This window comes from Plantactinospora solaniradicis (assembly GCF_042658085.1).
In the GTDB taxonomy this organism is placed as follows: Bacteria; Actinomycetota; Actinomycetes; order Mycobacteriales; family Micromonosporaceae; genus Plantactinospora; species Plantactinospora solaniradicis.
The window spans coordinates 352707-409310 of record NZ_JBHSPR010000017.1 but is presented as its reverse complement, the minus strand read 5'-3'; the positions used below and the strand labels follow the sequence as shown (position 1 = coordinate 409310).

Annotated in this window: 50 protein-coding genes and 1 pseudogene (2 of these 51 running past the window's edge); 33 read left to right on the top strand and 18 right to left on the bottom strand. The window is 71.2% G+C overall.

Annotated features, from left to right (window positions below; genetic code table 11):
• Nucleotides 1–2026, bottom strand: partial view of a SpoIIE family protein phosphatase gene (locus tag ACFP2T_RS21575; protein WP_377424460.1) — the 5' portion only. Its footprint begins 53 nt before the window's first position; the window shows 2026 of its 2079 coding nt (coding positions 1–2026); the start codon lies at nucleotides 2024–2026; its stop codon lies beyond the left edge, outside the window.
• Between the two features lie 338 nt (nucleotides 2027–2364).
• On the opposite strand from ACFP2T_RS21575, the gene ACFP2T_RS21570 reads away from it, so the two are divergent.
• On the top strand, nucleotides 2365–6738 hold the full coding sequence (locus tag ACFP2T_RS21570; RefSeq protein WP_377424458.1) for a hybrid sensor histidine kinase/response regulator: 4374 nt from the start codon (nucleotides 2365–2367) through the stop codon (nucleotides 6736–6738).
• 25 nt (nucleotides 6739–6763) lie between these two features.
• The gene (locus ACFP2T_RS21565) at nucleotides 6764–7318 is read left to right on the top strand and encodes a response regulator (protein WP_377424457.1); all 555 of its coding nucleotides are present in this window, start codon (nucleotides 6764–6766) and stop codon (nucleotides 7316–7318) included.
• Between the two features lie 124 nt (nucleotides 7319–7442).
• Here the strand turns inward: ACFP2T_RS21565 and ACFP2T_RS21560 are convergent, their stop codons facing one another.
• Nucleotides 7443–7778, bottom strand: coding sequence for an STAS domain-containing protein (locus ACFP2T_RS21560; protein ID WP_377424456.1), 336 nt, complete (start codon nucleotides 7776–7778; stop codon nucleotides 7443–7445).
• Between the two features lie 266 nt (nucleotides 7779–8044).
• Between ACFP2T_RS21560 and hemL the strand changes: the two genes are divergently transcribed.
• The 7 genes from hemL to ACFP2T_RS21525 all read left to right on the top strand — a co-directional run bounded on the left by hemL (nucleotide 8045) and on the right by ACFP2T_RS21525 (nucleotide 14679).
• On the top strand, nucleotides 8045–9373 hold the full coding sequence (gene hemL / locus ACFP2T_RS21555; RefSeq protein ID WP_377424539.1) for a glutamate-1-semialdehyde 2,1-aminomutase: 1329 nt from the start codon (nucleotides 8045–8047) through the stop codon (nucleotides 9371–9373).
• Between the two features lie 5 nt (nucleotides 9374–9378).
• Nucleotides 9379–10026, top strand: coding sequence for a histidine phosphatase family protein (locus tag ACFP2T_RS21550; RefSeq protein ID WP_196200137.1), 648 nt, complete (start codon nucleotides 9379–9381; stop codon nucleotides 10024–10026).
• 1 nt (nucleotide 10027) lies between these two features.
• On the top strand, nucleotides 10028–10615 hold the full coding sequence (locus ACFP2T_RS21545; RefSeq protein ID WP_377424453.1) for a TlpA family protein disulfide reductase: 588 nt from the start codon (nucleotides 10028–10030) through the stop codon (nucleotides 10613–10615).
• Nucleotides 10615–11457, top strand: a complete 843-nt coding sequence (locus ACFP2T_RS21540) for a cytochrome c biogenesis CcdA family protein (RefSeq protein WP_377424452.1) — start codon at nucleotides 10615–10617, stop codon at nucleotides 11455–11457. The genes ACFP2T_RS21545 and ACFP2T_RS21540 overlap by 1 nt, the downstream gene beginning before the upstream one ends.
• Nucleotides 11457–13106 (top strand): cytochrome c biogenesis protein ResB, encoded by a 1650-nt coding sequence (resB, locus tag ACFP2T_RS21535; protein WP_377424450.1) that lies wholly within the window; start codon nucleotides 11457–11459, stop codon nucleotides 13104–13106. Before ACFP2T_RS21540 ends, resB begins: the two co-directional genes overlap by 1 nt.
• Nucleotides 13106–14149, top strand: a complete 1044-nt coding sequence (gene ccsB / locus ACFP2T_RS21530; protein ID WP_377424449.1) for a c-type cytochrome biogenesis protein CcsB — start codon at nucleotides 13106–13108, stop codon at nucleotides 14147–14149. Before resB ends, ccsB begins: the two co-directional genes overlap by 1 nt.
• 119 nt (nucleotides 14150–14268) lie before the next feature.
• Complete coding sequence (locus tag ACFP2T_RS21525; RefSeq protein WP_377424448.1) at nucleotides 14269–14679, top strand: VOC family protein; 411 nt, start codon at nucleotides 14269–14271, stop codon at nucleotides 14677–14679.
• A gap of 155 nt (nucleotides 14680–14834) precedes the next feature.
• On the opposite strand, the pseudogene ACFP2T_RS21520 reads toward ACFP2T_RS21525, so the two are convergent.
• Nucleotides 14835–14973, bottom strand: a pseudogene (locus ACFP2T_RS21520) (flavin reductase); the annotation flags it as partial.
• Between the two features lie 292 nt (nucleotides 14974–15265).
• Here ACFP2T_RS21520 and ACFP2T_RS21515 point away from each other — a divergent pair.
• From ACFP2T_RS21515 to ACFP2T_RS21500, 4 genes are all read left to right on the top strand, one after another.
• Nucleotides 15266–16138 carry a helix-turn-helix domain-containing protein gene (locus ACFP2T_RS21515; RefSeq protein WP_377424446.1) on the top strand — a complete coding sequence of 291 codons (873 nt, stop codon included), beginning with the start codon at nucleotides 15266–15268 and terminating at the stop codon, nucleotides 16136–16138.
• Complete coding sequence (locus tag ACFP2T_RS21510; protein ID WP_377424445.1) at nucleotides 16135–16320, top strand: DUF397 domain-containing protein; 186 nt, start codon at nucleotides 16135–16137, stop codon at nucleotides 16318–16320. Before ACFP2T_RS21515 ends, ACFP2T_RS21510 begins: the two co-directional genes overlap by 4 nt.
• Nucleotides 16321–16463: 143 nt before the next feature.
• Nucleotides 16464–17624, top strand: a complete 1161-nt coding sequence (locus ACFP2T_RS21505) for a serine hydrolase domain-containing protein (RefSeq protein WP_377424443.1) — start codon at nucleotides 16464–16466, stop codon at nucleotides 17622–17624.
• A gap of 94 nt (nucleotides 17625–17718) precedes the next feature.
• Nucleotides 17719–18180, top strand: a complete 462-nt coding sequence (locus ACFP2T_RS21500; RefSeq protein ID WP_377424442.1) for a DivIVA domain-containing protein — start codon at nucleotides 17719–17721, stop codon at nucleotides 18178–18180.
• A gap of 13 nt (nucleotides 18181–18193) precedes the next feature.
• Here ACFP2T_RS21500 and ACFP2T_RS21495 read toward each other — a convergent pair whose 3' ends face one another.
• Nucleotides 18194–19357, bottom strand: coding sequence for a serine hydrolase domain-containing protein (locus ACFP2T_RS21495; RefSeq protein ID WP_377424441.1), 1164 nt, complete (start codon nucleotides 19355–19357; stop codon nucleotides 18194–18196).
• A gap of 195 nt (nucleotides 19358–19552) precedes the next feature.
• On the opposite strand from ACFP2T_RS21495, the gene ACFP2T_RS21490 reads away from it, so the two are divergent.
• From ACFP2T_RS21490 to ACFP2T_RS21475, 4 genes are all read left to right on the top strand, one after another.
• Entirely contained in the window at nucleotides 19553–21037 is a 1485-nt protein-coding gene (locus ACFP2T_RS21490) for an ATP-binding protein (RefSeq protein ID WP_377424439.1), read from the top strand.
• A gap of 171 nt (nucleotides 21038–21208) precedes the next feature.
• On the top strand, nucleotides 21209–21799 hold the full coding sequence (locus ACFP2T_RS21485; RefSeq protein ID WP_377424438.1) for a hypothetical protein: 591 nt from the start codon (nucleotides 21209–21211) through the stop codon (nucleotides 21797–21799).
• Between the two features lie 84 nt (nucleotides 21800–21883).
• Nucleotides 21884–23005 (top strand): sensor histidine kinase, encoded by a 1122-nt coding sequence (locus ACFP2T_RS21480; protein ID WP_377424436.1) that lies wholly within the window; start codon nucleotides 21884–21886, stop codon nucleotides 23003–23005.
• Nucleotides 23006–23058: 53 nt separating this feature from the next.
• Nucleotides 23059–23676, top strand: a complete 618-nt coding sequence (locus ACFP2T_RS21475; protein ID WP_377424538.1) for a response regulator — start codon at nucleotides 23059–23061, stop codon at nucleotides 23674–23676.
• Between the two features lie 51 nt (nucleotides 23677–23727).
• Here ACFP2T_RS21475 and ACFP2T_RS21470 read toward each other — a convergent pair whose 3' ends face one another.
• From ACFP2T_RS21470 to ACFP2T_RS21455, 4 genes are all read right to left on the bottom strand, one after another.
• On the bottom strand, nucleotides 23728–25008 hold the full coding sequence (locus ACFP2T_RS21470) for an RNA polymerase sigma factor (protein ID WP_377424536.1): 1281 nt from the start codon (nucleotides 25006–25008) through the stop codon (nucleotides 23728–23730).
• Nucleotides 25009–25131: 123 nt separating this feature from the next.
• Entirely contained in the window at nucleotides 25132–25503 is a 372-nt protein-coding gene (locus ACFP2T_RS21465) for a YciI family protein (protein WP_377424435.1), read from the bottom strand.
• Between the two features lie 59 nt (nucleotides 25504–25562).
• Entirely contained in the window at nucleotides 25563–26288 is a 726-nt protein-coding gene (locus ACFP2T_RS21460) for a DUF998 domain-containing protein (RefSeq protein WP_377424434.1), read from the bottom strand.
• Between the two features lie 223 nt (nucleotides 26289–26511).
• Nucleotides 26512–27255 (bottom strand): AraC family transcriptional regulator, encoded by a 744-nt coding sequence (locus ACFP2T_RS21455; RefSeq protein WP_377424433.1) that lies wholly within the window; start codon nucleotides 27253–27255, stop codon nucleotides 26512–26514.
• A gap of 54 nt (nucleotides 27256–27309) precedes the next feature.
• Between ACFP2T_RS21455 and ACFP2T_RS21450 the strand changes: the two genes are divergently transcribed.
• From ACFP2T_RS21450 to mqnP, 4 genes are all read left to right on the top strand, one after another.
• Complete coding sequence (locus ACFP2T_RS21450; RefSeq protein WP_377424432.1) at nucleotides 27310–28473, top strand: MFS transporter; 1164 nt, start codon at nucleotides 27310–27312, stop codon at nucleotides 28471–28473.
• A gap of 62 nt (nucleotides 28474–28535) precedes the next feature.
• Nucleotides 28536–28940: a hypothetical protein gene (locus tag ACFP2T_RS21445; RefSeq protein WP_377424431.1), complete on the top strand. Its 405-nt coding sequence runs from the start codon at nucleotides 28536–28538 to the stop codon at nucleotides 28938–28940.
• Between the two features lie 80 nt (nucleotides 28941–29020).
• Nucleotides 29021–30484 carry a menaquinone biosynthesis decarboxylase gene (locus ACFP2T_RS21440; RefSeq protein WP_377424429.1) on the top strand — a complete coding sequence of 488 codons (1464 nt, stop codon included), beginning with the start codon at nucleotides 29021–29023 and terminating at the stop codon, nucleotides 30482–30484.
• Nucleotides 30460–31383, top strand: coding sequence for a menaquinone biosynthesis prenyltransferase MqnP (mqnP, locus tag ACFP2T_RS21435; protein WP_377424427.1), 924 nt, complete (start codon nucleotides 30460–30462; stop codon nucleotides 31381–31383). Before ACFP2T_RS21440 ends, mqnP begins: the two co-directional genes overlap by 25 nt.
• Here the strand turns inward: mqnP and ACFP2T_RS21430 are convergent.
• Nucleotides 31380–32516 carry a terpene synthase family protein gene (locus ACFP2T_RS21430; RefSeq protein WP_377424426.1) on the bottom strand — a complete coding sequence of 379 codons (1137 nt, stop codon included), beginning with the start codon at nucleotides 32514–32516 and terminating at the stop codon, nucleotides 31380–31382. The two genes, mqnP and ACFP2T_RS21430, sit on opposite strands and share 4 nt — an antisense overlap.
• 310 nt (nucleotides 32517–32826) lie before the next feature.
• On the opposite strand from ACFP2T_RS21430, the gene ACFP2T_RS21425 reads away from it, so the two are divergent.
• Entirely contained in the window at nucleotides 32827–33456 is a 630-nt protein-coding gene (locus tag ACFP2T_RS21425) for a UbiX family flavin prenyltransferase (protein WP_377424425.1), read from the top strand.
• A gap of 103 nt (nucleotides 33457–33559) precedes the next feature.
• Here ACFP2T_RS21425 and ACFP2T_RS21420 read toward each other — a convergent pair whose 3' ends face one another.
• Nucleotides 33560–33841 carry a BldC family transcriptional regulator gene (locus ACFP2T_RS21420; protein ID WP_192765870.1) on the bottom strand — a complete coding sequence of 94 codons (282 nt, stop codon included), beginning with the start codon at nucleotides 33839–33841 and terminating at the stop codon, nucleotides 33560–33562.
• A 246-nt stretch (nucleotides 33842–34087) separates the two neighbouring features.
• Between ACFP2T_RS21420 and ACFP2T_RS21415 the strand changes: the two genes are divergently transcribed.
• On the top strand, nucleotides 34088–34558 hold the full coding sequence (locus ACFP2T_RS21415; RefSeq protein ID WP_377424424.1) for an Lrp/AsnC family transcriptional regulator: 471 nt from the start codon (nucleotides 34088–34090) through the stop codon (nucleotides 34556–34558).
• A gap of 39 nt (nucleotides 34559–34597) precedes the next feature.
• The gene (cds1, locus tag ACFP2T_RS21410) at nucleotides 34598–35689 is read left to right on the top strand and encodes an L-cysteine desulfhydrase Cds1 (protein WP_377424423.1); all 1092 of its coding nucleotides are present in this window, start codon (nucleotides 34598–34600) and stop codon (nucleotides 35687–35689) included.
• A gap of 22 nt (nucleotides 35690–35711) precedes the next feature.
• On the opposite strand, the gene ACFP2T_RS21405 is transcribed toward cds1, so the two are convergent.
• The 4 genes from ACFP2T_RS21405 to ACFP2T_RS21390 all read right to left on the bottom strand — a co-directional run bounded on the left by ACFP2T_RS21405 (nucleotide 35712) and on the right by ACFP2T_RS21390 (nucleotide 42828).
• Nucleotides 35712–36335 (bottom strand): putative glycolipid-binding domain-containing protein, encoded by a 624-nt coding sequence (locus ACFP2T_RS21405; RefSeq protein ID WP_377424422.1) that lies wholly within the window; start codon nucleotides 36333–36335, stop codon nucleotides 35712–35714.
• Between the two features lie 174 nt (nucleotides 36336–36509).
• Entirely contained in the window at nucleotides 36510–38084 is a 1575-nt protein-coding gene (locus ACFP2T_RS21400; RefSeq protein ID WP_377424535.1) for a DEAD/DEAH box helicase, read from the bottom strand.
• Between the two features lie 495 nt (nucleotides 38085–38579).
• Nucleotides 38580–41207, bottom strand: coding sequence for a hypothetical protein (locus tag ACFP2T_RS21395; RefSeq protein WP_377424421.1), 2628 nt, complete (start codon nucleotides 41205–41207; stop codon nucleotides 38580–38582).
• A gap of 109 nt (nucleotides 41208–41316) precedes the next feature.
• Complete coding sequence (locus ACFP2T_RS21390; RefSeq protein ID WP_377424419.1) at nucleotides 41317–42828, bottom strand: C40 family peptidase; 1512 nt, start codon at nucleotides 42826–42828, stop codon at nucleotides 41317–41319.
• Nucleotides 42829–43098: 270 nt separating this feature from the next.
• Here ACFP2T_RS21390 and mqnE point away from each other — a divergent pair, with 270 nt between their 5' ends.
• The gene (mqnE, locus tag ACFP2T_RS21385; protein WP_377424418.1) at nucleotides 43099–44268 is read left to right on the top strand and encodes an aminofutalosine synthase MqnE; all 1170 of its coding nucleotides are present in this window, start codon (nucleotides 43099–43101) and stop codon (nucleotides 44266–44268) included.
• Between the two features lie 40 nt (nucleotides 44269–44308).
• Here mqnE and ACFP2T_RS21380 read toward each other — a convergent pair whose 3' ends face one another.
• Both ACFP2T_RS21380 and ACFP2T_RS21375 read right to left on the bottom strand, forming a co-directional pair.
• Nucleotides 44309–45493 (bottom strand): ATP-binding protein, encoded by a 1185-nt coding sequence (locus tag ACFP2T_RS21380; RefSeq protein ID WP_377424416.1) that lies wholly within the window; start codon nucleotides 45491–45493, stop codon nucleotides 44309–44311.
• Nucleotides 45490–46149, bottom strand: coding sequence for a response regulator transcription factor (locus ACFP2T_RS21375; RefSeq protein ID WP_377424414.1), 660 nt, complete (start codon nucleotides 46147–46149; stop codon nucleotides 45490–45492). The genes ACFP2T_RS21380 and ACFP2T_RS21375 overlap by 4 nt, the downstream gene beginning before the upstream one ends.
• Nucleotides 46150–46371: 222 nt before the next feature.
• Here ACFP2T_RS21375 and ACFP2T_RS21370 point away from each other — a divergent pair, with 222 nt between their 5' ends.
• From ACFP2T_RS21370 to ACFP2T_RS21335, 8 genes are all read left to right on the top strand, one after another.
• Entirely contained in the window at nucleotides 46372–46905 is a 534-nt protein-coding gene (locus ACFP2T_RS21370) for a hypothetical protein (protein WP_377424413.1), read from the top strand.
• 86 nt (nucleotides 46906–46991) lie between these two features.
• A complete protein-coding gene (locus ACFP2T_RS21365) occupies nucleotides 46992–48092 on the top strand; it encodes an efflux RND transporter periplasmic adaptor subunit (protein WP_377424412.1) in 1101 nt (366 codons plus the stop codon).
• Nucleotides 48089–48907 carry an ABC transporter ATP-binding protein gene (locus ACFP2T_RS21360; RefSeq protein WP_377424411.1) on the top strand — a complete coding sequence of 273 codons (819 nt, stop codon included), beginning with the start codon at nucleotides 48089–48091 and terminating at the stop codon, nucleotides 48905–48907. Before ACFP2T_RS21365 ends, ACFP2T_RS21360 begins: the two co-directional genes overlap by 4 nt.
• A complete protein-coding gene (locus ACFP2T_RS21355; RefSeq protein WP_377424409.1) occupies nucleotides 48904–50100 on the top strand; it encodes an ABC transporter permease in 1197 nt (398 codons plus the stop codon). Before ACFP2T_RS21360 ends, ACFP2T_RS21355 begins: the two co-directional genes overlap by 4 nt.
• Before the next feature lie 151 nt (nucleotides 50101–50251).
• Complete coding sequence (locus ACFP2T_RS21350; protein ID WP_377424408.1) at nucleotides 50252–50680, top strand: hypothetical protein; 429 nt, start codon at nucleotides 50252–50254, stop codon at nucleotides 50678–50680.
• A gap of 14 nt (nucleotides 50681–50694) precedes the next feature.
• On the top strand, nucleotides 50695–50988 hold the full coding sequence (locus ACFP2T_RS21345) for a DUF4229 domain-containing protein (protein ID WP_377424407.1): 294 nt from the start codon (nucleotides 50695–50697) through the stop codon (nucleotides 50986–50988).
• 15 nt (nucleotides 50989–51003) lie between these two features.
• Nucleotides 51004–51606, top strand: a complete 603-nt coding sequence (locus tag ACFP2T_RS21340; RefSeq protein ID WP_377424406.1) for a hypothetical protein — start codon at nucleotides 51004–51006, stop codon at nucleotides 51604–51606.
• Between the two features lie 9 nt (nucleotides 51607–51615).
• Entirely contained in the window at nucleotides 51616–52347 is a 732-nt protein-coding gene (locus ACFP2T_RS21335; protein ID WP_377424405.1) for a tyrosine-protein phosphatase, read from the top strand.
• A 64-nt stretch (nucleotides 52348–52411) separates the two neighbouring features.
• Here ACFP2T_RS21335 and ACFP2T_RS21330 read toward each other — a convergent pair whose 3' ends face one another.
• Nucleotides 52412–55219, bottom strand: coding sequence for an FtsX-like permease family protein (locus tag ACFP2T_RS21330; protein WP_377424404.1), 2808 nt, complete (start codon nucleotides 55217–55219; stop codon nucleotides 52412–52414).
• Between the two features lie 161 nt (nucleotides 55220–55380).
• On the bottom strand, nucleotides 55381–56604 hold the 3' portion of the coding sequence (locus tag ACFP2T_RS21325; protein ID WP_377424402.1) for a C39 family peptidase. The gene runs 138 nt beyond the window's last position; 1224 of the gene's 1362 nt are visible here — the last part of the coding sequence; the start codon falls outside the window, past its right edge — the gene reads right to left on this strand; the stop codon is at nucleotides 55381–55383.

The window sequence follows — 56604 nt, the reverse complement described above, 5'->3', positions numbered from 1 at the left end:
ACTCGACCGAGAAGTTGATCGCCGTGTTGCGCAGCCGGGCGGCCATCACGTCGGCCGAGTAGCCGGCGAGCGGGGCCGCCGCGTCCCGGAGCCGCTCGACGCCGAAGAGTTCCCGGCCGCGTCGTCGCTCGGTCACCCCGTCGGTGTAGAACACCAGCGCGTCGCCGGCGTCGAGGTGCACCTCGGCGACCGGTGAGGCGATCGAGTCGAGCAGGCCGAGCGCCGTACCGCCGGTCCCGACGAACGACGCGGGGCCGTCGCCGCGGACCAGGACCGGCCGGTCGTGGCCGGCCAGGTACAGCGAGACGGCGAGCCGACCACTGGGCTCCCGGTCCACGGCCGCCAGTGCGAGCGTGCAGTACCGGCCGCCGCCCCGCTCGACAAGTGTCTCGTTGAGTCGGGTCAGCACGTCCGGCAGCGGGCGACCGTCCCCGACCAGCACCCGGATCACGTCCCGGACCAGGCCGGTCACGGCGGCCGCCTGGACGCCCTTGCCGGAGACGTCGCCGACGACCACCATCCAGCGGTCGTCGGGCAGCGGCACCACGTCGTAGAAGTCGCCACCGACGTCGGCGGCGTCCCCGGTCGGCACGTACTCGGCGGCGAACCCGATGCCGTCGACGACCGGCAGGACCGGGGGCAGCAACGACTGTTGGAGGGTCTGGGCGACCTTGCGGCGCTCGTCGTGGATCCGGGCGTTCTCGATGGCCAGCGCCGCCCGCCGGGCCACGTCCTCCAGCACCGCGACCTCGTCGGGATCGTGCCGGTGCCGCTGGTGCCGACCGACCGCCAGGGTGCCGAGGCGCTGGCCCCGGGCGACCAGCGGGATGGCGAAGCCGTCCATCGGCGGCCCGATCGGCACCTGTCCCTGGCTGCGGGACGCCTCGCGCAACCGCGCCTGCACCGACTCGGGACCGTCCTCCTTGAGCATCTTGTGCAACTGCGGCAGCACCGCCTCGTCGGCGTGGGTCGCCGCCGCCAGCCGCAGCCGGCCCCACTCGTCGGCCGTGTGCACGGCGCACCACTGTCCGAGCCGGGGAACCACGAGCTGGGGGATCAGCGCCATGGTCAGCTCGACGTCGAGCGACTGGGCGAGCAGTTCACTCGCCTCGGCGAGGAACGTGAGCCAGGTCTGCCGGCGGATGTCGGTCCGGCGCAGCCGGTCGTTCTCCAGGTGCAGGGAGAGCCGTTCCGCCACCAGGGCGGCGAGCGGCCGGGCGTAGCCGGAGGGCGCGGCGTCGAGTTCCAGTTCTCCGGCGTACGGGCGGTGCACCGTCAACGGCACCCGGAGCAGTTCGTCGCCGGGGCGGGGCTGCCGGCCGTACCGGGCGAGCAGTTGCCAGCCGGCTCCGTCGCCCCGGTCCAGTCGTACCGCACCGCCGGCCGCACCGACCATGTCGCCGACCCGGACCAGCAGGTCGGCGGCGAAGGTGGGCAGCGGATCGTCCGCGTACGGGTCCGGTGCGGTCTGCATCAGCGCACTCATCGCCCCGGCGCTCGGCGCGGACGGGCCGGGCTGGCCACTGCCGGTGCCGCTGGCGATCCGGTGCGGTGTGTCGGGTTGACGGCCGGTCGGGATGGATGAGCCCTTCCGGTCCAGCCGGAACCACACGCCCTTCCCGGTGGCCTGGTGGGTGGTGCCCCAACGAGTGGCGAAGTGGTCGACCAGGAGCAGGCCCCGTCCCCGCTCCGACACCTGCGAGATATCCGTTAAGTCGTTTTTTGGCCGCGCTGTCACGTCGTCGATCGGTCCGGCCGCGAAGTCGGAGACGGTGACGGTGAGCCCCGACTCGTCCGCCACGACCTCTATGTCCAACTCGGTCCGGGCATGCTCCACCGCGTTGGTGGAGAGCTCGGTGGTCAGCAGGAGGGCCTCGTTGAGCAGCTCCTCCAGCCCGGCGTCGGCGAGCACCGACCGGACCAGGGCGCGTGCCGCTGCCGGCGTACGCCGGTCGGCAGGCAGCCGTACCCGGCGCAGTTGGTCGTCCGCGCCGCCGGTCCCCGTACCGCCCGCCTCCGCTGGCACGCTTCGCATCCTCCACGATCCGAGATCCAGGCCACCCTATCCGGGCGACGCAGCTCAGCGCCCCGCTCGGCCGGCGGGTCGGCCGGGTCTGGCCCGCGCTACGCTGGGCCTCGCCCTACTTGACCGTTCTGCCGGCTTTATTCCTTGACTGATCATCCGTTCGTAGATTGACGTCCGGCGCGCGGCACAGGGTGGCATTTCCCAGACGACAGGCACAATGATGGGTGTGGTCGCGCCGGAGCGGCGCCGTCGAGGCGTACCGGGACGCATCCGGCGCCACCTGATGGGCGCGGGCTCGCGAGTAATGACCCACCTCCTTCGAACCTGAGCGAGGAACGATGACCACGGCCAAACAGATCTCTGCCGAGGAACGGTCCGCGGCCGAGGACGCGGTGCTGCTCAGCGAGCTCGCCGAAGCGTTGCGGCGGGTCCGCCGTGGCGACTTCAAGGTACGACTCCCGCGCCGGGCCGGTGCTGCCGGCGAGGTTGCCGACGCCTTCAACGAGGTGGTGTCGGTACAGGAACGGCAGCATCTCGATCTCCGGCGGATCAGCCGGATCGTCGGGCGGGACGGCCGGCTCACCGAGCGGCTGGACGAGGAGGGGCTGGACGGCGCCTGGGTCGAGGGGCAGCGGGCGATCAACTCGCTCATCGACGACCTGGGCCGGCCGACCACCGAGATCGCCCGGGTCATCGTGGCGGTCGCCGACGGCGATCTCTCCCAGCACATGGCGCTGGAGATCGACGGGCGGCCGCTGCGCGGTGAATACCTGCGGATCGGTCGCACCGTGAACACGATGGTGGACCAGCTTTCGTCGTTCTCCAACGAGGTGACCCGGGTCGCTCGGGAGGTGGGCACCGAGGGTGAACTGGGCGGCCAGGCCGACGTCCGGGGCGTGGCCGGCACCTGGAAGGACCTCACCGACTCGGTGAACACGATGGCGTCGAACCTGACCTACCAGGTGCGCTCCATCTCCCAGGTCTCGACGGCGGTGGCCCGGGGCGACCTGAGCCAGAAGATCACCGTCTCCGCCAAGGGCGAGGTCGCCGAACTCGCGCACACGATCAACGGGCTGACCGACACGCTGCGGCTGTTCGCGGAGCAGGTGACCCGGGTGGCCCGGGAGGTCGGTACCGAGGGGAAGCTGGGCGGCCAGGCAGACGTACCCAATGTCGCCGGCACCTGGAAGGACCTGACCGACAGCGTCAACTCGATGGCGTCGAACCTGACCGCGCAGGTCCGGAACATCGCCCAGGTCTCCACGGCGGTGGCCCGGGGTGACCTGAGCCAGAAGATCACGGTGGCCGCCCAGGGCGAGATCCTGGAGCTGAAGGACACCGTGAACACGATGGTGGACCAGCTCTCGTCGTTCGCTGACGAGGTGACCCGGGTGGCCCGGGAGGTCGGCATCGAGGGCAAGCTCGGCGGCCAGGCCCAGGTCCGCGGCGTCTCCGGCACCTGGCGGGCGCTGACCGAGAACGTGAACCAGCTCGCCGGCAACCTCACATCCCAGGTGCGGAACATCTCCCAGGTCTCCACGGCGGTGGCCAAGGGCGACCTGTCGCAGAAGATCACCGTCGATGCGCAGGGCGAGATCCTGGAGTTGAAGTCGACGGTGAACACGATGGTGGATCAGCTTTCGTCGTTCGCTGACGAGGTGACCCGGGTGGCCCGGGAGGTGGGCACCGAGGGCAAGCTCGGCGGCCAGGCCGAGGTGAAGGGGGTCTCCGGCACCTGGCGGGATCTGACCGACAACGTGAACTCGATGGCGTCGAACCTGACCGCCCAGGTCCGGAACATCGCCTCGGTCACCACGGCGGTGGCCAAGGGCGACCTGTCGCAGAAGATCACCGTCGATGCCCGGGGCGAGATCCTGGAGCTGAAGTCGACGGTGAACACGATGGTGGACCAGCTTTCGTCGTTCGCTGACGAGGTGACCCGGGTGGCCCGGGAGGTCGGCACCGAGGGCAAGCTCGGCGGCCAGGCCCAGGTGCGTGGCGTCGCCGGCACCTGGCGGGATCTGACCGACAACGTGAACTCGATGGCGTCGAACCTGACCGCCCAGGTGCGGAACATCGCCCAGGTGTCGACGGCGGTGGCCAAGGGTGACCTGTCGCAGAAGATCACGGTCGACGCCCGGGGTGAAATCCTGGAGTTGAAGTCGACGGTGAACACGATGGTGGACCAGTTGTCGTCGTTCGCCGACGAGGTGACCCGGGTGGCCCGGGAGGTCGGCACCGAGGGCAAGCTCGGCGGCCAGGCCCAGGTGAAGGGGGTCTCCGGCACCTGGCGGGACCTGACCGACAACGTGAACTCGATGGGCTCCAACCTGACCGCCCAGGTCCGGAACATCGCCTCGGTCACCACGGCGGTGGCCCGGGGTGACCTGTCGCAGAAGGTCACCGTCGACGCGCAGGGCGAGATCCTGGAGCTGAAGGGCACCGTCAACACGATGGTCGACCAGCTCTCGTCGTTCGCCGACGAGGTGACCCGGGTCGGCCGGGAGGTCGGCATCGAGGGGAAGCTCGGCGGCCAGGCGCAGGTGAAGGGGGTCTCCGGCACCTGGCGGGCGCTGACCGAGAACGTGAACCAGCTCGCCTCCACGCTGACCACCCAGCTCCGGGCGATCGCGCAGGTCTCCACGGCGGTGACCACCGGCGACCTGACCCAGCGGATCACCGTGCAGGCGCAGGGCGAGGTCGCCGAGCTGAAGGACAACATCAACCAGATGATCGTCACTCTCCGGGAGACCACCAAGAAGAACGCGGAGCAGGGCTGGCTCGACTCCAACCTGGCCCGGATCGGCGGCCTGCTCCAGGGCCAGCGGGATCTCGGCGAGGTCTGCCGGATGATCATGACCGAGGTCACCCCGCTGGTCGACGCGCAGCTCGGCGCGTTCTTCCTGGCCGACAACGACGAGGCCGTGATGCGGCTGCGACTCACCGCGTCGTACGGCTACGTCGCCAGGCACCACGACGTCACGTTCGGCCCCGGAGAGGGGCTGGTCGGGCAGGCCGCGCTCTCCCGGCGCACGATCCGGGTCGGCGCCCCACCGAACGGCAGCCTGACCGTCCGGTCCGGACTCGCCGCCACACCCCCGGCCGACCTGGTGGTGCTGCCGGTCCTCTTCGAGGGCGAACTGCTCGGCGTCATCGAGTTCGCCAGCGTGTCGCCCTTCCTCGACCTCCACCTGTCGTTCCTGGAGCGGCTGGTGCTCACCATCGGCATCGCGGTGAACACCATCCAGGCCAACCGGCGGACCGAGGAACTGCTGTCCCAGTCCCAGCGACTCGCCCACGAACTCCAGGAACAGTCCGCCGAGCTACAGCGGACCAACGCCGAACTGGAGGACAAGGCGCAACTGCTGTCGGAGCAGAAGGGCAACATCGAGACCAAGAACCGGGAGATCGAACTGGCCCGGATCGGCCTGGAGGACAAGGCGCAGCAGTTGGCCCGGGCGTCGGCGTACAAGTCGGAGTTCCTGGCCAACATGAGCCACGAGCTGCGTACGCCGCTCAACTCGCTGCTGCTGCTGGCCCGGTTGCTGGCGGACAATTCCGAGGACAACCTGACCGAGAAGCAGATCGAGTTCGCCCGCACGATCCACAGTGCCGGCTCCGACCTGCTCTCCCTGATCGACGACATCCTCGACCTGTCGAAGATCGAGGCGGGCCGGATGGACGTCGAGCCGACCGAGGTGCGGTTCTCCGAGATCCGCAGCTACGTCGAGCAGGCATTCGCGCCGCAGGCCGAGGAGCAGGGCCTGGACTTCCAGGTACGGATCTCCAAGGAACTGTCGTCGACGCTGGTCACCGACGCCCAGCGGCTACAGCAGATCCTCCGCAACCTGCTCTCCAACGCCGTCAAGTTCACCGACAACGGCGCGGTGACCCTGCGGATCGGCCCCGCACCGGAGGGCGCGTTCTTCGACGTACCGGCGTTGGCCACCGCGCACCAGGTGGTGGCGTTCACCGTCATCGACACCGGGATCGGCATCTCCGACGACAAACTCGGGCTGATCTTCGAGGCGTTCCAGCAGGCCGACGGCACCACCAGCCGGCGGTACGGCGGGACCGGCCTCGGGTTGTCGATCAGCCGGGACCTGGCCCGACTGATCGGCGGCACCATCACCGTGTCGTCGGCACCGGGACAGGGCTCGACGTTCACCCTGTTCGTACCGGACGTACTGGCTCCGGACGCGGTGGTCGCCCCGGTACCGGTGCCACCACTGCCGTCGAATCGTGGTGGGCTGGCCGCCACGATGCTGCGTACCCCGAACGAGCCGGACCACCCGACGACCCCGGCCGCCCGGCAGCTCGACGGGGCCACCGTGCTGATCATCGACGACGACGTCCGGAACGTCTTCGCGTTGACCAGCGCGTTGGAACTGCACGGCATGACCGTGCTCTACTCGGACAACGGCGTGGACGGCGTACGGCTGCTCGCGGAGCATCCGGAGGTGGACATCGTGCTGATGGACGCGATGATGCCCGACCAGGACGGGTACGAGACGACCCGGGCGATCCGCCGCAACCACCGCTTCACGGACCTGCCGGTGGTGTTCCTGACCGCGAAGGCGATGCCGGGGGACCGCGAGTCCGCGCTCGCGGCCGGGGCGAGCGACTACATCACCAAGCCGGTCGACCTGGACGAGCTGATCGAGCTGATGGCGTCCTGGGTGATCGGGGACGGACGAGAGGTCGACGGGTGAACCGCCGGCCGCGAGGGGACTCGGCGTGAGTGAACTGGCCAAAGCCCTGCTGGTCGATGACCGGCGGGAGAACCTGATGGCGCTCGAGGCGATCCTGCAGGGGTTGCCGGTGCAGTCGGTCGCTGTGGAGAGCGGGGAGGCCGCACTCAAGCAGCTCCTGGTGGACGACTTCGCGGTCATCCTGCTGGACGCCCAGATGCCGGAGATGGACGGCTTCGAGACAGCGAGCCACATCAAGCGGCGCGAGCGTACCCGGCACGTCCCGATCATCTTCCTCACCGCGGCCGACCGCGATGCCCAGCTCGCGCTGCGGGGCTACGCGGTCGGCGCGGTCGACTACCTGACCAAGCCGTTCGATCCGTGGGTACTCCGGGCCAAGGTCTCGGTCTTCGTCGAACTGTGGGTGAAGACCCGGCAGCTCGCCGCGCAGTCCGAGCTCGTGCGGGAGCGGGACACGCAGTGGCGGGCGATGACCGAGGCCGTGGACGATGCGGTCGCACTGCTGCGCTCGGACGACCCGGACGGCCGGGATCGCGCGGTGGAACTGCTCGAACAGGCCCGCTGGGGTGCCGTGGCCTGACCAGCCGCTCGCCCGCGTCAGCCGGCTGACCGTGTCCGCCGCTCGCCTGCATCCGCCGGCTGACCGTGTCCGCCGGTCGCCTGCATCCGCCGGCTGACCGTGTCCGCCGGTCGACTTGACTGCGTCAGCCGGTCGACTGCTCGTTGCGGATCATCAGCGCCGAGCGGAGCCCGGTGATGTCCAGGACCCTGAGCAGGAAGTCGCCGACGTTGGTCAGGACCAGCAGGCTCTGCGCGTGGCTGGCCTTGCGGCTGAGCACCACCAGGGTGCCAAGGCCCTGGGAGTCACAAAAGGTGACATCGGTCAGATCGAGCACGATCCGGGACGGTGCGTCGGCGAGCACCTCGTTGACGACGCTGGACAGCCTGGCGGCGGTGAGCATGTCGATCTCGCCCGCGAGGTGAAGGATCACCTCGTCCGACGTCCGCTGCACACCGATTGTCAGCTCGGCCCGGTTCACCCGATCAGCCTATCGCGATCTAACCGAACCGGCCTGTTGATGCCCGTCCGCCCCGCCGGTTGCTGCCCGTCGGCCGCGCTGGTTGCTGCCCGTCGGCCGCGCTGGTTGCTGCCCGTCGGCCGCCGGTTAATAAGGGGCCCTTCTTCTACAGAAAGCGATAAGCGGGGGCCCTTCCTTACATCTGGGAGGGTGATGTGGGCGACCCTGCGAGGGGTGGGTGCCGGGCAGGCAGGTGGCGCTGACAGAATGGCGGCACCGTGAGCGAGATGTATTCAGCCGGGCCCGGTCGCTATCCGGCCGACGCACCGGCCTCCCAGGCCCTGTTCGACCGCGCCCGCGCCATCGTGCCGGGCGGGGTGAATTCTCCCGTGCGTGCCTTCCTGGCCGTCGGCGGCACCCCCCGGTTCATGGCCCGTGGCTCTGGCCCGTGGCTCTTCGACGCGGACGGCCGGCGCTATGTCGATCTGGTCTGCTCGTGGGGGCCGCTGATCCTCGGCCACGCCCATCCCGAGGTGGTCGCGGCGGTGCAGGACGCCGCCGCCCGGGGTACCAGCTTCGGTACCCCGACCGAGGGCGAGGTCGAGCTGGCGACCGAGATCGTCGCCCGGACCTCCGTCGAGCAGGTACGGCTGGTCAACTCGGGCACCGAGGCGACCATGTCGGCCATCCGGCTGGCCCGGGGCTACACCGGCCGGAGCAGGATCGTGAAGTTCGCCGGCTGCTACCACGGGCACGTCGACGCCCTGCTCGCCGCAGCCGGCTCGGGCGTGGCAACGCTCGGTCTGCCCGATTCGCCCGGGGTCACCGGTGCGGCGGCGAGCGAGACCATCGTGCTGCCGTACAACGACGTGGCCGCCGTCGAGGCCGTGTTCGCCGCGCAGGGCTCCGAGATCGCCGCGATCATCACCGAGGCCGCCCCCGGGAACATGGGTGTGGTGGCGCCCCGGGACGGTTTCAACGAGGCGCTCGCCAGGATCGCGCACGCGCACGGCGCGCTGTTGATCGTCGACGAGGTGATGACCGGCTTCCGGGTCTCGGCGGGCGGCTGGGCCGGACTCGAACCCGTCGATGCCGATCTGTTCACCTTCGGCAAGGTGATGGGCGGCGGGCTGCCGGCGGCGGCGTTCGGTGGGCGTACCGAGATCATGGGTCGGCTCGCGCCGGCCGGCCCGGTCTACCAGGCCGGGACGCTCTCCGGAAATCCGCTCGCCTGCGCCGCCGGTCTGGCCACGCTCCGGCTGGCCGACGCGGCGGTGTACCGGAAACTCGACGAGACCGCCGCCACGCTGGGCAAGCTCGCCAGCGACGCGCTGGCCGCCGCCGGGGTGCCGCACCGGTTGTCGTACGCGGGAAACATGTTCTCGGTCTTCTTCACCGACGCGGAGGTGGTCGACTTCGACACCGCGCGGGGCCAGGACGTGGCGGCGTTCCGGGCGTTCTTCCACGCCATGCTGGCCGCCGGGGTATACCTGCCGCCGAGCGCCTTCGAGTCGTGGTTCGTGTCGACGGCGTTGGACGACGCCGCCTTGGAGCAGATCGCGGCGGCATTGCCGGTAGCGGCCGAGGCTGCGGCGGCGGCCGGTCACGGGGGGTAGTTGGTTTGGCTACGACGGTCGTTCATGTGCTGCGGCACGGTGAGGTGTACAACCCGGAGAAGATTCTCTACGGTCGGCTGCCCGGCTACCGGCTCTCGGAGCTGGGCGTGCAGATGGCGAAGGCGGCGGCGCAGGCGCTCGCCGACCGGAACATCGTGCACGTGGTGGCCAGTCCACTGGAGCGGGCCCAGCAGACGGCGGATCCGATCGCCGCGCAGTTCGGGCTGCCGGTCGGGGTCGACGAGCGGCTGATCGAGAGCGCCAACTGGTTCGAGGGCAAGCGGGTGTCGCCCGGCGACGGCTCGTTCCGGGATCCCCGTAACTGGTGGGTGCTGCGCGATCCGGTCACCCCGTCCTGGGGTGAGGCGTACACGGCGATCGCCGAGCGGATGTTCGCGGCGCTGCACGCGGCCCGGATCGCGGCCGAGGGGCGGGAGGCGATCTGCGTCTCGCACCAGCTCCCGATCTGGACCCTCCGGCGGTACGTCGAGCACAAGCGGCTGTGGCACGACCCGCGTAAGCGGCAGTGCGGCCTGGCCAGCCTGACCTCGTTCCACTTCGACGGCGCCAAGATCGTCGGAATCGGCTACACCGAGCCGGCCGCGCATCTGGTCGCGATGTCGCCGACCGCCCGGACGGCCAAGGGGGCATGAGATGAGCCGCGCCCGGCGAGCCTGGATCGGCGCCCTGTTCGCGGTCGCCGCGACGCTGGCCCTGGTCAACTGCTCGGGCGAGGACGACTGGAAGGACAACTGCACGACGAAGGACGGCGTGGTCGAGTGCGCTCCGGAGCATCGCCCGGAGGCGCCGAAGGTCGCCGGTGAGCTGCTGTCCGGTGGGAACTACGACCTGGCCCAGGACCGTGGTCAGGTCGTGGTGGTCAACTTCTGGGGTTCCTGGTGCGGGCCGTGCCGGGCCGAGGCCGACGACCTGGAGGCGACCTACCAGGCAACCCGGGAGCAGGGCGTCCGCTTCCTCGGCATCAACATCCAGGACGGGCGGGACAAGGCCAGGGCGTTCGAGGAGGCGTTCAAGGTCACCTACCCGAGTGTCTTCGACCCGCCGAGCCGGTTGGCGCTCGCCTTCGACATCCCGCCGAACTCCATCCCGGCCACCGTCGTGCTGGACCGGGAGGGCCGGATCGCGGTGGTGGTCCGGGCGGCGGTCCAACGGCAGATGCTGGAGCCGATCCTCACCCGGCTGGCGGCGGAACAGCCCTCGTCGGGCGGCGGGCCGAACTGATGGGCCAGACGTTCGCCGATCTCGCCCAGAGCGGGCCGCTGCTGCTGGCCATCGGCGCGGCGGCGCTCGCCGGCCTGGTGAGCTTCCTGTCTCCGTGCGTGCTTCCGCTGGTTCCCGGTTACCTGTCGTACGTCACCGGGCTGGCCGGCAGCGACCTGGACCAGCGCCGGGTAGACGCGGAGCAGCGCGAGGCTGATCCGGAGACAACCGGGGTTGGCGGCGGGGTGGCGGTGGCCGCCCGGCCGACCCGGACGGCGGGGGCGGTACGCGGGCGGGTGCTCGCCGGCACGCTGCTGTTCATCGCCGGCTTCACCGCCGTCTTCACCCTGACCGCCGTCCTGGCCACCGCCATCGGGCAGGCGTTGTTCACGCAGAAGCGGCCGTTGGAGATCGGCATCGGCATCGTGATCATCGTGTTCGGGCTCTCCTACCTCGGCTGGATCCCCGGGATGCAGCGCGAATTCCGGATCCAGCGGCTGCCGGCCGCCGGGCTGCTCGGTGCGCCGGTCTTCGGCGCGGTCTTCGCGCTGTCCTGGATTCCCTGCACCGGTCCGACCCTCGGTGCGGTGCTCGGAATGAGCACGGTGAGCGGACAGGCCGACCGGGCCGCGGTACTCGCCGTCGCGTACTGCCTCGGGCTGGGGTTGCCGTTCGTCGTCTTCGGGCTCGGGTTCCACCGGCTGCTCGGGCTGTTCCGGGCGATCCGCCGCAACAGCCGTTGGGTGACCCGGGTCGGTGGCGCGCTGCTTCTCGTGATCGGGCTGGCCCTGGTCACCGGCGGTTGGCAGGACGTCGTCATCTGGTTGCAGACCACGTTCGGAGTCGGCGAGGTGGGCATCTGATGCCGACCGTGGACGGACAGACCGAGACCCCCGTGGTCGAGGACCCGCCGGGCGACGCGCCGACCCCGCCCCGGGTACGTCGTACTCCCGCGCCGCTGGCGCTGCTGCGTAACTCGTGGCGGCAGCTCACCAGCATGCGTACCGCGCTGATCCTGCTCTTCCTGCTCGCCGTCGCCGCGATTCCGGGATCGGTGCTGCCACAGCGCAACATCAACATCGAGAAGGTCAACGCCTTCCAGGCGGAGCACCCCGACCTCTTCCCGGTGCTGGACCGGGTCGGCGGCTTCGACGTGTACGCCTCGCCGTGGTTCTCGGCGATCTACGTACTCCTGTTCACCTCGCTGGTCGGCTGCATCGTGCCCCGGCTGCTCGACCACGTACGCGCGCTGCGCACCGCGCCTCCGGCGGCGCCGAAGCGGCTGGACCGGCTGCCCCAGCACGCGGTGCTGACCGACCACGACGGCGACCTGGCGGCGATCGCGGCGGTGCTCCGCAAGCGGCGCTGGCGGGTGGCGGTGCGGGACAACACCGTGTCGGCCGAGAAGGGCTTCCTTAAGGAGACCGGCAACCTGCTGTTCCATCTCTCGCTGATCGGTGTGCTGGTCGGCATCGGGCTCGGCTCGTGGTACGGCTGGCACGGCAACCGGCTGCTGGTCGCCGGTGAGGACAACGCCTTCTGCAACAGCCTCCAGCAGTACAGCGAGTCCCGGCTCGGACATCGGGTGGACGCCAGCGACCTGCCGCCGTTCTGCCTGGAGTTGACCGACTTCAAGGCCCGGTTCCTGCCGACCGGGCAGCCGGCGTCGTTCCGGGCCGAGACGATGGTGGAGGAGGGCGACCGGGCGCCGTACCGGGCGAGCTTCTCGGTCAACGACCCGCTGCGGCTGGACGGTCCCAGCGTCTACCTGCTCGGGCACGGCTACGCGCCGATCATCCGCTACACCGACCGGTCCGGGAAGGCACAGCTCAGCGACGAGGCGTTCCTCACCATCGACGGCAACCTGACCAGCGAGGGCGTGGCGGTCTTTCCGGACGTCAACCTCGATCCGGTGACCGGTGCGCGCAATCCCGACCTTCAGGTCGCCTTCGAGGGCCTCTACTTTCCGACCGCTCCGGACGCGCCACCCTATGCCCGGTCGCTGCACCCGGAGGAGCGGTCGCCGGCGGTGATGCTGTTCGCGTACCGGGGGAACCTCGGGATGGACGCGGGGATCCCGGGCTCGGTCTACCGGCTCGACCAGCGTCAGGTCGACAACGGAAAGCTCACCCGGCTCGGCGAGGGCAAGCTGTTGCGGCCGGGTGAGAAGTGGACCCTCGACGACGGTACGACGGTCGAGTTCCTCGGCACCCGGCAGTACATCACCCTCTCCGTCCGGTACGACCCCGGCGAGCGGATCGTGCTGGTCAGCTCGGCGGTGTTGCTCGCCGGCCTGATGCTGTCCCTGTTCGGCCGGCGGCGGCGAGTCTGGTTCCGGGTTGGTTCGGCACCGGCTGAGACGTCCACGACAGATCGTAGTAGTTTGGTGGAGGTGGGCGGGTTGCCGCGCGCCGAGTACTCGGGATTCTCCGACGAGTTCGACAAACTCGTCGCCGCGACGCGGCCCGGTGGGGCGCGACATGCCGGGGCGACGGAAGAGGGGACCGACTGATGGCCGCGCTGTCCGACCAACTCCTGGTGGTCGCGATCCTGGGATATCTGCTGGCGATGATCGGCCACGCCGCCGAGTACGCCTTCGGCACCCGGAGCGTGGTCGGCCGGGCGGCGATCCGGCCGGAACGCGAGTTGGCGCTGGTCGGAGCCGGTGCGGGCGGCGGTTCCGAGCCGGTCGTCGGCACCAAGCTGGACGCCGCCGACGTGGTGGCACCGGGCGGCACCGGGCCGGGTTTCGGCGCCGCCGGGCCTGCCTTCGGTGCGGACGGGCCGAAGTCGACCCGGGCCCTGCTGGCCGGGCGGATCGCGGCGGCGTTGACCGTGATCGCGGCCGTCGTGCACCTCGGCGTGGTGGTCACCCGCGGCGTGGCTGCCGAGCGCATGCCGTGGGGCAACATGTACGAGTACCTGCTCACGACCACCCTCGTCGGGGTGGTCGGCTGGCTATGGCTGCTGTACCGGCGTCCCGCACTCCGGCACCTGGGACTCTTCGTCGCGCTGGCGATGGTGCTGCTGCTGGCCGTCGCCGGGCTGGTGCTGTACGTGCCGATCGTGCCGCTGGTGCCGGCGCTCGACTCGTACTGGTTCGTGGTGCACGTGGCGACGATCTCGACCTCGTCCGGCATCCTGCTGCTGGGTGCGGTACCGGCGGTGATGTACCTGATCCGGAACGGGTACGACCAGGGCAAGCGGCGTTTCCCGTACACCCTGGGCGCCCGGGTGCCGGCCGCGGCCAGTCTGGAACGGCTGACCTTCCGGCTGCACGCCTTCGCGTTCCCGATCTTCACCTTCGCGGTGATGGCCGGCGCGGTCTGGGCGGAGGCGGCCTGGGGGCGGTACTGGGGCTGGGACCCGAAGGAGATCTGGGCCTTCATCTCCTGGGTGGTGTACGCCGGCTACCTGCACGCCAGGGCGACGCCCAGCGTCAAGCGCCCGGTGGCGACCTGGATCGCCGTACTCGGCTTCCTGACCATGCAGATGAACCTGTACGGCGTGAACATCTTCTTCGAGGGCCTGCACTCGTACGGCGGCCTCGACTGAGGCTTCGGGGCGCGGCCATCTGTCATCCTTGACTTATATAAGTCGCACGTGAAAGATCTCCCTGTGCGCGGCTGTCCACGCGCATCGTGAACCCGTACCCGGGAGAGGAGTCGCGCGACGTGTCTGTCACCGCAGCCCAGAAGGTCACCACGTTCCTGATGTTCGAGGGCGCCGCCGAGGAGGCGATGACCTTCTACACCTCGCTGTTCGACGACGCCGAGGTGGTCGCCGTCGAGCGGTACGGCCCCGACGAGCCCGGGCCCGAGGGCTCGGTGCGGCACGCGATCTTCGCCATCGCCGGCCAGCAGCTCATGTGCATCGACAGCCACGTGCATCACCAGTTCGGCTTCACCCCGGCGATCTCGCTCTACGTCCAGTGCGAGAACGAGGCGGAGATCGACCGGCTGTACGCGGCCCTCGTCGAGAAGGGCGAGCCGCTGATGCCGCTCGGCTCGTACGGCTTCAGCGCCAAGTTCGGCTGGGTCAACGACCGCTTCGGCGTCTCCTGGCAGCTCACCCTCCCGGCGTAGCGCCGCCGCCCCGACGACAAGAAGTCGTCAACTTCTCGTCGAACCCGGCGGGGGAAGCCAGCCGAAGAAGCGCGTTGCCAGCGTGAGTGCGTCCAGTTGGGGCTGGTCGGCCAGCGCGGCCAGCATCTTGTGGGCGAGGTGCATCCGTAGCCCCTGACGGTCGCCCCGGTACAGGAACAGCAGCGCCAAGCGGGCCGGCTGGCACGGCCACGGGGCGCCGCAGGCCCGACAGCGGAACAGCGGGCGGATCGGGGTGTGTGCGCGAAAGCGGGCGAAGAGCGGGTGGCGGTTCACCGCGCCGTACTGCCACGTAGTCTCATTCGTTTTCCCCTCCTGCTCGGCCGGCGCCGGGGCTGAGCCTTTCGTATGCGTCAACCCCGGCACCGGATCTTGTGGGCCTGGCGGTCGCCGCATGTGGAATGGCTCGAACTGCCCTGCCACCAGCAGCATTGTCGGGCAGGAATTGTCACAGCAACCAATTAGGGTGAGACGGCCGTGAATTTGTGGGCCGTATATCGCAAGCGATGACGTCGATGTCGCACGTGGACGCAAGCGAGTGCCTCATCCTGAGACAGGAGCGCTGACAATGGTTGAATCCGGATCGTCCGTCCCGCGCAGACAGCTCGGTCGGCACCTGCGCCAGGCCCGGGAGGAAGCCGGGATGACCCTGGAGGCGGCGGCCCAGGAGTTGGAGTGGTCGAGGGCGAAGATGTATCGCATCGAGGGCGGCCAGACGTTGATGCGCAAGCACGACGTCCTGGCGATGTGCACTGTGTACGCCGCGACGAGGGAACTGACCGAGGCCCTGGTGGCGCTCTCCGTGGAGTCGAAGTCGAAGGGATGGTGGCACGCGTACGGCGATGTCATTCCCGCCTGGTTCGAGCTGTACGTCGGGCTGGAGGCCGCCGCGTCCCGGCTCCGGTTCTTCCAACTGGCGCTGATCCCGGGCCTGCTCCAGACGCCCGAGTACGCGGCGGCGATCTTCCGGACCATGCCCGGGACCACCGAGCCGGAGGTGACGCAGGCGGTCGCGTTGCGGATGGAGCGGCAGCGGCTGCTCACCCGCCGCAGGCCCAAGGCGCCGACGCTGGAGGTCATCCTCGACCAGGCGGTGCTGTACCGGCAGGTCCCTGACCAGGAAGCAATGCGCGCGCAACTCGCGCACCTGGTCAACAACGCCCAGGCGACCGGCGTGCGGGTCCGGATCCTGCCGCCGGACGCGGGCGCGCTCGCGGCCAATGCGGGCAGCTTCGCGATTCTGGACTTCCCGCCGCTCGGTCGTCAGCAGGTCGACCCGCCGACGGTCTACATCGAGGAGTTGACCGGCGCGCTCTACCTCGATAAACCGGCCGAGCTGGCCACGTACGCTGATCGATGGGACAGGCTGAGCGCGCGGGCGCTCAGCGCGGACGAGTCGGATGACCTGATAGCAACGGTGATCAAGGAGAGTTACGAATGAGTGACCTGGTCGGCGCCCGGTGGCGCAAGAGCACCCGGAGTAACCAGGGGGAGTGCGTCGAGGTGGCCGGCAACCTGCCCGGCATCGTCGGCGTCCGGGACAGCAAGGACCCGACCGGCCCCGCGCTGGCCTTCGACCCGGCCGCCTGGCGGGCCTTCACCCGGAGCGTCACGGCACGCTGAGGTTCCACGGTGGTAGGCCGCCAGCAAGCGCCGTGACTCGGAGGCTCAGGGCTGCCCGATGACCCTGGGTACGGCAGCCCCCCGGTCCGATTGTCGAGTTGGCAGGTGTGATTCGGGCCGGCTGGTTCCGGGACGCTGGGTTGATGACGAATCGAGCCGTTCGAATTGCTGGCCGGGTCGTGGCGGTGAGCCTGGCGCTGACGCTGCTTGGCGCCGTGGCCCCGGCGACCGCAGCCACGAATCCCACACCGTTGCAGCGCGACGTGGACCGGCTGCACACCCTCGGAGTCACCGGCGTTCTCGCCCGGCTGGAGACGGCGCACGGTGTCGAGGTTGCCCGCAGCGGGGTCGCCGACCTCGACACCCGCCGCCCGGTCCCGCGCGACCCGTACCTGCGGATCGGTAGCGCCACCAAGACGTACGTCGCCGTGGTGGTGCTGCAACTGGTGGCCGAGGGCCGGCTGTCGCTCTCCGATCCGGTGGAGCGGTGGCTGCCCAGGGTGGTCGCCGGCAACGGCAACGACGGTCGGACGGTCACCGTCCGGCAACTGTTGCAGCACACCAGCGGCCTCTACAACTACACAGAGACCCTGGTGTTCGACTACGTCACACCGGAGACGTACCGACGGGAGCGGTGGCGGACGTACACCCCGGGCGAGCTGGTCGCGATGGCGATGAGCGAGTCTCCGACGGCCACGACCTGGGCCTATTCGAACACCAACTACGTGCTCGCCGGCATGCTGATCGAGGCGGTCACCGGCCACGGCTGGGAGCGCGAGGTCCACGACCGGATCCTCCGCCCGCTGGGACTCCGGCACACCCGTACGCCGGGTAGCTGGCCGTTCTTGCCGGCACCGCACGCCACCAACTACCAGCAGTTCACCGAGGGCGGGCCGCTGGTGGACACCACCATCGCGATCCGTGGGCTGGACAGCGGCGCGGACGGCTCGATGGTCAGTACGGCCGGCGACCTCAACGCCTTCTTCGCGGCGCTGGTCCGGGGGAGGCTGCTGCCGCCGGCGCAGCTGGCCGAGATGCGGCACCTGGTGGCGATCCCGGAGGGGAACGGCTACCCGCCGGGCAGTGGCGACGGGCTCGGCCTGTTCTACCGCCCGCTCTCCTGCGGCGGCGGGTACTGGGGCCACGGCGGCAACGGGTTCGGCTACACCATCCAGCCGGCGGTGAACGAGGACGGCAGCCGCCGGCTCACCGTGTCGCTGTTCACCGGCACCATCGACCAGGACGCCATCGCGGCCCGCGCGGACGCGCTGAACAGCCTGATCGACCGCGCGATGTGTGGCTGAGAGGCGGCTTTCGGGAGTCGATTCTCCGGCCGTGCTTGACGGGCTCGGCAAGCTTGAGGGCGGCAGTACCCAGCGGTGGTAGGGGAGGACCCGGATGCGCAGGTTCAGCAGGACGGCGATGCTGTTGATCGGGCTCGGTGCGGGGATCGCGGTCGCGCCGTACCTCGGCTCGGGCGCGGTCTGGGCGGCCGGCGTCGGGATCGTCCTGGGGCTCGGGTTGCTCCTGGTCGGCACGCCGGAACCGCCCACTCTCGGAGCCGGGCAGCCGGACCAGCCGGACATGGGGGATCGGCGGACCGGGAAGAACCCGGCCGCCGTACACCTCTCCGGACTCGGTACCACGGTCGAGCAGATTCTGCGGTTGGCCGAGGAGCAGGCCGAGGACCATCGCGAGAAGGCTCGGCGGGAGGCGGAGCGGCTGGTGTCCGAGGCTCGGGCCGAGGCCGACGCCATCCTGGACCGGCGACCGGATTCGACCGACGCGCTTCGCCGCCTGCGCGCACAGTCCCCTCGGGCGACAGACCAGTCGGAGCCGGCCTCCGGCCCGATCGGGTAGCGGCCGGGGCCGGTCAGGGCTGGCGGAACGCCACCGCCAGGAGGTCGTCGATCAGAGTGTTGAGATCGCCCTCGCCCCACGGGTTGACCGCGACGGTCAGTTGGCGGTCGCCGTCCTCGGTGCTCCACGACGCGGCTTCGTACCCGAAGATGTCACCTCCGTGTCCCCACACCGTCGTGCCGGTCGGCAACCGCCTGGTCTGTAGCCCGAGGCCGTAGTCGGCCCTGGCGCCGGTGATCCACGGGGACTTCATCTGGGCGAGTTGTGCCGGACGCAGCAGCCGTCCGGTCAGCAGGGCGCGGTAGAAGCGGTTGAGGTCCGCGGTGCTGGTGAGCAGTTCTCCGGAGGCCCCGGCAACCGACGGGTTGAACGCCGTGATGTCCACCGGACCGTAGGTTCCGTCGCGCTCGACCGGCAGGTAGCCGTGCGAGTGGGGCCCGGCGATGTACGGATGGATGCCGGGGAGTTCGGTGCCGGTCAACCCGAGCGGGCGCAGGATCCGGCGCTCGACCTCGGTGGCGTAGTGGCGGCCGGTAACCCGCTCGATGACGAGTGCGAGCAGGAGGTAGTTGGTGTTGGAGTATCGGTAGCCCGTTCCCGGCTCGAACAGCGGGGGCGTGCCGGTGACGAAGGCCAGGAGTTCGTGCGGCGTCCAGGTCCGGTACCGCATGGCGACGATTCCCTCGACCGTCCCGTAGAGCTGGTCGAACTGGGGCGTCCTGGTGTAATCGACAATTCCGCTGGTGTGTTGCAGCAGGTGGTGCAGGGTGATCCGGTCCCCGCCGGAAACGACTCCGGGCAGCCACCGCTCGACCGGGTCACCGAGCGCCAGCCGCCGTTCACCGGCCAGTTGGAGCAGTACGGTCGCCACGAACGACTTGGTGATGCTGCCCGCCCGGAACCGTCCATCGACCCGTACCGGCCGGGACGTGCCGAGTTCGGCAACGCCGCTGCTGCCGCGCCATACCCCTCCTGGGTGCCGCACCTCGGCCAGCACGCCGGACGCCGCCCCCGCCGCGATGTCGTCGAGGGCAGTCTGAAGGGCTGCGGGATCGGGTCCTGTGCGCGGTCGTGCGGTGCGACGTGCTGCCGCTGCGGGGGTACCGGTGGGGGTGCCGACGGTCAGCGTGAGCGCTCCGGCGGCGCCGGCCCTGAGGATGGTTCGACGTGCGGTCATCAGCGTCCTTCTTGGGGGATGAGTGGGGAAGGCGACCGGTGGGTGTGCGATGGATCGATGCCACACGGTAGGATGTCAATGTACTAGCTAACTAGCAATATAGCGATAGCGGTTCCGGGTCGATGAGAGAGCTGTCGCGCGGCAAGCGAGTTAGAAGTACGCTTCTTAGAAGTGCACCTCTAACTAGGGGGTCGGGTGGCGGGACCGCGGAAACCAGCGGGGATCTTCGACCGGGACGCCGAGTGGGCGGATCTTGCCCGGTTCGCCGCCGACGATCGTCCCGGCGCCACCCTTGGCGTTGTCACCGGGCGCCGACGGCAGGGCAAGACACTGCTGCTGTACGAGCTCGCCCGCGCCACCGGCGGGTTCTACTTCGGCGCCACCGAGGCCACCGCGACCGATTCGCTGCGTCGGCTCGGAGCGGCGCTCGGGCAGCACGTCGACGCCCCGGGGCCGGTCGACCTGCCCGACTGGGAGCACGCCGTCGACGCGTTGCTCGCCCTGGGCACGACCCGCCCGACCACAGTCGTACTCGACGAGTTTCCGTACCTGGCCCGCGCCAGCCGGGACCTGCCGTCGGTGATCCAGCACGCCCTGACACCGGGCCGCGTCGAGCGCGCCGAGTCCCGTACCCGGATCCTGCTGTGCGGATCGGCGCTCTCCTTCATGGGCGGCCTGCTCGCCGGATCGGCACCGCTTCGCGGGCGGGCCAGCCTGGAGTTGCCGGTCCAGCCGCTGGACTTCCGCAGCGCCGCGCAGTTCTGGGGGATCACCGACCCGGCGCTCGCGGCCCGGGTCTACGCGATCGTCGGCGGCACGCCCGCCTACCGCCGGGAGTACGTCTCCGACGATGCGCCGGCAGACCTGGCCGACTTCGACGACTGGGTGGTGCGGGCCGTGCTCAACCCGGCCCGGCCGCTTTTCCGGGAGGCCCGCTACCTGCTCGCCGAGGATCCGGACCTGCGGGAGACCGCGCTCTACCACTCCGTGCTGGCCGCCGTCGCCGAAGGCAACGCCACCCGGGGCGGGATCGCCGGCTACATCGGGCGGAAGGCCACCGACCTGCAACATCCGCTGACCGTGCTGGAGGATGTCGGCCTGCTCGTCCGGGCACCCGATTCGTTCCGCACCGGCCGGAGCAGCTTCCGGATCACCGAGCCGCTGGTGACGTTCTACCAGGCGGTCATGCGTCCGGCCTGGACCGCGTTGGAGCAGCGCCGGGGCGCGGACGTCTGGCGTCGCTCGCAACGCCGGTATGCCAGCGCGGTTCTCGGTCCCCGCTTCGAGGAACTGGTCCGGGAGTGGGCGCTGCGGTTCGCGGCGCCGGAGACCTTCGGCGGCCCGGTCGCCGAGGTCAACTCCGGCGTGCTGACCGACCCGGTAGGCCGGACGAGACACGAACTCGATCTCGTCGCGCTCGGCGAGCCGCCGCTCGGCGACGGTCCCCGTCCGTTGCTGGCCATCGGCGAGGTGAAGTGGGGACGCCGGCTCGGCGAGCCGGATCTCGACCGGTTGCGGCGGGTCCGGGAGGTGCTCCGGGGCCGGTCCAGCTTCGACACCGGGGATGTCCGGCTGCTGCTGGCCAGCGCCGACGGCTTCACCGAACGGCTCAGCGCGGTCGCGGCCGAGCGGTCGGACCTCGTCCTGGTCGATCTGCCCCGGCTCTACACCGGCGAGTGATCGGCCGCGCGGAGCCTGGTCTCTCGCCCGCGCGGCGGAGGCGTTCATGCGTGCGAGTGAGGTGCCGGGTGCTGACAAGATCGCCCGGCGAAGCGATGTCTTCGGGGTGGCGAAACGGCAGGCTCGATCACGTCGAACATGCGGCGCAAACACCCCCCAGGAGACATCACAATGACGTTCCGCCCTGCCTTCATCGCCGCCCCGGTCCTGGTCATGGGCTATGGGATTATCCGTCTCGTCGACGGCCTGGACGGCGTTCGTGGTCCCGGCCCGGCCTGGACCATCGGGCACCTCGCGTTCATCGGCGCGCTCGCCGCGTTCATCTCCGTGTTCTGGCAGATGCGCCGCCTGGCTGGCGGCCGGGTCCTGGCGACGGTGAGCGCCATGGCCGGCACCCTCGGCGCGCTGGCGCTGATCACCCAGTTCTCGATCGACATCGCAGCCGGCTTTCTGGCCGCCGACAACTACGGCATGAGCACGATCATCTACCAGGTACGCACCCTGCCGGGTATCTCGCAGCTCGCGTACGACTTCGGGCCCTACGCGTTCTATCTCGGCCAGCTCGTGCTGGTCGTCCTGCTCGCCGTGCAGCGCCGGATCAAGCTGTGGACGCCGGTCCTGGTGCTGGCCGACCTCGCTACGCCGTTCATCGACAAGGACCTGATTCCGATTGGCGCGGTCCTGCTGCTGATCTCCTTCCTCCCGCTGGCCCGTGGCACTGCCGCCGCCACCCCGGCGAACCCGGCGCCCGCTCTCGCCTGAGCGGAGAGTCCGGAACCGATCCCCCCGGGGCCGGGGGATCGGGTGTCGACGGGGAGGAGGTCAGGGGTTATGCATACTGTCGCGATGTCGCTCGCCCGCTTCGTGCGTACCACCAATCCGTACGTGGTGGATGCGGCGATCACCGTGTTCGTCCTCGTCGCGGTGTCACTGCCGTTCGTGCTCCCCCGGCCGGGTGGCACACCGGGGCTGCTGGCGTACCTGCTCACCGCGGGTACGGCCATCCCGCTGATCTGGCGCAGGCGGGTACCGTTCACCGTGCTGGTGGTGGTCGCACTGGCCACGATCGCGGGCAAAGCTGTGGACGCGCCGGGGCAGCCCCTCGCGTACGGTGGGCTGGTCGCGCTCTACACGGTCGCCGCACTCGGTGGTCGCCGGCAGCGCTGGGGCGCGCTCGCCGCGACCTTCCCCGGTGTGGCGGCAGGAGTGGCGTTCAACACCAACCGGATAAGCGAGTACTTCTACACCTTCCTGGTTTTTTTCACCGCGTACGTCCTGGGCCGGCTCAGCCACGCCCGCCAGGAGCGCGCGGCCACCATGGAGGACCGGGCACTTCGGGCCGAGCGCGAACGCGAGTTCGAGGCCGACCGGGCCACCGCGCGCGAGCGGGCCCGCATCGCCCGGGAGATGCACGACGTGCTGTCCCACGCGGTGAGCCTCATGATCGTGCAGGCCGAGGCCGGGCCGGTTGCGGTGCGTACCGCCCCGCACCGGGCCGAGGCGGCGTTCGACGCGATCGCCACCGCCGGCCGGGATGCCATGGTGCAACTGCGCGGTCTGCTCGGCCTGCTGCGCTCGGAGGCCGGACCCCGTGGCCCGCAGCCCACCCTGGCCCAGCTACAGCCGCTGATCGACGGTGTGCCGGTGGCCAGCCTCCGGGTGACCGGCGAGCCGCGCCCGGTGCCGGCCGACGTGGAGCTGGCCGCGTACCGCGTCGTGCAGGAAGCCCTGACCAATGCCGTCAAGCACGCGGCGGCCAGCAAGGTCGACGCACACCTCGACTGGTCGCCCGAGGCCCTCACGATCACGGTGACCGACGACGGTGCCGGAACCGGCGGCGCGGGCGGCGGACACGGCCTCGTCGGCATCCGGGAACGCGCGACCGCCTGCGGAGGTACGGCGAGAACCGGGCCGGACGCAGGTGGGCGCGGGTTCACCGTCGAGGTTCGGCTACCGTTCCCGGCGTGACGATTCGGGTGGTGATCGCAGACGACCAAGAGCTTGTACGCAGCGGGTTCTCCATGATCCTTGACGCCCAGCCGGACATCACCGTCGTCGCCGAAGCCGGTGACGGCGAGGCGGCCGTGGCCGCCGTCCTGGAGCACAGGCCGGAAGTGGCGCTCCTGGACATCCGAATGCCGACGATGGACGGCATCGAGGCCGCCCGTCGCATCTGCGCGGACACCGGCAGCCGGGTGATCATGCTCACCACGTTCGACCAGGACGACTACATTTACGAGGCGCTCTACGCCGGTGCCAGCGGCTTCCTGCTCAAGGACGTGCGCCGCGACGACCTCGTCCACGCGGTCAGGGTCGTGGCCTCCGGTGATGCGCTGCTGGCCCCCTCGGTGACTCGGCAGATCATCGCCGACATCGCCGGCCGCCACCGGCCCGGTGCGACCCGGCTGGCCGACGCGCCCGACGCCGGCCTCCGCGTGCTCACCGCCCGCGAACGGGAGACCCTGCACCTGCTGGGCCGAGGCCTCTCCAACGCGGAGATCGCCCGGAACCTGGTAGTGAGCGAGCACACCGTGAAGACCCACGTCAGCAACGTGCTGACCAAGCTCGGCCTCCGGGACCGCGCCCAGGCGGTGATCTGCGCCTACGAGACCGGCCTGATCACCGCCGGCGAGAACTGAGCAGTCCGGAGTACGACGGGACCCACGGGCCGTACCGGCACGGATTCCGGTTCAGCTCATGGTGGCAGCGGATGTGGCGGCGCGATCGAGGAAGAGTGAGCGCTCCCGGGCGTTGCGGGTCAGGCTCGCGGCGCGTTCGAACTCCTGCCGTGCCTCGTCGTGTCGGCCGAGCCGGGCGAGCAGGTCACCTCGGACGGCCGGCAGCAGGGGATAGCTCGCCAGGGCACCGTCGGAGACCAGCACCTCGACGATCTCCAGGCCGTCGGCGGGGCCGGTGGCCATCCCGACCGCGACGGCCCGGTTGAGTTCCACCACCGGGGACGGCGAGACGTGCACCAGCACCCGGTAGAGCGCGGCGATGCGTACCCAGTCGGTGTCGTCGGCGGTCCGGGCCCGGGCATGACAGGCCGCGATCGCCGCCTGGAGGGTGTACGGCCCGATCCCGAGCGCCTCGGCCCGGTCCAGGGCTTCCAGGCCGCGCCGGATCAACAGCCGGTCCCACAGTCGACGGTCCTGGTCCGGTAAAAGGACCGGCTCGCCGGCCGGGCCGGTCCGGGCGCGGATCCGGGATGCCTGGATCTCCATCAGCGCCAGCAGGCCGTGCACCTCGGCCTGCTCCGGCAGAAGCCCGGCCAGGATCCGGCCGAGCCGGAGCGCCTCCGTGCACAACGTGGGCCGCATCCAGTCGTCGCCGGCGGTCGCCGAGTAGCCCTCGTTGAAGACGAGGTAGACCACCTCCAGCACCGAGGCGAGCCGGTCGGCCAGCTCGGCCCGGGGCGGCAGTTCGAAAGGTATGCGCTTCGCGGCGAGCGTACGTTTCGCCCGGGTGATCCGTTGGCCGACGGTCGACTCCGGCACCAGGAACGCTCGGGCGATCTCGTCGGTACGCAGCCCGCCCAGCAGCCGGAGTGTCAGCGCCACCCGCCCCTCGGTGGGCAGCACCGGATGGCAGGCGGTGAAGATCAGTCGGAGCAGGTCGTCGTCGATCCGCTCATCGTCGAGCACCGCCGTCAGTTCGTCCTCGGTCGGGTCCGGCCGACTCTCGATTTCCCGGCCCAACTCCTGGAGCTTCCGCTGGTACGTCGTACGCCGCCGGAGCAGGTCGATTGCTCGGTGCTTCGCGGTCGACATGAGCCAGCCGCCCGGATTCGGCGGTACGCCCGACCGGGGCCACTGCTCCAGCGCCACGACCAGCGCGTCCTGGGCGAGTTCCTCGGCGAGGCCGACGTCCTGCACCAGCCGGGCGAGCCCGGCGATGATCCGGGCGGACTCGATCCGCCAGACCGCCTCGACGGCCCGGCGGCTGGCCTGCTGTGGATCGGTGACCGCCATGGTCACCGATCCAACCACCTGCCGCTACCCGTGTCCGGGGCGAGCCGGCGGTCAACCGGCCGACCATCCAGGGCGAACCGGCCGCCGACGGCCCGGTCGCCCCGGATGCGTCTGCCTCCGGCCTCAGACCTGCGGTGCGAAGTCCTCCGGTCCGAAGACCCGGAGGACGTCACTCTCGCCCTCCCAGCCCTCCCAGAGGTCGCGGTGCAGTTGCATGAACCGCGAGGTCCACTCGACCGCCTCCTCCTTCGACCGCACCTCGTACAGCACGTAGCTGATCGTCTCCTTCGCCTCGGCGAACGGCCCGTCGGTCACGCTCAGGCTGCCGGCCGAGACCTGTATCCGTACGCTGTCCGTGCTCGGGGCCAGGCCGCCGGTGTCGAGCAGCGCGCCGGCAGCGGTCGCCTCCTCGCCGAGCTGGATGATCGCTTCCATCAGGCCGGGCGGCGGCGGAGTGGTGGCCCGGGTGGCCCGGAGCAATGCCAGGTAACGCATCGTGGTGTCTCCTTCGGTGTCTTCGAGGATTTCCTGACGTTGGTTCGCCGACGGGTGGATCAGTGGCCCGGCGCGGTCCGGCGGTAGAGGTGGGCGGCCACCGCCGACATCCAGGCCCAGGCGAGCACGACCGCTGCGGTGAAGGCCAGGTTGCCCCAGGTGCTGCCGGCGCTGGCGGCCATCGCGACGAAGCCGGCCAGGAACAGCACCCCGGTCAGCCTGGACAGGACCGCCCAGCCCCGCCGTTCCTCGGTCGAGAACCGGCGGCCGAGGATCAGGCAGGCCGCGACCAGGCAGCCGAAGCCGATGCCGCCCGCGACGAAGTGCAGGGTGCCGTGCCACGTTACCGGCGCACCGACCTCCGGGGTGCCGGCCGGAAAACCCAGCGCCGGATCCGCCCGGAACGCGCCGGCGGCGACGAGGCTGACCGCGTACGCCCCCATCAGCCGGGGCGCCCAGGTCGCGCCGGGCCCGGCGGGCGGTACGCGGTGCAGGCCGAGCGCGAACGCGCCGGTCATCAGCCCGGTCAGCACCAGGTTGGTGATCTGGATCCAGCCGAACGCACCGTTGGCCAGCAGGCTCCACGCGTGCCGGGTGAGGTCGAATCCGTCCCGGCTCAGTGCCTGGGCCAGGGACACCAGCAGGTACGTCGGACCGGCGAGCACGCCGTACGCCAACAGTGACCTGGTGACGCCGGTCGCCGGGTCACATGGCGACCCGACCCTCCGGGCCGCCGGTCCGGGCCGGGTCGGTCGGCTCGCCTCGGCAACGGTTCGCTGGTTCATCGTCGTCCTCCCTCGGGTCCACCGGTCCGGTCCGTCGCTCGGACCGGCCGCTTCACCCATGCCTCGAACGGGCGACGGCGGATCCGACAGGTCGGCGGAATTTCTTCGGAGAATTCTTCGTCGACCGGTCGGCGGCGCCCTGAACTGGGAAGAGTCCGCCGGGGCGGGCGTCGGCGGCGCCGGAAGCAGCCCGGACGGCGCCCTCGCCGGCCGGTCGCCGACGCTACCGGCGCTCGTGTCTGCCCGGGGTGTGTCCGAAAGTACGCCGGAAGACGTCGATGAAGGCGCTGGTGGACGACCACCCGCAACGATGCGCCACGGCGGTCACCGGGACGTCCTCGGCCAGCATCACCAACGCACGGTGCAGCCGCAGTTGGGTGCGCCACTGCGGAAAGGTCATGCCGAGGTCGGACCGGAACAGTCGGGACAGCGTGCGGTCACTCCCGCCGACCTGCCTGCCGAGAGCGGCCAGGGTGCGGTTGTCGGCCGGGTCGGCGTACAGGATCGTGCAGAGTGCCCGTAACCGGGGCTCGGTGGGAGCGGGCAGGTGGACGGGCTGCTGAGGCGAGGCCCGCAGCTGGTCGAGGAGGACGGCCCGCAGTCGCCCACGTGCCGGGTCGACGTCCTGCGGAACGCGGGTGTAGGCGAGGATCAGCTCCCGCAACAGCGGCCCGACCGCCAGGACCGTCGGCTCCGTCAGGTCGAGCGGGTTGTCGGTCGCGGGCAGGCCGACCAGGTGCAGTTCGAGTTCACCGTGGGCCTGGTGGGCGTGCACGGTTCCGGCGGGCACCCAGATGGCGCGGGTGGCGGGGACCACCCAGGAACCCGCGTCGGTGGTGATGGCGAGCACTCCACGAGCGGCGTAGACGATCTGGTGGTCGTCGTGGCGGTGCGCGTCGATGGCGGACCCGGAGGGCAGCCGCTGGGCGCGGGTCGGCGCTACCGCCTGGTGGCGGGTTTTCGTCATTGGTTGGCAGTTTATCGGAAGCCCGACAGGCCCTCGGGCGGTGAGCATGACGGCGTGCGGAGAAACAGAACGATCATCCTGCTGTCCATCGGGCACGCCTGCGTGGACGTCTACCAGGGAGCCGTGGCCTCGCTGCTGCCGTTCTTCATCGCCGAGCGTGCCTACACCTACGCGACGGTCTCCGGCGTGGTGCTCGCCGCGTCGCTGCTCTCCTCGGTGGCGCAGCCGTTGTTCGGTGCGCTGACGGACCGGTGGGCGTTGCCCTGGCTGTTGCCGCTGAGCACGATCCTGGGCGGGCTGGGAATCGCGTGCAGCGGAATCACCGGTTCGTACCCGCTGACGCTGGCGTTCGTGGCGGTGTCCGGGATCGGAGTCGCGGCGTACCATCCCGAGTCCGCCCGGATCGCGCGGATCGCGAGCGGCGGAAGTCACGCCAGGATGGGCTGGTTCTCCCTCGGCGGCAACCTCGGCTTCGCCGTCGCGCCCATTCTGGTCACCGCCGTCGTCGCCACCGGCGGCCTGCGACTCACGCCGTTGCTCGTGGTGCCGGCCCTCGCCGGCAGCGTGCTGTGCCTGCCCGTCCTCCGCGCACTGCACCGGACGTCGGGGCCCGGCTCCGGTACCACCGTGCGGACCGGGACCGACGACAGGGCCTCGTTCGGCAAGCTGACGCTGGCCGTGGTCTGCCGCTCCGTCGCGTTCGCCGGCCTGAGCGCGTTCCTGGCGCTCTACGCGCCACAGCGCACCGGGGGAGGTACCTCGGCGGGGACGGCGGCGCTGGTCGTGCTCTATCTCGGCGGGGCGGTGGGCACGGTGCTGGGTGGCAGCCTGGCCGGCCGCTGGGACCGGGTCACCGTCGTGCGCTGGTCGTACCTGGTGACGGTCGGCGCCGTCGGGGGGATCGTGTTCGTGCCCGGCCCGGCGTTCTACCTGTTCGTGGCGCTCACCTCGGCCGGGCTCTACATCCCGTTCTCGCTCCAGATCACCCTCGGCCAGGACTACCTTCCGACCCGCGTCGGCACCGCGAGTGGCATCACGCTGGGCCTGACCGTCAGCGTCGGTGGCCTGGTCAGCCCGCTCATCGGTCACGTCGCCGACGTGGCCTCGCTCCAGGTGGCCCTCGCCCCGCTGATCCTGATGCCCGCGCTGAGCTGGCTGCTGTTCCGGACACTCCCGGAACCGGCCGGGCCGACCCCGGTCTTGCTGTTGACAAGATAGCCGTGACGGTGGAATCTTGACGTCGACAAGTTTTGCTCTGACCTATGCCCGGGAGAACCCTGATGTCATCCGCGACCCAGAGCACCGCCGCCGTCCTGCTGATCACCGTCTCGACGATCGCGTTCGGCGGGTTGTCCCTGCTGATGAACCTCGTCCGGCGGATCCCCGGCTACCTCGACAATCCGGTGCGCCGGGCCCTGTGGACCGCCGGGCACGCCCACGCCGGGGTGCTGGTGCTGTTCGCCCTGGTCGCGCTGCTCTACCTGGACCGGTCCGACTATGGCGACGGCATGCTGACGCTGATCCGAACCCTGCTGGTCGCCCCGCCGATCCTGATGCCGCTCGGATTCTTCCTGTCCGTGGTCCGGCCCACCGACACCCGGCCCAACAAGCTGATCTGGCTGGTGGTGGTCGGTGGGGTCAGCCTGATCGCCGGCACCCTGCTGCTCGGCGTCGGACTGCTCTGACAGCCGCGCCGGCGGGAGCCCGGTCACGGCGGGGTACCCGGCCGTGCCGCCCGGACCGGCGGTGCGACAGACTAGCGGCCATGGCGGCTCGTGGCTTCCCGTACCAGGATCTCCGGGAGTTCCTCACCGCGCTGGAAAGCGCCGGAGAGTTGCGGCGGGTCGGCGTACCGGTCGATCCGACGCTGGAGATCAGCGAGGTGACCACCCGGACGGTGCGGGCGAACGGGCCGGCGCTGCTCTTCGAGCGGCCCACCCGGGGCGAGATGCCCATCGCGATCAACCTGTTCGGCACCGAGCGCCGGATGGCGATGGCGCTCGGCGTGGACCGGCTGGACGAGATCGGTGAGCGGATCGGGGCGCTGGTCAAGCCGGAGCTGCCGGTCGGCTGGTCGGGCATCCGGGAGGGCCTCGGCAAGGTCATGCAGCTCAAGTCCGTACCGCCGAAGAAGGTGAAGACGGCACCCTGCCAGCAGGTGATCTACCGGGGCGGCGATGTCGACCTGAACCGGCTGCCCGGCCTCCAGGTGTGGCCCGGCGACGGCGGGATCTTCCACAACTACGGGCTGACCCACACCAAGCATCCGGAGACCGGCAAGCGCAACCTCGGCCTGTACCGGTTGCAACAGCACTCGGCCAACAGCCTCGGCATGCACTGGCAGATCCACAAGGACTCCACGGCACACCACGCGGTCGCGGAGCGCCTCGGCCAGCGGCTGCCGGTGGCGATCGCGATCGGCTGCGACCCGGTGGTCAGCTACGCCGCCTCGGCGCCGCTGCCCGGTGACATCGACGAGTACCTGTTCGCCGGGTTCCTGCGCGGCGAGCGGGTCGAGATGGTCGACTGCCTCACCGTGCCGTTGCAGGTGCCGGCGCACGCGCAGATCGTGCTGGAGGGCTACATCGAGCCGGGGGAACGGCTGCCCGAGGGCCCGTTCGGCGACCACACCGGCTTCTACACCCCGGTCGAGCCGTTCCCGGTGCTGCACATCGAGGCCATGACCACCCAACGGGACCCGGTCTACCACTCGATCATCACCTCGAAGCCGCCCCAGGAGGACCACGGCCTGGGCAAGGCCACCGAGCGGATCTTCCAGCCACTGCTCAAGCTGATGATCCCGGACATCGTCGACTACGACCTGCCGGCGGCCGGGGTCTTCCACAACTGCGCGATCGTCTCGATCCGCAAGCGCTACCCGAAGCACGCCCAGAAGGTGATGAACGCGATCTGGGGCGCCCACCTGATGTCGCTGACCAAGCTGATCGTGGTCGTCGACGAGGACTGCGACGTGCACGACTACGCCGAGGTGGCCTGGCGGGCCTTCGGGAACGTCGACTACGCCCGGGACCTGCTGCTCACCGAGGGGCCGGTGGACCACCTGGACCACTCGTCGTACCAGCAGTTCTGGGGCGGCAAGGCCGGCGTGGACGCCACCCGCAAGCTGCCGGCCGAGGGCTACACCCGAGGCTGGCCGGAGGAGATGACGATGTCACCGGAGATCCGCTCCCTGGTGGACAAGCGGTGGACGGAGTACGGCATCTCGTGAGTACCGTTGCGGAGTCGCCGGGGCGGGTCAAGTCCTTCCTCCGGCTGGTGGCGATCGAGCACTCGGTCTTCGCGCTGCCGTTCGCCTACCTGTCGGCGTTGACCGCCATGGAACGCCACGGTGGACGGGTGCGCTGGCTCGACCTGCTGCTGATCACGATCGCCATGGTCGGTGCGCGTACCTTCGCGATGGCGGCGAACCGGATCATCGACCGACGGATCGACGCCCGCAATCCGCGTACCGCCAAGCGGGAGTTGGTCACCGGGGCGGTGAGCGTGCGGACGGCCTGGACCGGGGCGGCCGTCGCCCTGGTCGTCTTCCTCGCCGCCGCGGCGGCGCTCAACCCGCTCTGCCTGGTGCTCGCCCCGCTCGCCGTGGTACCGCTGGTGGTCTACCCGTACGCCAAGCGCTTCACCGACTGGCCGCACGCGATCCTGGCGCTGGCCCAGGCGGTCGGCCCGGTCGGTGCCTGGCTCGCCGTGACCGGCACCTTCGCCGGCTCCGGCCCGGCCTGGCTGCTCGGCGCCGCGGTCGGGCTGTGGATCGGCGGCTTCGACCTGATCTACGCCTGCCAGGACATCGAGGTCGACCGGCGGATCGGAGTACGCAGCGTGCCCGCCCGGTACGGCCTGCGGTTCGCGCTCCACGCCTCGACCGTGGCGCACGTGGTGACGTTCGGCCTGTTCCTGTGGTTCGGCGAGCTGGTGGGGCTCGGCTGGCCGTGGTGGTTCGGCCTGGCGCTCACCGCGCTCGCCTTCGGCTACCAGCACGTGGTGGTGACGCCGACCGACCTGTCCCGGGTCAACCGGGCGTTCTTCACCGCCAACGGGTTCGTCGGGATCGCGCTCTTCGTCTTCGCCCTGCTCGACCTCGTGGTCCGGTTCCACCTGGGGGGTTAGGCGTTGCCGGGGAGCCGCTCCGCCCGGACCACCGGGCCGGGCCGCCGGGTGGCCGGCAGCGCGTTCCGGTAGCGGCCGCTCTCCAGGGACCAGTCCATGGTGCCGCGCACCGAGTTGGCCACGCCCTCCAGGTACTCGTGCAGCGGCCCGTCGAGCGCCGGTCCGAACGACGGGACGGCCTCCCGTAGCTCGACGAACCGCCGCATGCTCCGCTGCCAGCGCCGGACCACCACCCGGACCGCCGCCTCGATCGGGATTCCGTCCTCCCGGGCCACCGCCAGCACCAGGTTGTGGCCGCCCGAGGTGGCCGCGTCCCGGTCCAGCGACAGCAGGTCGTTGAACCAGGAGAGCAGGTCGTTCGCGGTGGCGGCGACCTCGCGTACCGCCGGATGGTGGTAGATGGCGTCCGGCACCGGCAGCCCGGTCGCGAACTCGATCAGGGCGTACGAGATGTAGGCCGCCGACGTCGCCCGGCGCAGCGCGATGTACTCGGCCACGCTGGGCAGCCGCCCGGTCGCCTTGTTGGTGGCCTCGATGACCACGCCGTCGAGGTGGTGGGCCACCGCGTCGACGAAGCGGTTCCGCCAGGAGACGGACATCCGGTGGTAGGGGATCTGCCAGGCGTCGGCGAGCATCCGACGGAGCGGTCCGTCGAACGCCTCGGGCCGGGGTGCCGGCTGGTTCGCCGAGCGGGTGGGCGGTGGCGACGTCAGCCGGGCCGCTGGTCGGTTCGGGGAGCGCGTCCCCGGCGCGGCCGGCGGTTGGTTCGCCGGGCGGGTACCCGCCGCGGCGACCGGTTGGCTCCGCAGCAGCCGCAGCACACCGTCACAGAGCGCGGCCACCTCGGCCGGTCGGGGCCGCCGGCTGGCGTCGCAGGCGTCGTCGAGCAGGAAGAACCAGGTGAACAGCGCGGCGAGTACCTGTAGATCGACCTCGGTGGCTTCGGGATACAGCCGGCCGGCGTACCGGGCGACGCCGCCCCGGGCGAGCCGGACCCGGGCCTCGGCGTCGAGCGGCCCACCGATCCGCTCCACCCAGTCGACCAGCCAGTTCTGCACCTCGTCCGCGTACGGGCAGAGGCGTGCGGGAATCGGGCACCGCAGCTCGTCCACCCAGGTGCCGTCGCGGTACATGTCCGTCCTCCCTCGGTCCCGCACCACGGACATACGTGAGCAGCATTCCACCTTTCGGGGTCTTTGTGATCGCCGTCGCCGCCGTCCCATCTCGCACCACCTGATGATGCGGTCCGCCGCCCACGGCCCGGCGACGCGACCGGTCCGGCTTTCGGGGTCTTTGTGATCGCCGTCGCCGCCGTCCCATCTCGCACCACCTGATGATGCGGTCCGCCGCCCACGGCCCGGCGACGCGACCGGTCCGGCCGTCGCGGGGCGCCGACCGGGGGCGGCCGGCTCCCCGATGAGCGGTTGCGGCAGGCTGGTGGGCATGAGAAGGCCGTGGGTGGTCGGTGTCTCCGGCGCGTCGGGTACGCCGTACCCGGCCGCCGTGCTCGGCGGGCTGTTGGACGCGCGGGCGCCGGTGGACCTCGTCGTCTCCCGGGCGGCCCGGCTGACGATCCTGGACGAGACCGGTCGTCCGTTCCGGGACGCGCACTGGCGGGAGGACCTGTCCGGGTGGCTGGAGCGGGACCTGGCCGACGCCGACGTGCGGTACTGGCCGGCCGGGGATCTCGCGGCCGGACCGAGCAGTGGCTCGTATCCGGCCCGGGGCATGGTCGTGGTGCCGGCGAGCACGGCGGCCTGCGCCGGCATCGCGATCGGCCTCTCCAAGGACCTGCTGCAACGGGCCGCCGAGGTCAACCTGAAGGAACGGCGCCCGGTGGTGGTGGTGCCCAGGGAAACGCCGGTCACCCGGAGTCATCTGGAGCACCTGATCGCCCTGCACGACGCCGGAGCGGTGGTGCTGCCGGCGAGTCCCGGCTTCTACGGCGCCGGCGCCTCCGCCTCGGCCCGCCAACTCGTCGACTTCGTCGCCGGCAAGGTGCTGGACGCGCTTGGTGTGCCGCACTCGCTGTTCCAGCGCTGGTCCGGCGAACTGGGCGCGGCCCGGGGATGACCCCCGATCACGCCCGGAGGCGTCCGGCTGGTCCGGCCGGTCGGCCCCCCACCGAAACCGGCCGGCTTGTCGGGTACGACCAGCCGGCCGGGTCTCGTCTGGATCAGTGCAAACCGACGTTGCCGGCGCTGGCCGGGCCGGGACCACTCGGGGTGGCCGGGCCCGCGTTCCGCGGACGGTTTGCGATGCCCTCGTCCACCTCGTCGAGCATGCCCTCACCCTCCAGCAGCGCGCGTACCTCCGACTCGCGGAAGCGGCGATGCCCGCCGGGTGTTCGGATGCTACCGATACGCCCGGCCGCGGCCCAGCGTGTCACGGTCTTTGGATCGACGCGGAAGAGTGCTGCCACCTCGCCCGGTGTCAGCAGACGATCTCCAGTGTCCACAGCCCCCTCCTCGCGTCGACGAAGCCCCCGGACTGGTAGGACCGCCCCCAGAACACATGCTTGCCAGAGCCTTCGTTTAAGGGACGTAGGGCAATTACAACACCGCCGGAGTGCCGTGTCCGGCAAACGCGAAAACGTACTGTGTGGGAGGTTAGACGGGACGATTTACGGCATTTAAGAGCTTTGTCAGCAACAATGCCGCCTCCGCCGCCGACCCCATCCGGGACTCGGACTAGGGTCCACTCCGTGGACGCCATCGACCTCAGCCTCGTTGAGTTGCTGCGCGGCAATGCCCGCCTTTCGTACGCCGAGCTGGCCCGGCAGGTCGGCCTCTCCGCGCCGGCAGTGCACGAGCGGGTCGGCAAACTCGAGGCGAGCGGCGTCATCCGAGGTTATCGGGCCGACGTGGCGCCGGAGGCGATCGGGCTCGGCGTGACGGCCCTCATCGGGATCGTGCAGGACTCCGGCGGCGATACCGACGACGTACTCGGGGCGATCCGGGAGATGCCGGAAATCGAGTCCTGCTACTTCATGGCCGGAGTGGAATCGTTCCTGCTCAAGGCCCGAGTAGGCACAATTGCCGAGTTGGAGCAACTGATCCTGCGATTGAACCGGACCGCCGGAGTGGCGTCGACCCGTACCGGAGTCGCGTTGTCGACGAAATGGGAGAACCGTCCCCAGCCGGTCACCGTGCCCCGCCCGGTAGCGGCGCCCTGACCGGGTACCTTCCCGAGCGACCTTGCTACGTTCCTGGTCATGGAACATCTGGACCGGTTTGACGACACCGAGCGGGCGTGGGTGACCGCGGCCATCGCGGCGGTGGAGGCCGACGCGAACCGGTCCGCCGACACGCACCTGCTCTGCTTCCCGCTGCCCCGCGAGTGGGGCGTCGACCTGTACCTCAAGGACGAGTCGGTGCACCCGACCGGATCGCTCAAGCACCGGCTGGCCCGGTCACTGTTCCTCTACGGACTGTGCAACGGCTGGATCGGCCCGCACACGACCATTGTGGAAGCGTCGTCGGGGTCGACGGCGGTCTCCGAGGCGTACTTCGCCCGGATGCTCGGGGTGCAGTTCATCGCCGTCATGCCGGCCGCCACGTCCCCGGAGAAGATCGCCCTGATCGAGTTCCAGGGCGGAAAGTGCCATCTGGTCGACGATCCGGCCACCGTCGTGGTCGAGGCGCGTTGGCTGGCCGAGGACCTGGGCGGCCACTTCATGGACCAGTTCACGTACGCCGAACGCGCGACCGACTGGCGGGGAAACAACAACATCGCCGAGTCGATCTACGCACAACTGTCCCTGGAGCGACACCCGATTCCGGACTGGATCGTGGTCGGCGCGGGCACCGGCGGCACCAGCGCGACGATCGGCCGGTACGTCCGCTACCGGCGACTTCCGACCAGACTCTGCGTGGTCGATCCGGAGATATCCGCGTTCTATCCGGCCTGGGCGTCGGCCGACTGGTCGACCACTGCCGACGGTGCGTCCAGGATCGAGGGGATCGGCCGGCCGACCGTCGAGGCGTCCTTCCAACCGAGCGTCGTCGACCGGATGATCCGGGTGCCGGACGCGGCCTCGCTGGCCGCCATGCGTGCCGCGTCGGCGGTGCTCGGCCGGCGGGTGGGCGGATCGACCGGCACCAACCTGTGGGGCGCGTTCGGCCTGATCGCCCAGATGCGGGCCGCCGGCCGGACCGGATCGGTGGTGACCCTGCTCTGTGACGGCGGCGAGCGCTACACCGACACGTACTACTCGGACGAGTGGGTGGCCGGCCGGGGCATGGACCTGGCGCCGTACCTGTCCATGATCGAGCGGTTCCTGGTCTCCGGAGAGTGGGCCGGCTGACGCGGGTGCGGCGCCATCTCGATCATCCGCGCCGCTCGGCCAGCCCGGGATAGTGCAGGACGTAGCCGGCCGAGTCGAGCGTGATGTCGGCGGTGAAGCCCTCGCTGGCGAAGCGTACGCCGCCGCCGTCCAGCACCGTGTAGAGCTGCTCCGCCGGGATCACCTGCAGGCTGGGCACCAGCACCCAAACCGCGACGATCCGGTGCGTGCTTCCGGGAGCGGCGTCCCGGAGCCCCAGCCGGCGTACCGGAAGGGTGTTGAACAGCGGCGAGGCGCTCAGGTCGACGTCGACCGCCTCCGCGAGCCGCTCCGGCTCCTCGGTCCCGGGTAGGCCGGCGGCCGGATGTCCGGCCGCGACCAGCGCGGCGTCCAGGTCCCCCTGCTCGGCGGTGCTGGCCCGCCACCGGCCCGCGGCCCGCTCCAGGCGCAGGGTGCGCAGCCAGCCCTCACCCTCGCAGCTGACCTCCAACCCCTCGGCCGCCCAGCGTTCGTCGGTGCGGAGCTCGTAACGGCAGGTGAAGGCCAGCGGGTCGACGGCCAGGGCGGTGCCCCGAGCGGAGAGTCCGCGTCGGTCGTCGACGAGAGCGTGATCGGCGCCCGCCACATCGGTCCGGTTCCAGAACAACGACTTCGGCTTGGTCGGCATGCCCGGGACGTTACCGCCGACTACCGACATCCATGTCTGCTGCGCCAAAACGGGCCGCGCCGTGCCGTGCGAATGAACGGCCTGCCCTGCCACGCCGAGAAACGGACCGGGCCGACGGCACGCGACATGCGCGCCGTCGGCCCGGTCAAAGTTCGATCAGCGGGTCGAGTTCGATCAGCGGGTTGGCGTCGGCCGTCGCCCGTCGAACCGGTGGCCCCGTCGGTCTTCCGTCGAACGCTCGGCGGTCCCCCGGTCGTCGCGCGGACGGTCCCAGCCTGGGCGATCGGTGGAGGTCCGGCCCTCGTGCCGGAAACCTCCGTGCCGGCCGCCCGGCCGCCACTCGGCACCCCGTTCGGTCCGGCCGCCCTGTCCGGCCCCATCACCGGACGGCCGGTCGCCGTAACGTCGCTCGCCCTGGGGACGGTCGCCGTAGCGCCGTTCGCCCTGGGGACGGTCGCCGTAGCGTCGCTCGCCCTGCGGACGGTCGCCGTACCGTCGTTCCGTGCGGGGGCGCTCGGCCCGGCGCGGTGCCGGTTCCTCGACCACCGGCACACCGCTGGGCTGACGAGCCCCGGTCACCTCGGCCAGCGCCGCGTCGCCGGAACGTACCCGGGTCTCGGCCGGCTCGACACCGGCCTTCTGCAGCACCGCGAGCGTGGACCGGCGCTGCTTGGGCAGAACCAGGGTGGCGACCGCACCGGACTCTCCGGCCCGGGCGGTACGACCGGCCCGGTGCAGGTAGTCCTTCGGATCCTTGGGCGGGTCGACGTGGACGACCAGCGAGACCCCGTCGACGTGGATGCCCCGGGCCGCCACGTCGGTGGCGACCAGGACGTTCGTCCGGCCTTCCTTGAACTCGGCCAGTGTGCGGGTACGCACCCGCTGGGTCTTGCCACCGTGCAGCGCGCCGGCCCGGACACCGACGGCCGCGAACTGCTCGACCAGCCGGTCGACGCCCATCTGGGTACGCGCGAACATCATCGTGCGACCCTGCCGGGCGGCGATCGAGGCCGCCACCGCGAACTTGTCGTGCGGCGGGATCAGCAGGATGTGATGGTCCATCGTGGACACGGCAGCGGTCGCCGGGTCTGTCGAGTGGGTGACCGGGTCGGTCATGAACCGCTTGACGAGGGTGTCGACGTCGCCGTCCAGTGTGGCGGAGAAGAGCAGCCGTTGGGCGTTCGCCGGGGTCTTGGCGAGCAGGTCGGTGACGTCCGGCAGGAAGCCCATGTCGGCCATCTGGTCGGCCTCGTCCAGGACGGTGACCTCGATGTCGTCGAGCTTGCAGACGCCCCGTTGGATCAGGTCGCCCAGCCGGCCCGGCGTGGCGACGATGATCTCCACGCCGCGCCGCAGCGAGTCGATCTGGCGGTCGTAGGGCACTCCACCGACGGCGGTCTTCAGGAAGACGCCCAGCGCCCGTCCGAGCGGCATGAGCGCGTCGTTGACCTGCATCGCCAGTTCCCGGGTCGGCACCAGGATCAGCGCCCGGGGGTGGTTCGGCCGGGCTCGGGGACCGGCCGCGACCCGGGTCAGCACGGGCAGCCCGAAGGCGAGCGTCTTGCCGGAGCCGGTCTGGCCCCGGCCGAGTACGTCCCGACCGGCGAGCGCGTCCGGCACGGTGACGCGCTGGATCTCGAACGGGGTGTTGATGCCCTCCCGGCTCAGCGCCCGGACCAGTTGCCGGGGCAGCCCCAGCGCGGCGAAATCGGTGGGTTCGGCAATTGCGGCCGGTTCGTGGGCGTCGATCGTCCCGTCCGTTTCGGGGTCACCGTTCCCAGTGCCGGAAACAACCGCCGGACCGGTAACAGCGTGTCCAGCAGAATCGCCGCCAGCAGTGGAAACGCCGTCAGCGGCGAGAACAGGCTCGTCGGCCGGAACAGCCTCGGCGGCGGAAATCAGCTCGGCGTCGGGAACGGCCGGTGTGGCCGGAACGGCGGGAGCTTCTGACGCCGATTGGGCGTCGAATACGGACGGAAACGTGCTGGGGTCAGCAAAGGTCGTCAAGGATACCTCTCAAGCGGGGCGCATCATCGCGATGGCCCGCCGCGACGTGGTCGCCGCCGATTCGCCCGCAAGATCGCCCATAGGCGCGGTACACGCGCCAGGTCAACAATCCAACCAAGTGTACGGGGGTATGCCGCCGCTGCCACCTCGGCGCGCTCGCCAGTGGGCAGGCTCACCACCGGAGATCGGCGGCGGCCGCTCCGTTCCGTCGGACATTGGCGCTGGCCGTGGCGTCGATCAGCTGCCCAACAGTCCGTCGAAGAGACTGCTGAACGCGTCCCCGACCAGCAGCACGACCAGCAGACCCACCGCGACCAGGATGCTGAGCCCGATCAGCAGGACGATCACGACCCGTCCGGTGTTCGTCTTCTGCGATGGCGTGTCCGTCCAGCCCTGGGCCAGGATGTGGCCGGTCAGCGAGCCGGAGTTCTCCACCTGGTTCGAGGGCATCGAAACGGTCACATGCCCTTCCTGCCCGCCGTACACGGTGCCCTCGGGGCGCTGGTCGCGCGCCCAGTCCGGATATCCCGGCGACTGCGGGGTGGTGGGGGTGGTAGGGGCGGCGGGTGGAGGGGCCGGTTGGCGAGCCGGGGCCGACGGGCGCTCGGTGTTGGCGGCGACGGCCGGGCCCGGGTCGGCAGTGGGCAGGGAGTAGCCCGGCGTACCGGCATTGACGGGACGGTTCGAGGCCAGCGGGTTGGTCGGCGGCGGCCAGGCGGGCAGGGCGGGCGCCGGAACCACCAGCGGTGGGTCGGCGGGCGGCCGGGCGCCGGCGGGGGGCCGGACATCCGCCGGCCAGCCGCTCGGGCCACTCGATCCGGGCGGGGTCAGGTACGACACCGCGCCCGGCCCCGCCGAGGTGGGCGGGTACGGGTTCGGCATCGGTCCGGGTGGTATCGGGCCCGGTCCCGGCGGCACCGGTCCGGGGCCCGGAGGCGTGGGCGGGTACGGCGACGGGCCCGGTCCCGGCGGCACCGGCCCGGGGCCGGGGGGAAACGGTCCGGGGCCCGGCGTCGGGGGTACGGGCATCGGGAACGGCACCGGGGTGGGCCCCGGCGGCGGCTCGGGTACCGGCGGGTTCGGCGGTTGTGCCGGTTCCGGTGGTTGTACGGGCTCGGGGGGACGGGTCGGCGCCGGTGGCTCGGCCGGATCCGGCTCGCTGGCCCGGTAGACCTTCGCCCGCCCCGGCACCACCGCCGCGGCGGCGGCCTCGGTCGGCAACACCCGGGGTAGTCCCGGCACCGAGGCGCTGGCCCGGGTCGTACCGGCACTGCTCCGGGGGGCGCTGCGCTGTGGGGGCACGGTGTATCCCGGAGCGCCGCCGACCGGCGGCTCGGTGCCTCGGGGCGACGGATCGGAGATAGCCGGCGGCTTGGCGGTGCCCACTCCCGGCGATCCATCGAGGGCCACCGCGTCGGAGCGGCCGTGCTGCCGTACCGGGTCGACCTGGGCGTGGCCGGACGACGCGGCGGCGGCCGAGTCGGTGGGCGGTGTCGCCGGCGACTTGACGGCGGCGGCAAACGCCGACCACGGCGAGTCGGCTGCCGGCGGCGCCTGCGGGCGGCGCCGTTGCAGCGGTGGCGCCGGAGTCGCCGGAGTCCTCAGCGCTGGCAGGGCGGCCGGGGTGGCGGTGCCTGCCGGAGTCGCGGAGCCTGCCGGAGTCGTGGAGGCCGCCGGGGCGCTGGAGGCTACTGGGGCGCTTGCGGCTGCCGGCGCCTCTCCGGCCCCCGGGGCGACTGGGGTGGCGGAGGCGACTGGGGTGGCGGAGGCGACTGGGGTGGCGGAGGCGACTGGGGTGGCGGAGGCGACTGGGATGGCGGAGGCAGCGGACGGGGCCGGGGATGCGGACGGGGCCGGGGAGGCGGTGGAGGCCGCCTTGGCCAGGTCACCGGCCCGATAGGTCCGGCTGCCCGACGAGGTGGCGGGCATCGAGGCGATATCGGCGGCACTCGGCGTCGTGACCGCTGCGGTCGCGGCGCGGCCCCGGGCCGCTGGCGTACCCGACGGGGCCGGGGTTGCCACGCCGGCAGCCGACGCGGGTGGTTCGGAACCTCCGGCCGTGCCGACAGCCGGCACGTCCGCAGGGTCGGCGTCCGCGTCGGAATCGGCGCTGACGCCGGGAACAGCAGCGACGCCGACGTCGGCAGCAGCAGAATCGAGATCGGCGTCGGGAGCGGCGGCAGCGTCCGGAACGGCGTCGGCGTCGGCGGCTCCGTCAGAGTCGGGAGCGGCGTCGGCGGCAGCGGCATCGTCGGGAGCTGAACCGGCGTCCGGGGCAGGATCGACGTCGACGTCGGTGTCGGTAGCACCGGGAGGATCGAGGTCGGAGCCGGAAACGGCGGTGGCTTCGACGACAGGAGCGGGCTCCGGCGCGGCGGTGGCGTCCGGATCGGGAGCGGGATCGCGATCGGGCGCGGCGGTGGCGTCTACGGCAGGAACCGGCTCGGGCAGGGCGTCGGCGGGATCCGGCGACTTCCGAACCACCTCCTCGGCCGACGGCATCTCGTCCTCCGCAGGTACGTCGTCCGTTGCCGGTGCCGCTGCTCCCTCGTCGGCAGCCGGGTCCACGCCGACCGGGTCCACGCCGACCGGGTCCCGATCCGCCTCGGGCCCGGCCTGCCCGGCCGGACCCCGTTGGGGCTCGTCGGGCCAGAGCGCCCCGGCCGGCGGTGGCGGGGGCGGTTCGTACGCCTCGGGCAGCTCGTCCTCGGCCGGCGGCTCCGGCAGGGCGGTGCCGACCGGTGGCGGGGGCGGCAACGGAGACAGTTCGCCCTGCCCGTCCCGTACGGACGGTGTGGAGCCTGCCGGAACGTCAGGACCTGGCGGTCCGTCCCCGTCGCCCGGCCTGACCTGCGATTCGTCCATTGTTGCCTCCCGCGCCCACGCCCGGACCGGTGGGCCGGGCCGGAAGTACGTCAACCCTCACCGTGCCATATCTCAGCACGACCGCACAGCCGGCCAGCAGCCGGCACCGTCAGCCCTCGCTGGGGCTACCGTCCGCCGCCGAAGTCGACCGGGTGGTGCTCGGTCCGCTCGTCGACGTGTTCGTCGTGGGCGTCACCGACTGGGTGGTCTCCGGCGGGTCCGGGATCGGCGCGGGCGTCGTCGTCGGCGGCTTCGTGATCGGCGGCTTCGTGATGGTGGGAGGCGGTGTGGTGGTGGGTGGCGGTGTGGTGGTGGGGGGCGGCGTCGTGGTGGGTGGCGGCGTCGTGGTGGGAGGTGGCGTCGTGGTGGGTGGCGGTGTGGTGGGAGGTGGCGTCGTGGCTGGCGGCGTGGTGGGTGGCGGTGTGGTGGGCGCCGGCACCGCGGGGAAGATCCGGGTCGCCGCGTAGAACCGCGACCACCGGACGGTGGAGACCTTGACCACCTCGCCGGTGGTGGGCGAGTGGACCATCTTGCCGCCGCCGATGTACATCGCGACGTGGTGGATGCTGGTCCAACTGCTGCCGGAGGCGAAGAAGATGAGGTCGCCGGGAAGCAGGGCATTCCGGGCGACGGTCTGGTTACGGGTGCCGTTGTACTGGTCCCGGGACACCCGGGGGATCCGCTTGCCCTGGGAGAGGTAGGCGGCCAGCATCAGGCCGGAGCAGTCGAACCGGTTCGGGCCCTCGGCACCCCACAGGTAGGGGTCGCCCCGCTGGGCGAGTGCGTAGCGCACCGCGCCCAGCGCCTTGGGGTTCGCCACCATTCCGGCGACGCTGTCGATGCCGATCTGGTCGCCGAGAAGCTGCTCGGCCGCTTCCTGGGCCCGTTCGATCGCCGCGAGCTGGTTCGCGTTGTTGCGCTTGATCGTCACCAGGGCGGCGGCCCGCTCCTTGTAGCGCTTCTCCGCTGTCGTGAACGCCGCGGCCGCCTGCGTGGACTTGGTCGAGGCCGCCTGGTAGGCCGCCTCCGCCGCCTGCTGTGCCTGTAGGGCCCGCGCCACCTCGCTGGCGGCCAGGGCGGTGTCGCCGCTGCGCTCCTCGCCACGCTGGATCCGGCTGAGCAGCTCGAGGCCGTGCAGATCGGTGCCGAAGGCGCCCGGCGGCAGGCCGGCGGCGTCCTTGAGCGCATCCGCCGCGGCGCTGTCCGCCGACGTACGGGCCCTGGTCAGTTCGTCTCGGGCCTTGACCCGTGCCCCGTCGGCGGTGGTCAGTTCGGTGGCCGCCGTGTCCCGCGCCTGGCGTAGCTGTAGCAACTGATCGCCGAGCTGGGCGACCTCGACCTCCAGCGCGTAGATCTGACTCGCCAGCGGGCCGTTGACGGCCGGGATCTGCGAGTACGACGGTGGTGCCGTGGTGGTGCTGGGCACCACCGGCACGCCGACCGGCGCGGGGCGTACGCCGGAGTCGGGGATGGTGTTCGGCAGTGGCGGTTCGGCGTAGACCGGGCTGGCGAGCGCCCCGGCGACGATCGCGCCGACCAGGGCGGACCAGAGCATCGGGCGTAGCACCGGAGAAACCGTGTTGTCCGGTCGCGCCGGTCGTCCGCGCCTGCTGTCGGTCATGCCGCTCCCCATCCGGCGCACACGGCAGCGTCGATGCCGCCGAGGTATCGCCTTGAGTGTGTATCGCGTCCCACTTTGTCTTACCTCAATGTGCTGGGGTTGTCGATCCGAGGGCGGGTAACGAGACGCTGAGAACCCGGTTAACCGGACGCGCCGGCCGGTGAACTACGTCGCTGTCGCCGGACCGGTCCGGGCTGTCGTCGGAGGATCCACGTAGGCTCGTCGGAGATCGGGCTGGTGGGGGATCGCTGCTGGAGGGACGTGGCTGGCATGGATGCCGGACGAAAGCGTGAGCTGGAGGAGAAGGTGTACGCCGGCGAACGGCTCAGCCGGGCCGACGGCGAGGAACTCTACGCCAGCGACGATCTGGTCTGGCTCGGGCGGCTGGCGCACCACCGGCGTACCGAACTGAACGGTGACCGGGTGATGTTCAACGTCAACCGGCACCTCAACCTCACCAACGTCTGTTCGGCCAGTTGCGCGTACTGCTCCTTCCAGCGCAAACCGGGCGAGTCCGACGCGTACACGATGCGTGTCGAGGAAGCCGTGCGCAAGGCGAAGGAGATGGAGGGCCAGCAGCTCACCGAGTTGCACATCGTCAACGGGCTGCACCCCACCCTGCCCTGGCGCTACTACCCCAAGGTGCTGCGCGAGCTGAAGGCGGCGCTGCCGGACGTCAAGCTGAAGGCGTTCACCGCCACCGAGGTGCAGTGGTTCGAGAAGATCAGCGGCCTGCCCGCCGACGAGATCCTCGACGAACTCATCGACGCCGGGCTGGAGTCGCTGACCGGCGGTGGAGCGGAGATCTTCGACTGGGAGGTCCGGCAGCACATCGTGGACCACGACTGCCACTGGGAGGACTGGTCCCGGATCCACCGGTTGGCGCACGCCAAGGGGCTCCGGACCCCGTCGACCATGCTCTACGGCCACATCGAGGAGCCCCGGCACCGGGTCGACCACGTACTGCGGCTGCGGGAGTTGCAGGACGAGACGGGCGGCTTCACCGTCTTCATCCCGCTGCGCTACCAGCACGACTTCGTCGACTCGGCGGACGGCAAGATCCGTAACCGGCTCCAGGAGCGGACGACGATGGCGTCCCCGGCCGAGTCGTTGAAGACCTTCGCCGTGTCCCGGCTGCTGCTCGACAACGTGCCGCACGTGAAGTGCTTCTGGGTGATGCACGGGCTGTCGGTGGCCCAGCTCTCGCTCAACTTCGGCGCGGACGACCTGGACGGTTCGGTGGTCGAATACAAGATCACCCACGATGCCGACTCGTACGGCACGCCGAACACGATGCACCGGGAAGACCTGTTGGAGCTGATCTGGGACGCCGGTTTCCGGCCGGTCGAACGGGACACCCGGTACAACGTCGTGCGCGAGTACGACGCCCCGCCGACGTTGGCGCAACGACGCTCCGAGCCCCAGCAGGTCTGGGCCTGATCCGCCCGACCCGGCGGCCGACGGCAGCTCCGAGCCGCCGCTAGGCCGAGATGTCGGCGGGACCGGTGACCAGGGCGCGTACGCCGCCACCGGGTCGGGGAGCCAGGGTGAACCGGCCGCCGTGCGCGCGGCTGACCGCGTCCACTATGGCCAGCCCCAGGCCGGCGCCACCGCTGCCGTACACCCGGTCCTGCCGGCCCCGCCGGAACGGCTCGACGAGTTCGCGGAGCCGCTCGTCGCTCACCGGATCGCCGGTGTTCTCCACGAGGATCGTCGGCCCGTCGGTGCGGACCCAGACGACGCCCTCGGAGTGGTTGTGCCGGACGGCGTTCCGGACGAGGTTGTCGACCAACAACTCCAGCAGGGTCGGGTCGCCCGACACGGTGCCGGCGCGCAGCTCTGCCCGTACGCTGATGGACCGCTCGGCAAGCTCGGCCGCGCGCCGGTCGAGCGCGTCCCGGGCGAGCAGATCCAGCCGGACCGGTTGCAGGGTGGTGGTGCCGTGCTCGCTGCGGGCCAGCGCGAGCAGTCCCTCCACGATCCGGTCCTGCCGGCTCAGCACCTGCTTCAACTGCCCGGCGAGCACCCCGAGATCGGGGCTGGCGCCGGGAGTCGCCGCCGCGACCTCGACCAGGGTCCGCGAGGTGGTCATCGGGCCGCGCAGCTCGTGCGAGGCGTTGGCGGCGAACCGGCGCTGTGCCTCGAACGCCGTCTCCAGCCGGTCCAGCATGCTGTTGAAGGTCTCGGCGAGTTCGCGCATCTCGTCGTGCGGCCCGGAGACCGGGATCCGCTGGTCGAGGTTGCGTTGGGAGAGCCGCCGCGCGGTGTCGGAAACCACGTGCACGGGGCGGAGCACCCGCCCGGCCATCAACCAGCCGAGACCGGCGGAGGCGAGCGTCATCGCGCCGATCGCGATGACGGAACTGCCCACGATCCGATCCCGGAGTTCCCGCCGGGCCGCCTCCTTGACCCGGATCTGCTCCTCGGCCCGATTCAGTTCGGCCAGGCTCGGCGTAGGCTTGCCGGACGGTATAGCCGTCGCCTTACGTAGTTCGGTCACCTTCGACGGCGTACCGTCCGGCGTCACGGGAGTGAAGGTGAGAGTCATGATCACCGTCGCCACCGCCGCCCCGGAGAGCGCGAACAGTCCGGCGTAGAGCAGGGTGAGCCGGGCCCTGGCGGTGAGATGCGGCCGGCGGCGCGGGCGGCCGTGGGTGGTCGTCACGGGATCCGGTACCCCGCGCCCACCACGGTCTCGATGACCACCGGTGGACCGAGCTTCTTCCGCAACGTGCCGACGGTGGTCCGCATGGTGTTGGTGAACGGGTCCGCGTTCTCGTCCCAGGCGCGCTCCAGCAACTCCTCGGCGCTGACCACCGCCCCGTCGGCGGAGAGCAGGACGTACAGCACCGCGAACTCCTTCGGGGCGAGCCGGACGTACCGGTGGTCGCGGGTGACCACCCGCTGCGCGGGGTCGAGGCGGACGCCGGCCCGTTCGATCACCGGCGGCCGGGCCGGAGTGACCCGGCGCAGCAGCGCGTGCACCCGGGCGACCAGTTCGTCGAAGGCGAACGGCTTCGGCAGGTAGTCGTCGGCGCCCAGGTTCAGCCCGTCGATCCGGTCCCGGACCGTCGACGCGGCGGTGAGCATCAGGATCCGGGCGTGGTGCCCGCCGTCGTGCACCAGCCGCCGGCACACCTCGTCGCCGAGTATCTCGGGCAGGTCCCGGTCGAGCACGACGACGTCGTACCGGGTGGTGCCGGCGCGCTCCAACGCCTGCGCCCCGTCCAGCGCGACGTCGACGCTCATCGCGTGCTGGCGCAGCCCCCGGGCGATGGCGTCGGCCAGCAACTCGTCGTCCTCGACAACCAGCACACGCATCCGTCGAGTAAACGCCGTCCGGGTTAAAGGTGACTTCAAGATTTCTGTGCATCTCCTGTTGACGCCCTGAACCCGATGCTGGCCCCGCACCCCACACCCACTCCACCACCCGCACAAAGGAGCACCCACATGCGTACTACTGCAAGGAAGGGCCCCTTCTTATCGCTTTCTGTAGAAGAAGGGCCCCTTCTTAACACTCTGCGAGCCATCGCGGTGGCGACGGTGACGGGGTTGGCGGGGTTGGTGCTGGCCGGTTGCGGAGGCGGCGGGGGCGGCGGTTCGGTACTCGGGGGCGGGGCGGCGACCACCGCCGCCGACCCGGCGGGCGAACTGAGGGCCGCGGCGCTGGGCTTCAGTTCCTGCATGCGGGAGCGCGGGTACGACATTCCCGATCCGACCTTCGACGAGCGCGGCATGCCGGGCTTCGCCGAGCCGGGGCTGCGCGGCGACCAGCAGTACGAGGCGGCGCGTGCCGAGTGCCGGGTGGCGCTGGACGAGGCGGCGGTGGCGGCCGGTGCGCCGACGAAGGAGGAGATGACCGAGCAGTTGCTCGCCTTCGCCCGGTGCATGCGGGATCGCGGCGTCGAGATGCCCGACCCGGCCCCGAACGGCGGGCTCAGGCTCGACGGTGCGCTGCTCTCCGCCCCGAGCTGGAAGCCGGCGGCGCAGGAGTGCAAGGAGCACCTGCCGGCCAAGTACGCGAACCTGGCCGACGGGCTACCGGCCGGGCCGAAGGGAACGGGGCACACCAAGTGACCGCCCCGCCGACGGCTCCGCCGGCCCCGACCTCGCGGACGACATCGCCGGTCCCGCCCGGGCGGCGGTGGTCGGGTCGGCTGGCGGTGGTTGTCGGCGTACTGGCGCTGGGTGGTGCCGCCGGGCTGGCCGGGTACTCGGTTCTCGACCGGGAACCCGTCGAGTCCCGGCCGGTCGCGGCGGCCCTGCCGACCAGACCGGTCACCCGGTCGGACCTGGTCAACTCGGTGCAGGTGACCGGGCGGCTCGGCTTCGCGGGCTCGTACCGGCTGGTCGGACAGCGGTCCGGGACGGTGACCTGGGTGCCTCGGCCCGGTGACGTCGTCGGACGGGGTGAGCGCATCCTCGGGGTGGACCTGCGACCGATTCCGCTGCTGTTCGGGTCGGTGCCGTTCTACCGGCCGCTCGCACCGGGCAGCGAGGGCGCCGACGTCCGGCAACTGGAGCGCAACCTGGTCGAACTCGACCACGCCGATCCGGACGACCTCACCGTCGACGACTCGTACACGGCGGCCACGGCGCGGGCGGTCCGGCGCTGGCAGGAGGCACTCGGGGTCGACGAGACGGGGCGGGTCGCACCCGGGGACGCCCTGGTCGCGCCGGGGTCGGTCCGGGTCGGAACCGTGGACCCGCTGATCGGCCAGCCGACCTCGCCGGGAGCACCGGTGCTGACCGGCACCGGCACCGGGCACAGCGTCCAGGTCGACCTGCAACTGTCGTACCGGGGACTGGTCCGGGTCGGGCAGGCGGTCCGGGTCCAGCTTCCGAACGGCCGTACGGTCGACGGGAAGGTCAGCACGCTGGGCAGTACCGCCGAGGTCGAGTCGGGGCAGGGTCCGACCACCGGTACGGCGGCACAGGCCGGCGGGCAGCCGACGGGTTGCCAGGGCACCTCCTGCCCGGCCACCGCTCCGGTCGAGATCGCTGTCAGCGGCCCGGAGAGCCAACTCGGCGGGGTGTTCGAGGGCCAGGTCACGGTCACCTTTCCGGCGGAGACCCGACGCGGGGTGCTGAGCGTACCGATCGAGGCGCTCACCGTGGGACCGGACGGGGCGTTCGCGGTCGTCGTCGTGGATCAGGCCGGGCGCCGGACCGTTCCGGTGCGGCCCGGGATGTTCACCGCCGGCCGGGTCGAGGTCTCCGGTGAGGGGCTGGCCGAGGGTAGCCAGGTGGAGGTGCCGGCGTGACGGGCGTGGTCGGCGGTGCTCCCCTGGGTGCCGTACCGGTGCTCGAACTGCGCGCCGTCTCCCGGCGGTACGGCAACCTGTCGGTCCTGCACGACGTCGACCTGCGCGTCGACCGGGGCGAACTGGTGGCGGTGGTCGGGCCGTCCGGCTCCGGCAAGACCACCCTGCTGCAACTGATGGGCACGCTGGACCGGCCGAGCGCCGGCACGGTGCACGTCGACGGCCGGGACACCAGTCGGATGCGCGACGCGGAACTGTCCGCGCTGCGCGCGTACCGGATCGGGTTCGTCTTCCAGCAGTTCTTCCTCAGCCCGACGCTCCGTGCGGTCGACAACGTGGCGACCGGCCTGCTCTACACCGGGCTACCGGCGGCCCGCCGTCGGGAGCGGGCGGTGGCGGCGCTGGACCGGGTCGGACTGTCACACCGGCTGTGGCATCGTCCCGGACAGCTCTCCGGCGGCGAGTGCCAGCGGGTGGCGATCGCCCGTGCGCTGGTCGGGGAGCCCGCCGTGGTGCTCGCCGACGAGCCGACCGGCAACCTGGACTCGCGCTCCGGTGAGGCGGTGCTGAGCCTGCTGCGCGAATTGCACGCCGACGGCAGCACCATCGTGGTGATCACCCACGATGCGTCGCTGGCGGCGTCGCTGCCCCGTCGCGTCGGCATCCGGGACGGCCGGATCCAGTCCGACGATCGGATCCAGTCCGACGAGTGGATCCAGTCCGACGGCGGGATCCAGTCCGACGGCCGGATCCAGTCAGACGATCGGATCCAGTCCGCCGAGCGGACTCGGGGCGATGGGGGGACCGGGCGATGAGTGGGCTGCCCCGGTCGCGGCTGCGGCTGGCCGACGTACTGCCGCTCGGGCTGCTCGGGGTCCGGGGACGTCCGATGCGGGCGGCGCTCTCCGGTCTCGGCATCGCGATCGGGATCGCCTGCGTCGTCGCGGTGCTCGGGGTTTCCGCGTCCAGCCAGGCGGGACTGCTGGCCCAGATCGACGCGCTCGGCACCAATCTGCTGACCGTGCAGCCGGGCAAGTCCCTGACCGGCGAGGACGCGCACCTGCCCGTCGAGGCGCCCGCGATGATCGCGCGGCTGCCCGGCGTACGGGACACCGCACACGTGGGCAGGGTCGACGGCGGGGTGTACCGGCACGACCGGGTTCCGGTCGGCAACACCGGCGGGATCGGGATCCTGGCCACCAGCCTCAGCCTGCCGGCGACGCTGGACGTTCCGATGGCCTCCGGACGTTGGCTCAACGCCGCGACCTCGCGTTATCCGACGGTCGTCCTCGGTGCGGCCGCCGCGCGCCGGCTCGGCGTCGTCGAGGTACGCGGCAGCCCGCAACTCTTCCTGGCCGGGCAGTGGTTCACCGTCGTCGGGGTGCTCGGTCCGGTGGTGCTCGATCCGGGCATCGATTCCGCGGTGCTGGTCGGCATTCCGGTGGCGATGGAGCGACTGGCCTTCGACGGGTTCCCGACCAAGATCTACGAGAGGTCGGCCGAGGCCGCCGTTGCGACGATCCGGGACCAGTTGCCGATGGTGGCGAATCCGGGCAGCCCGAGCGAGGTCGAGGTCAGCCGGCCGTCCGACGCGCTGGTGGCCCGGGCCGCTGCCGAGGCGGCGTACACCGGGCTGTTTCTCGGCCTCGGCGCGGTCGCGCTGCTCGTCGGCTGCGTCGGGATCGCCAACGTGATGGTGATCGGGGTGCTGGAGCGGCGCGGTGAGATCGGGCTCCGGCGGGCCCTGGGCGCGACCAGGGCACACGTCCGGCGGCAGTTCTTCACCGAGTCGATCCTGCTCTCGGTCGCCGGTGGGGTGGCGGGCGCGGCGGCCGGCGCGGTGATCACGATCGGGTACGCGGCCAGCCGGGACTGGGCGCCGGTGGTGCCGGCGGTGGCGCTCGGCGGTGGGCTGGTCGCCAGCCTGGTGGCCGGGACCGTCGCCGGGCTCTATCCGGCGGCCCGGGCCGCCCGGATGGCGCCGACCGAGGCACTCCGGGCGCTGTGAGCCGACCGGCGGGAATGGTCGGCCCGGGAGACCGGCGACGCCGCTGGGGCGTACTCGTATTCGGACACCATGGCCACCGACGACGTCGCCGACCGCGTCCGGCGGCCCGGAGCGGGCCGATCCGCCCCGGCTCACGTACGCTCGACGCGTCATGAGCGAGCGAAGCGAGCGAGCGCCCTTTCCCCGGCGCGACGACGACGGGCGGATCGTGGTCCTGGCCGATCTGCTCGGGGTGACCCTGGCCGGGGTGGTCGTCGGAGTACTGGCGCTGCTGGTCTTCGACTGGATCTTCGCGCTTCTCGGCATCGGCGAGTTCGGCCGGGCGAACGGCTGGCTGGCGGTGATCCTGCCGGCGTGGGTCTTCGTCGAGGAGTTCCGGGCCTGGAACTTCGGGCCCGCCCGGATCGCCGGCGCACTGGTGGCCGCCGCCGTCGCGGTCGCCGCCGGGCTGCTGGCCGCCGGGTTGGCGTCCGAGGCCCCGCCGCTGGTCTCGGGCGGGCTGGGCGCCGCCATCTTCGCCGTGGCGTACGCGTTGGTCTGGTTTGTCGGCGTCCGCTGGCTCGCCGGCCGGACGAGCTGATCGGAGATGGAGACATGAGTCCCGCGGTGAAGTACACGCTGGGCCGGATCGGTCTGTTCGTGGTGGTTGCCCTGGCGCTCTGGCCGGTCGAGGCGAACCTCTTCCTCAAGCTCATGCTGGCCGTGGCGTTCTCCGCCGCGCTCGCGTTCTTCCTGCTACGGGGTTGGCGGGACGAGATGGCCCAGCAGTTGGCCGGTGCGGCGGAGAGGCGCCGGGCCGAGAAGGAACGGCTGCGTGCCGCGCTGGCCGGGGACGACCGGCCAGCCTCGGCGGACGAACCAGGCGACAGGCCCGACACCGTACGTTGATGGCATCCTTGCCCCGTGGCGAAGGACTTCACGGCGGCGATGGAGCCGGTGTTCCGCCCGGTGCTGGTGCCCGGGGAACGCCTGCTGATCGTGGTCTCGCTGACCCGGGACATGGGCACGACCGAGGACGTTTCCGTTCCGGACGAGCTGAAGAACCTGCTCGACCCGGGCATCCTGGTCGGGGGTAGTCATCCGGGCAACCTGCTCCAGCGGCTGACCTTCGGGCGGGCCCTGATCGGTGGACGGGACAGTCTCGCCGGGCGGCTGTATTCCGCCATCGACGGCGTGACCTCACCCACCCTCGTACTGACCGACCGGCGGTTGGTGATCGCCGACCTGGAACTGGTCCCGCTGACCACGGGCAACTGGTTGCGGCGCTGGCTCGGGCCCACGAAACAGGTCGCCAGGGTGGTCCACCAGGTGTCGCGGGAGAGTGTCGCCGGTGCCGTCATGGCGCCGGCCGGGCTGCTGCGCCGGGGCCGTTTCCTGGTCGTCTTTCCGGACACCTCGGCGTGCAGTGTGGTCTCTCCGCTGCCGGAGCCCGGCCGACGGGCCGCCGCCCTGATCGGGCCGGTCCGGCCGTCCGGCCCGGCTTCTCCGTCCGGCACCGGGGCATAGGGTGACCTGGTGAACCGTCACGTCGAGTTCGACCGCCTGCACAACTTCCGGGATCTCGGCGGCTACCGGACGGCCGACGACCGTACCGTCCGATGGGGACGGTTGTACCGCTCCGACTCGCTGGCGAAGCTGCGGGGGCGGGACTGGGACCGCTTCCTGACCCTCGGTGTGCGTACCGTGATCGACCTTCGCTATCCGTGGGAGGTCGAGGCGAAGGGGCGGGTGCCGGAGCACGAGAGCCTGACGTACCACAACCTGAGCGTGGAACACCGGCCGTACAACCAGGCGGAGATCGATCCGGCCCTCGATCCGTGGCGCTACCTCGCCGACCGGTACGCCGAGGTCGCCCTCGACGGGGTGAAGGAGCTGCGGCAGGCGCTGGAGGTGATCGCCGCCGAGGACAGCGGCCCAGTGGTCTTCCACTGCGCGTCCGGGAAGGACCGGACCGGGCTGCTCGCCGTGCTCGTGCTCACCCTGTTGGGCGTCTCCGAGGAGGAGATCGTCGCGGACTTCGCGCTGACCGAGCTGGCCACGGAGCGGCTGGTCGCGGACTGGAGTGCGGTGAACGGTGGCCGTCCGCCCCGCTGGCCCGGGTACGGGCGGGCGCCGGCCGAGGTCATCCGGCTCGTGCTGGCGGACCTGACCGCCAACCACGGTTCGGTGGACCGGTACGCCACCGACCGGCTCGGCGTCGACGACGCCCTGCGGGCGGCGCTGCGCCGCCAGTTGCTCGACGGCTGACCCGATCCGGCCATCCGGCCATCCGGCCATCCGCCATCCGCCATCCGCCATCCGGCCATCCGGGTCACTCCTGTGCGAGTAGACGTGCGGTCGGTAGCCGGCGCAGCAGGGTGGCCGGAACGAGGGCGGCGAGGGTGGCGATCAGCGCTCCGCCGAGCGCGGTCGCGGCGGCCACCGCCACCAGCGGGCCGGGGAGGCCGCCCACCAGCAGGGCCGCGCCGGCCAACCCGACGGCGGCACCCGTGAGCGCGCCGATCACGCCCAGCGCTACGCCTTCGTAGGTGACCAGGCGGGTCAGTGCCGCGTCGGTCCAGCCGACGGCGCGCAGGGTGGCGAACTCGGCGGCCCGGTCCCGGATGTTCAGGTAGAGCACGTCGGCCACGGCGGCGGCCCCGAGCAGCACGGTGGCGATCGCGGCGACGGTGTCCGCGCCGCGCACGCTCAACGAGACCACGTCGCCGAGCAGGCTGCCGATGATGGCACCCCGGAAGGCGTACGCGGCGGCGGCGACCAGGGTCAGCGCGCCGACCCCGATCGCCAGCGCGACGGTGCCGAGCAGGGTGCGGCCGGGTGTCCGGGCCAGGTTGACCAGCGCCAGCCCGAGCAGCGTCCGAGGCCGGCGGATCCGTCTGCTCGCGGTGACGGCGGGCCGCAGCGCGGCGGCGGGATGGGCCCGGCTGGCCGCCAGCGCCGGGAACACGCCCGCGACCAGGGCGAGCAGCAGCGCCACGGGTACGGCGAGCGCGGCCTGTCGCCAGCCGATCCCGATGTCGAGTGCGGCGGACAGCGGTGGCGCGAGCCCGACCGAGAGTGTTCCGGCGACGAGTCCGAGCAGCGCGACCTCGCCGAGGATCAGCGCGCCGATGCGTCGGGCCGGCCAGCCGAGGCAGGCGAGCACGGCCAGCTCCGACCGGCGGTGCCGGACGGCGGCCGAGACGGCGTTGGTGAGGAAGAGAGCGCAGACCACCAGGACGAGGAGGAAGAGCAGGACGCTCTTGCGGTCGACCGCGGAGATGACGACCGAGGCGACGCCGAGTGCCGACCAGTGCTCGGTCAGCCGTAGCGCGGGTCGGCCGAACGAGCCGGCGGGGAGTTCGACCGTCTGCGGCGCCGGGGACGAGCCGAGCGTGATGTCGACGTCCAGTCCGGTGGCCTCGGCGATCCGCTCCGCGACCAGCCGGACCCGTTCCGCAGAGCGTTCGGTGTAGCCGTCCACGTCGGAGACGCGTACCCGGATGGCGCTGATCGGTGCGGCGAGCTGCGTACCCCGGCTCTTCTCCAGGAGCTTCGGCACCAGGGCGAGGTTGGTGAGCAGCAGTGGGGGCGCGGAGAGGTATCCGCCCGGACTGCCGTTAGGCAGCAGCGGCCGGTCTGCCAACGCCTGCCGGGTGCCGGGGTCGGCTCCCTCGGCGACCGGCGGTTCGTACGTCTCCAGCGGCACCCGGGAGACGTCACTGAACCCGGCGAGTCGCTCCGGATCGAAGATGCCCACCGCACGCCAGACCCGGTACGGCCCGGTGGCCAGCGGCAGGCTGGTCAGCGGCCGGTAGGCGGTGTCCTCGGCGAGCCAGGGCTGGGGCAGCGGGTTGAACGTCTTCTCGTCGTTGTACGCGTCCGGGTCGGGCGGGAAGGTGTGTGCCCGGAGGCCGCCGCCGGGCAGTTCGTCGTACTCGGCCTGTCCCGGCTGGACGATGTGCTGGAGCTGGCCGTAGCAGCAGGTCTCGTCCAGACCGCCGCTCAGTCGTGCCTGGTGGGCGGAGAGAAGTTCCTGCTGGCCGGAGCCGGCGGGCACTCCGCTGGCCCGGTCCAGCGTCCGGCTCAGTTCGTCGGCGGGTATCCCGGCGACCTGGGCCGGGCGCAGCCGGGTGTAGCTGGCCCGGACGGCACCGTCGACGTACGGGCGGTTCGTGGCGAGCACCGGGAAGCTCTGGTTGATCGACCCGCCGTTGTCGACCGAGTCGACGGTGTCGTCGGCGCCGAGCGGCTCCCCGTCGACGAGCGCGTCGGCGAGGCCGACGAGTCGTTCCTCGGCGACCGGGTCGACGGCGGCGAGCAGTGCCGGCACGGTCAGCCGCATCGACAGCACCAGTCGGTCCCGGGCCACCGGGGGTGGGGTTTCCTCGAACGCGTATCCGGCCCAGGATTCGAAGCGGCCGTCGGGCAGCAGCCGGGCCGCCTCCACGGACCAGGTTTCGCGTTCGGAGAGCGTTCCGGGGCCGGAGCTGAGCTGCCAGCTCGGATCGCAGACCGGTTCGCTCCGGCCGCCCGGGGTCACCTCCCGGGGTACCGGTCCGCACCGGCTGGAGTCGTACGAGCGGCCGTCGGAGTAGCGCAGGGACCCGGCTTCGAGCCCGTCGGCGGGTACCGGGTAGATCAGTGGGTGTCGGGTGACGTAGACGTACCTCGGGCGGGCCGGCGCGGTGGAGAGGCCACGGTCGGCGACGAGGGTCGGTTCGACGCGGATGACCTGCCGGTCCAGCGTGCGGTCCACCGCGTCGGTCAGGTCCAGCGGGGTGGGTGCGGCCGTCGTCGAGTAGCCCAGCATCGCTATCGGGGCCGCGACGTCCACTCCGGAGATCGCCTTGATCTGGTCGTACTGCCCGAGCGTGATGCCGCCGAAGAGTCCGGAGAGGTAGTTGGGCCGGACCAGGCCGTGCCCGGATTCTTCGGGGCTGCGGCTGCCGTCGGCGCGGACCAGGATGTCGTAGGCGGCGGCGGTGTTCCGTTCGACGTCGCCGGTGACCTGGAGCCGCGACGCGGTGGTGGTGCCGGTGAGCACGGTGAAGCCGGTGGTCGCGACGAGGATGCCGGCGAGCAGCGCCACCGACCGTCCCGCGTGCCCGCGTAGCTGTCGCCAGACCAACCTGAGCATGATGCGCCTCCCCGTGTCTGATCACACCCTGGGCCATACATTGTGACAATGCAAGACCGTCAGGCGTGGACGGCGGGCGCACGACATCGGCCCCGTACCCGGGCGACGTTGACCGGGTACGGGGCCGATGTTCCCTCCCCAGGGGCTCTATCGGCTGCTGGCTACCAGTTGGTCGAGCCGGGCAGCTTCGGCCAGGGCTTCCACCATGGCTTGATCAGGTACGCGATGCCGCCCGATCCGCTGGAGACCCCGCCACTGGCGTTGGTCCGCTTGGTACGCAGCCAGATCTGCTCGAACTGCTCGCGTTGGTAGACGTTGCGGACCACGTCGTTGCTGGACGACGCCGGGTCGTTGATGATCACGTCACCGTCCTCGGTGAACCCGACGACGACGAAGAGGTGTCCCGAGGTGCCGTAGTTGGCCCCGTCGAGTTCCTCGGCCAGGAAGGACTGGCTGGTGATCACCGGTATGCCGGCCTTGACGAAGTGTTCCACCTCGTCGAGGGAGTGCAGCCGGGTCACCTTCGCGTCCAGCCCCGGGAACGAGGCCGCGTACGCGGTGTTGAACGGCCAGTTGCCGGCCCCCTCGTACGCGTAGTCGTAGACCATTCGGGCGGCGTGGTTGACCGTGTGGTCCGGGTAGTCGGGGTTCACCCAGGCGGTGTCCTCAGCCGACGGCTTCTGGCCCCAGTACTCCACCACCATCTCGGTCGAGGTCGGCGAGCACCAGGCCTGGCCGCCGCCGTTGTACTCGGGGTAGTGGCCGGCGTGGACGTTCTGCGAGTAGGTCGGCACCCGCAGTTCCCGGCCCCAGGCGATCCGGCCGACGCTCGGCGGCACGGTGAACCGGTCCGGCACCATCGAACTCATCGCGCCGAGCATCCAGACCCGGGGCGCCCGCCAGGTGTCCGGGGCACGGTAGAGGGTCAGCCGCAACTGGTACGCCCGCAGCATCACCCCGTTCGCGACGTCGTCGATCGAGAAGGTGTCGGTCCAGATCGTCGACCACGGGTCGCCCTGCCGGTTGACGGTGGTCCGTCGGATGTCCTGGTCACCGGAGGCCCAGCGGCCCATGACGTACCACGGGGTCTGGTTGCCGGTGTTGTAGGTGCCCTGTAGTTCGATCTGGATCCAGGTGCCGGCGGGGGTCTCGGCGTTCCACGAGGCGACGAGTTCGCTGGCGTCGAAGCCGACCGAGGTGACCGGCGACGTCCAGGTGCTGTACGCCCAGGTCTTCGTGGTCCCGGTGTGCGGATCGGCGTACTCGGTGGTGCCGGCCGGCCGCAGCATCGTGATCCCGGTACGGACGCCGGGGATCGCGACCGTGCCCTGGTGGCTGCCGCCACGCCAGTCGGCGTAGCTGGACCAGTCCTGATAGGTGATCTG

What these genes read in the sequence shown, in the direction of transcription:
- ACFP2T_RS21375 (WP_377424414.1), bottom strand. Translation starts at nt 46,149, where the DNA reads ATGCGTGTGCTGGTTGTCGAGGACGACGAGTTGCTGGCCGACGCCATC.
- ACFP2T_RS21390 (WP_377424419.1), bottom strand. Translation starts at nt 42,828, where the DNA reads ATGACCGACAGCAGGCGCGGACGACCGGCGCGACCGGACAACACGGTT.
- ACFP2T_RS21540 (WP_377424452.1), top strand. Translation starts at nt 10,615, where the DNA reads ATGGGCCAGACGTTCGCCGATCTCGCCCAGAGCGGGCCGCTGCTGCTG.
- ACFP2T_RS21440 (WP_377424429.1), top strand. Translation starts at nt 29,021, where the DNA reads ATGGCGGCTCGTGGCTTCCCGTACCAGGATCTCCGGGAGTTCCTCACC.
- ACFP2T_RS21480 (WP_377424436.1), top strand. Translation starts at nt 21,884, where the DNA reads ATGTCGCTCGCCCGCTTCGTGCGTACCACCAATCCGTACGTGGTGGAT.
- ACFP2T_RS21470 (WP_377424536.1), bottom strand. Translation starts at nt 25,008, where the DNA reads ATGGCGGTCACCGATCCACAGCAGGCCAGCCGCCGGGCCGTCGAGGCG.
- ACFP2T_RS21515 (WP_377424446.1), top strand. Translation starts at nt 15,266, where the DNA reads ATGGTTGAATCCGGATCGTCCGTCCCGCGCAGACAGCTCGGTCGGCAC.
- ACFP2T_RS21545 (WP_377424453.1), top strand. Translation starts at nt 10,028, where the DNA reads ATGAGCCGCGCCCGGCGAGCCTGGATCGGCGCCCTGTTCGCGGTCGCC.
- ACFP2T_RS21510 (WP_377424445.1), top strand. Translation starts at nt 16,135, where the DNA reads ATGAGTGACCTGGTCGGCGCCCGGTGGCGCAAGAGCACCCGGAGTAAC.
- ccsB (WP_377424449.1), top strand. Translation starts at nt 13,106, where the DNA reads ATGGCCGCGCTGTCCGACCAACTCCTGGTGGTCGCGATCCTGGGATAT.
- ACFP2T_RS21500 (WP_377424442.1), top strand. Translation starts at nt 17,719, where the DNA reads ATGCGCAGGTTCAGCAGGACGGCGATGCTGTTGATCGGGCTCGGTGCG.
- resB (WP_377424450.1), top strand. Translation starts at nt 11,457, where the DNA reads ATGCCGACCGTGGACGGACAGACCGAGACCCCCGTGGTCGAGGACCCG.
- ACFP2T_RS21425 (WP_377424425.1), top strand. Translation starts at nt 32,827, where the DNA reads ATGAGAAGGCCGTGGGTGGTCGGTGTCTCCGGCGCGTCGGGTACGCCG.
- hemL (WP_377424539.1), top strand. Translation starts at nt 8,045, where the DNA reads ATGTATTCAGCCGGGCCCGGTCGCTATCCGGCCGACGCACCGGCCTCC.
- ACFP2T_RS21570 (WP_377424458.1), top strand. Translation starts at nt 2,365, where the DNA reads ATGACCACGGCCAAACAGATCTCTGCCGAGGAACGGTCCGCGGCCGAG.
- ACFP2T_RS21355 (WP_377424409.1), top strand. Translation starts at nt 48,904, where the DNA reads ATGAGTGGGCTGCCCCGGTCGCGGCTGCGGCTGGCCGACGTACTGCCG.
- ACFP2T_RS21445 (WP_377424431.1), top strand. Translation starts at nt 28,536, where the DNA reads ATGTCATCCGCGACCCAGAGCACCGCCGCCGTCCTGCTGATCACCGTC.
- cds1 (WP_377424423.1), top strand. Translation starts at nt 34,598, where the DNA reads ATGGAACATCTGGACCGGTTTGACGACACCGAGCGGGCGTGGGTGACC.
- mqnE (WP_377424418.1), top strand. Translation starts at nt 43,099, where the DNA reads ATGGATGCCGGACGAAAGCGTGAGCTGGAGGAGAAGGTGTACGCCGGC.
- ACFP2T_RS21460 (WP_377424434.1), bottom strand. Translation starts at nt 26,288, where the DNA reads ATGAACCAGCGAACCGTTGCCGAGGCGAGCCGACCGACCCGGCCCGGA.
- ACFP2T_RS21495 (WP_377424441.1), bottom strand. Translation starts at nt 19,357, where the DNA reads ATGACCGCACGTCGAACCATCCTCAGGGCCGGCGCCGCCGGAGCGCTC.
- ACFP2T_RS21475 (WP_377424538.1), top strand. Translation starts at nt 23,059, where the DNA reads ATGATCCTTGACGCCCAGCCGGACATCACCGTCGTCGCCGAAGCCGGT.
- ACFP2T_RS21485 (WP_377424438.1), top strand. Translation starts at nt 21,209, where the DNA reads ATGACGTTCCGCCCTGCCTTCATCGCCGCCCCGGTCCTGGTCATGGGC.
- ACFP2T_RS21505 (WP_377424443.1), top strand. Translation starts at nt 16,464, where the DNA reads ATGACGAATCGAGCCGTTCGAATTGCTGGCCGGGTCGTGGCGGTGAGC.
- ACFP2T_RS21345 (WP_377424407.1), top strand. Translation starts at nt 50,695, where the DNA reads ATGAGTCCCGCGGTGAAGTACACGCTGGGCCGGATCGGTCTGTTCGTG.
- ACFP2T_RS21405 (WP_377424422.1), bottom strand. Translation starts at nt 36,335, where the DNA reads ATGCCGACCAAGCCGAAGTCGTTGTTCTGGAACCGGACCGATGTGGCG.
- ACFP2T_RS21395 (WP_377424421.1), bottom strand. Translation starts at nt 41,207, where the DNA reads ATGGACGAATCGCAGGTCAGGCCGGGCGACGGGGACGGACCGCCAGGT.
- ACFP2T_RS21330 (WP_377424404.1), bottom strand. Translation starts at nt 55,219, where the DNA reads ATGCTCAGGTTGGTCTGGCGACAGCTACGCGGGCACGCGGGACGGTCG.
- ACFP2T_RS21350 (WP_377424408.1), top strand. Translation starts at nt 50,252, where the DNA reads ATGAGCGAGCGAAGCGAGCGAGCGCCCTTTCCCCGGCGCGACGACGAC.
- ACFP2T_RS21465 (WP_377424435.1), bottom strand. Translation starts at nt 25,503, where the DNA reads ATGCGTTACCTGGCATTGCTCCGGGCCACCCGGGCCACCACTCCGCCG.
- ACFP2T_RS21430 (WP_377424426.1), bottom strand. Translation starts at nt 32,516, where the DNA reads ATGTACCGCGACGGCACCTGGGTGGACGAGCTGCGGTGCCCGATTCCC.
- ACFP2T_RS21455 (WP_377424433.1), bottom strand. Translation starts at nt 27,255, where the DNA reads ATGACGAAAACCCGCCACCAGGCGGTAGCGCCGACCCGCGCCCAGCGG.